Raw genomic sequence first — 57,671 nt, 5'->3', positions numbered from 1 at the left:
CTTCGTAGATGTCCTCATTGTGCATTTTTTCAAGTTCAAATAACGCGCCCCAATCAGCCCATAATTTACCTTGTTCTATTAATTGCCAACGCAGCTCAACTTCATATGATTCTAAACCAAAGTCACCATTGTCATCTCGCTCTCCTACAAAATAGCCCTCTACAGCCATCGTATCGTTGATTGCTCCACCACCACCAATTCGTTGTGCTAAGAGGTTGCCATTGTCGGTTTGATGAGAAACTAAACGCCATTCAAACTCGCGCTCTAGCGGCAATACATAGGGATGGTAAACCTTATCAACGACAATACCATCGGCATTCGCTTGGGTTGGAATTAACAGCATACAAAAAGCGGTTAAAAATAGTGCTGAATACAGGTTGAGTGCTTTCATACTCGTTCCTTAGATATTGAAGCTGGAATAACGTAGCAAAATATTAAAAATAACGCTGTACTTGCGATGTAGGTAAGCACCGTAGTGAGATCAGGAGTAGCCTCGTAACCAATTAGAGCGCGAAGCACTCGACCAAGCTCTGAGTGCTCACTAATCCAATGCCTTAAATCCCAAATAGGATTAGTATTTGTAATTAAGTCTATTTGACTTGCTAAATCAAGAGCAACCAGCAGCTTAGATGCACTATTTAAGGCAATTAAAATGAGTATTGGGTAATTACCAAAACGGTGCTTAACGCCACTCATAAAAAAGTACAACAACACACAAAAGCTTAAACAAATACCAGAGCCTAAGAATGTGCCTATAAATAAGCTTTCAGCTGCATCACTATTTTTCCAAAAGCTATTGAGATAAATAACATAGTGGCTTAAGTACATGACTATCGTAGTAATAATTGCAAAATTAAAAGCCGTAACACTTTGCTGTATAACAAACACGAGTACCGCAATGAATATTGCAATACACATAGCGATTTGAATGTACTCCAGCCCTTTGTGATCAAACCACTGACTAGCCCACAACGCGCTGTACATATATAAAAACGACATTGCAACACCAACCATCAAACAGATACATATATGGTGGGCGCTTTGCTTTGCAAAAACTTGTAATAGTACTAATAAAATTGCAATTGGAAGCAATTGATTAAGGCTAACTACTAAACTAGTTATTAGCATGTTGCGCCTCTTTGTTGTTTACGATTACAACACCTGTTGCAGAATTTGGCGAAAATTCGCCAAAAAACGCATACCGCCCCTTTTTTAGAGGGCCTATATAAATAACGCTTTTTCGATGCGGATAAAGAACTTTCTCTCTATTCAAATCAAAACTATCAAATTCTTCAGGGGTGTCGTCTTGGTTTTCTATAATTAATTTAACTTTTTGGTTTTCTGGGATCGTTATTTTTGAAGGGTAAAATAAGTGATCTTTTAGTACAATCAGGTACTCTTTTGCATCAATTTCAAACGATATAAGCACTAAAAGGCATAAGCATTGCTTAATTATGCGCTTACCCATGTTGATCCCCCTTGAAGGTGACACGCGCGGTTAGTCCGCCCAAAGGGCTATCTGTTAATGTTATTTGGGCTGAATATATAGCAATAATGTGTTGCACTATAGCCATGCCTAATCCAGCTCCTTGCTCTCCTGATGGATGCTGATCCCCTCCAACACGATAAAACCTATTAAATACACGCTGTTTTTGCTCATCAGTCATGCCGGAACCTGAATCGTCAATTTGCCAATAATACCCATCATTATTGACAAGCTTTATTGTAATTTTACCATTTGTAGGGGTGTATTTTATTGCGTTACTTAATAAGTTAGAAATAAGCGTAGTAAGCGTAAACTCATCGCCATTAATTTTAAAGTCATCACCCTCTAAGCTTATTGTTAGATTTTTTTCATCTATTTTGTCGTATTGATCAGATACCGCATGCTGGGTAATTACCAGTAAACATTGTTCAGTAAATTGCTTTTGCCATTGCTCTGGATGGGTACGGCCCAAGATAAGCATTTGCTCCACTATATTACCCAGTCGATTGACCCCCTGTGACATAGCCTCTAACTCTTGCTCATAATACTGATCGTTTTCCAATTTTTTTAAATTATGCACATTTATTTTTAAACTACTGAGTGGGGTTCGCAGTTCATGGGCTGCGTCTGAGGCAAAAAAGTGCTCTCTTAGGTAGGCAGTCTCTACTCGTTGAAATAGATCATTTAACCTATTTATTACGGGCTTAATCTCTTGGTCGGTAACGTGCCAGCTTATAGGGCTAAAATCATTTGCTTTACGCTCAGCAAGCTGTTTCGATAATTGTGTTAAGGGCGCCAGTGCATGCTTAATAAAAAAGCTAATAAACACGGCAAGTATTGGCACAGCCCAAAGCATGGGTAGCATCGCAGACAAAATAACGGCTTCTGCCAACTCAAAACGTTTTGATATTGGCTCAGCCACTATCACTTTTCGGTTATTTTGTGTTAAAACAAACACTCGCATTCTCTGCCCTGCAATATTGGCAGTTTGAAAGCCCTCTTCAAAATCCATGGGCTCTATTTTTAAACTAGCAGATCCACTTAATAACGTATCTTGGTACCAAATTTGGTAAAGAAGCTGGGTATTAGCGCTATTTAACTTTATAGCTTGTGCTGTTTTGACTAAGGGCTGTTCACCCAGTACTAGCGCCACTATTTTTAACTCGTTATCGAGCAGAGTTTCACCTTCACGCATACTTTTTTGGTACCCTTTTACAAGCGCAAAAAAGCAGATAAGCACCATCATCGACAGTAGTATTAAGGTAAGGCGTTTACGAATAGACACTAACGTTTTCCTACCACATACCCGATACCACGAAGAGTTTTAATAAAATCTTTTGGAAACTTTTTTCGTAAGTGGTGTATGTGAACTTCTATGGTATTAGAGCCGACCTCTTCGCCCCATTGGTAAAGTTTATTTTCGAGCTGCTGCTTTGACTGCACACGCCCTTGATTTTCCATTAATGCTTTTAATAGCATGTATTCCTTGCGAGGCAAGGTTAATGGCTCCCCACTTACACTGGCGCTGTGGGCTGATGTGTCAAGGACAACATCGCCACAGTTTAATAGGCTTGAATGGGTATGGTTTATTCGCCTACTCGCGGCCCGTAAACGTGCAAATAGTTCTGCTGGCTCAAAAGGCTTAGCTAAGTAATCATCAGCTCCCATATCGAGCCCAAGTACTTTGTCATCTATACTGCTACGTGCCGTTAAAATAACGACAGGTATTATTTTTTTTTGTTGTTTTATTTGTTTTAAAATCTGAGTACCGTCGCCATCGGGCAATCCCAAATCGAGTATGACGAGTTCTATTTCACCCCCAGATATGCATTGAAGCGCATGTTTTACTGTACCACTGTGTTCAACACTGTAGCCTTCTTGGCGCAATGAACGGATAAGTCCCTGCGCCACAAGTTGATCATCTTCTACTAACAGTAAATGCATGCTTATTATTTATCTCTTAAGTTTTTTATCTACTTTTACTTGTAATTGGCTAATGGCTTGTTGACGATATTCATCAGCTTTACGTCGGTGCTCTCGTATACCCGCTTTTTGCGCGACCTCTAACCGTGCTTTAGCTTCTTTGTATTCACGTTCACCATACAAAAATTCGCTGTACAAGTAGTTAGTATCAATACCTTGCGGATTAGATGCAAGTGCCTGTTTAAAAAGCTTTTTAGCCTTATCATCATCGCCAAAACCTATAGGCCAACCAGGTACTTTGCTATAAAGCGTGGCTAAGCTCGCATACGCAGAGCCTCCAAGTGCTGTGCCGTCAATTTCAAGTGAATGCTCTAGCGATTCTTTTGCTTGTTTTGCATATCCCAGAGCCCCGATCCCTCCTTTTGCTCCAGCAAAACTGGCTAGTACAATGCCATGCCAAATATGTGATTGTGCAGAATTTGGGTAGTTTTGCACAAATAATGTTGTTTGCTCAGTTAGATCTGTGAATGCTTTTATTTGCGCATCGTCTTCAAGTTCATAATTGGCAATTGCCCATTGTTGTTGAATGGCGAGTAGATCTTGTGATTCATCTGCTTTGGCTGATATTGATAATATACTTAACACAATTAAATATAACGCTAGGGTCATTTTATACATAACTTTATCCTCGTGTATTCGTTTATTTTTAACTTAAAAATCGTTTTATTATTGATAGTTGTTTACCAATTGCGCCATCCACAATGCTTGGAAAGGCACCGTTAATACGCACAAATAATTTTTCTGGAAAACCAATAAAGCGTCTTTTTTTACTTGAATTAATTAACGTTAATAACTCTTTTGCTACGCGTTCAGGTGTATCCATTTTATTACCAAGCGCTTTGTTCATTGCACGGGTTTGATCATTGTTAATACTTGTATCTGTAGCTCTTGGTGCTAAATAAGTCACATTAACTCCAGAGCTATTAAGCTCACGAGAAAGGGCTTCGGTGAAACCCCGTAAACCAAATTTACTTGCACAATAAAGTGTGTGATAGGGGTATCCAATACTGCCTAACGACGATCCTACATTTACTATTATGCCTTTTGAGTTTTCTAGCTGTTGCAAAAACAATTGGCATAATTTTATGGGGACCAATAAATTGGTGCTCAATACCGAGTCTATTTGATCACAACTGGTTTGCTTCAAACCTTGCACAACATTAATGCCTGCGTTATTAACCAACAGCTTAGTACCACCGAGTTGGTTTGCTTTTATAGCTAAATTAACGCGGGTAGCTTCATCGGTTAAATCACCAATAAAAACCTCACTATTTGGGAGCGTTTTGTTTAAGGCTTCAAGGGCTTGTTTATTACGCCCCACCAACAATAATGACCAACCTTGATCATGTAACATTTTTGCAAAAGCTTGCCCTATTCCACCCGAGGCACCGGTTAATACACATAGAGCCCCACTCATACAGATGCACTTTGCGTAGTAGTCTTAAAAAAGGGGTCACTATCTAAATCGCGAAATATATTCCCGTATAAACGATAAAAACACTTTGCACCATGGATGATTGCTTGTTGATCGGCCTCATTGGTAATTTTGTTCATCAGGTCTTCAAAAAACTTCACATGCTCAATATCTAAGGCACCATGAGAGGTTAAATAACTAAACGCTTTTTTTGATAAACCCACGGCGCTTGCAATATTTGATGCAGCCCCGTCGGCCAGTGCTATAGAAGTACCTTCGAGCACATGGACCATACCAAAAAAGCTCAATGGGTTTTTACGAGCAATACTGTCGTAGGCATACGACACCATTATTTCTGTTGCAAACTGTGGCTTGGAATGACGCACGCGCTCTTTATCAAAACCACAAGCGGCAATATCGTTAAGCACCCATTCTTGATGGCCAATTTCTTCTTCAATGTATTCTGCTACCGCTTCGCGTAACCATTCTTGCTCATCAGATAAACGCGCGCCAACTGACATCATTAAAGGAACCGTGTGTTTTACATGATGATAAGCCTGCACCAGAAAAGAGGCATATTCTTCAAGCGTTGCTTGTCCGTTAAATACACGCTGTATAATTGGCGCAGCTAATAAGTACTCACGCTCGTTTTGTGTTTGTGCTTTTAATGTATTAAAAAAATTACTCATTAATTACTTCTCCAGGTCGGTAAAATTGTTCGAAAACATGGTGGTAATGGCGACTAATTGCTTGTCGTTTTGGACGATTATTAGTTGTTAACAACCCTTGTTGAGCAGTTAATGGCTTAGCTATGCAGTGCCATTTTTTTATGCGAGCGTAATCAGGTAATTGTTGGTTTACGTTATTTATAAGTAGAGTTAAGCTTTGTTTGTTTAGTGTTGAATTGACGTAAATAATGGCGGTTAAAAAGGGTTTACCTTCGCCGAAAACAACCGCTTGTAAAATGCCACTTTGGCTTAGCAATAATGATTCAGGCCATTCAGCATTCACATTACGCCCCATACTGGTAATAATTAGATTTTTTATCCGTCCTTTAATAAATAATGTATTATTTTGTTGCTCAACCAAGTCTCCGGTGGCGTACCACTGGTTTTGATCGTGTGGCGGGTGATTTAAATACCCTAAAAACAGGTCTCCCTTAATATATAATTGATTGTCTGTAATCTTGGTTTGAATATGAGGAAGAACACGACCTGCACTATGGTAATTATCGTTTTTGACTGTGTTTAAGCTAACTACCGACGCTGCTTCAGATAGTCCATAACCTTGATAAACAGGTAAATTTAAATTTCTAGCTTTAACAATTATGGTTTTATCTACAATCGCCCCACCCACTGCTATAAACTTGAGTGACTTAGGCGGCTGCCAGCCTTGTTCTGCAAAAGTAACAAGGCATGTTAAAAGCTCTGGCACCAATATAAGTGTATTAGGATTTACTTTATCAATAGCGTTAATAAGTGCATTAGGTTGCGCTAACGAAGACCCTACAAAACCGAGTTCGTTCAGTGGTATTAAATGAACTTGACCGCCACTTTTCAAAGGCGCATATACACCTGCTATGTTTTCTAGAAGCACCGCCAGTGGTAATAAACATAAATGCACAGGCTGATTAATATTAATATTAATATTATCGCACAATGATTGCGCCACTTGCATTTGACTGTGAGCAGACAAACACACCCCTTTTGGCTCACCTGTCGAGCCTGATGTAAATGTTACTTTTTGGGTCGTATCGAAGTAGTTAACTGCTTTACTCACTGTTTGTGAGTATATATACAAACAATAGCAATCAAATAACATAACACTGAGCGCTGGGTGCTTGTTAGGACCAGGCAGAGTATCTGTAATAAAAATAGCAGCGCCACATTGATTGAGTACATACTGCGTTTGTTGCTCGCTAAAAAATGGAGCGATAGGTATAGCGACTTTATCGATTATTCGCGTTGCAAAATCTAAGGCTAGCCATGCAGGGGTGTTATCAAGCTGAAAAGCAACCACATTTCCTTTAAAAGTCTTTAAAGTATTAGCCAACGTTGTGGTTTGTTGGTCAAACTCTTTTCCACTTATTTCATGGGTTTTATTATTACTGTGTGAAACAACAATAGCTGCATTTGATTGCGTATCATATAAACTCATATTTTCACCAATGCATTCGCTAATGTATCAATTTCATGCTGGTTTTGACGCAATAAGCTATATAGCTCTGTTGTTTTTACGATTTGTTGGTGAGCTTGCTCTAAACTCACAACACAGACTGTTGGTTGATTAGCGTAATAACTTCCCCAACTTAATGGGTTTTCTACTACAAAGCTGTTAGCAACAGCAATTTCAGTGCAGTTAACACCTAACAGTCGAAGCATAGCTCGTACTTTTTTAGTGGCGCAAAATACTAAAAATTTAGCTCCAGTATGGTAAAGCGCCTCGTTAACAACAATGAAATGCCCAAGCGTTGCCTTTCGATGTGTAGAGCATAAATTACCTAGCTCAAAAATTTTACTACGCGGAGTTTGTTCTAATAAAAAGTGCTCGATGGGCTCTGCCGTGTACTGCTCAATAAATAAGGAAGAGGTAGCTTGCCTTAAACCTAACGTACATTGCCCCTCACTTGTTGTGTATTGGCAAAGTAGCGGCATAAATGATTTAAGCGTTGCATTGTAAGCCACTAAAAACCCCTCTTTTACTGCGGCCTCTAGTTCATTTCGATGCTCATCATTCACTCGAGCACTGATATAATGTGTCGGATTAGATGTGTAATTTAGTGGTAAGTTTGACTGTGCTAATTGCATAAACATCGCCCGTTTAAGGAGTATGTTTATAATTTAAAGAGCGAAACTTAAAGAAAACTTAAGGAATAAAAAAGCCCCTAAATAAATTTAAGGGCTTTTAAAGTAAACCTTATTCCAGCTAAAGGTTAATTAAGGTTTAACATGTGTAAATTAACTGGGCTCTGCCACTACACAGCGGTTACGGCCATGCTCTTTAGCATGGTATAGGGCTTTGTCTGCACATTTGTATACTTGGTCTATGTTATTGCTGTGGGTTGGCCAAGTTGCAATTCCGATTGAAACGGTAATGAACCCGATTGTTTCCATTTGAGTTGTTTCCACCGTGGTGCGTAATCGTTCTGCTATTTTTAGGGCGCTTTGGCTGTCTTCGTGAGGCAATACAAGTAAAAACTCCTCACCACCAATACGCGAGACAATATCCCCTTTTCGAGAGATATTTTTTATAATGTCAGCTAATATTTTAAGTGCTTCATCGCCTTTATCGTGCCCAAAAGTGTCGTTTACACGCTTAAAAAAATCGATGTCTATTTCTAAAATAGCGAACGGCGTGTTGTTAAGCATAAGCTGGCTGAGCAAACCATTTAAGCTTCTGCGATTATGTGTGTTTGTGAGCGGATCGGTTTGAGCATCGTGTTTTAACTGGCCGATTTGTGTATGCAATATATTTACGCCGTTAAGCATAGCAAGCTTTAGCTTTTGGCTTTCAAAGTACCACGATTTAATGCGTTTTAGTTTATCTATACTATTTGCTTCGTCGAGCCTATTAACGCTATTAGCCAACTGTTTTAATGGCCGGGAAATAAAATGCGAGAAAACACCAATGAGTATAAAAGTCACTAATGCCATGGGAAGTGTTCTTGCAAATACTTCCATAATTAATGTATCTAGAGAAGAAAGCGTTGCTTTTACTGGGCGCTGAGCAACTATCCCCCAATTCGCAGCTGTTACAGGTGCAAACCCTGCAAGCATTTCTACATTTTTACTATTTAATACTGTAACTTGGCCCGACTGCCCTGTTATAACCGCATTGATCACCTTGTTATTGGTAACGCTTGTTCCTATGCGTTTTTTGTCTGGGTGGTATAATATTTGTTTACTCCCGTCGACCACATATATGTGCGAGCCTCCTTCATAAAAATGTTGCTCTAGAAGATCATTTAATATGTTTCTTTCTTTTAGATAGAGCGAACCGCCAACATACCCTAAGTAATTACCGTTTTTATCAAACAAGGGATGCGAAATAAAAATAATTAAATTTTTAGCCGCCGACATATACGGCATACTAATTAATGGTTTTTTTTCTTTCAAAGCTTGTGATGAGCCTGGTGAGGAAATTGATTTCCCTATAATTTCAGGCAAATAAGGAGACGTAACATGTATGATTCCATTTTTATTTATAACAACTGAATTAAAGCTATTTGTTTGCAAATTTAAGCGCGTTACTTCTTCTTGTAATAGTGAAGCATCGTTAATGTTTTGCTCAATTTTATTTGCAGAATAGGCCAGCTGTTGTTTTGCTGACTCTAGGAAATTATCGGTTGCTGAGGCAAGTTTATTAGCATAGGCATAATTACTTTTTAATGTGTGATTTATCAATTGCTCTTTTTGTACTTGGTATGTGGAATAAAAACTACTAATAAGCGTTGCCAACGACGCAGAAAAAGCCAACAGCACAATAAGAAGACGAAGATTAAGCACAGGAAATAATTTATTCAGCAAAAGTAAACTGCCCACAGTACACTGCCATTACAGCAAGTACTTTGTTAAAGAGTATCTACGATTATACCTCGTCACTCATTAATTATCTAATATTTGAGCACATAGTGTATTTTTAATAACCAGCCAAATAACCATCTATTACACTGTGACGTTATATTTCCCCGTAGTAACTAGGCTGCGCTTATTTTGCAGTTATATAAAAAAATAGATAAGCTGCTTTCACTTGTTCATTTTATTTAGCTTTGGAGTGTATTTTGCTAAATAAGTATGTTTTATCGTCAATTATTTTTATATCTGGGTGCTTAATGCCATCACTTACTACGGTTGCAAAACCGGCTCTTTCTCTTGAGCAAAAACTAGGACAAAAGTTAATACTCGACTTTCGTTATTTTTGTGAACAAGGCACACGTGAACATTGCAGAACACCAATGACAGAGTTACCAAAACCATTGGCACAAGCAATCAGCGACTATAACATTGGTGGCGTTATATTGTTTTCAGAAAACACCCAGTCAATTGAACAAACTATTGCACTTAATAACCAACTTCAAATCGCTGCCAGTAAATCAGCAAGCAAACTGCCGCTATTTATATCAATAGATCAAGAAGGCGGTCGAGTTGCAAGGCTGCCGCGTGATGTTGCAACCTCGTTTACGGGTAATATGTCTATTGGCGCAACCTATAAACAGCAAGGCGTTGACTTTGCGACTAAATCGGCAACCGTTATTGCCAAGGAGCTAAGCGCACTGGGTATCAACGTCAATTATGCACCCACCATTGATGTAAATATGAACCCAGACAATCCGGTAATAAATGTACGCTCGTTTGGTGAGAACCCACAACGTGTGGGTGAGCTCGGCGCAGCACAAGTTGCTGGCTTTGAAAGTAATGGCATAATTACATCGCTCAAACATTTCCCGGGGCATGGCGATACTCACGTTGATAGCCATACAGGGCTTCCTAATGTTGGCCACTCAAAAAGTATTATTTACGAACAAGATTTAGCCCCTTTTAAACATATTATTGCCGAGCAAAACCCCGGTATGATCATGACAGCGCATATACAATATCCGGCGCTTGATAGTTCAACGTTTGTCTCTGTAGAAGGCAAAACAATGGTTAAACCCGCCACTATGTCGCGCACTATCATTACCGATATTTTAAGAGGTGAGCTTAACTATAAAGGTGTGGTGGTTACCGACGCACTCGATATGGCAGGGATCAGTCAGTTTTTTTCACCCACTCAAGCGGTTATAAATACGTTTTTAGCTGGCGTTGATATTGCGCTTATGCCAATAGAAATAAGAACTCCCGATGATATAACAAAGCTTGATGAGCTTATTAAGTCGTTAGTTAACGCTGTTAAATCAAATCAATTAGATGAGCAAGAAATATCACAATCCGCTGCGCGTATTGTTTCACTTAAAAATGCATTTGAGTTATCCACTGAGTTTGATCCTATTAATGCAGTCGTTCATGCAAAAAGTATAATTGGTAACGAACAGCATAGACAAGTAGAAGCAGAGCTTGCTCTAGCAGCAATAACACAAGTAAAAAACACACAAAATACATTGCCGCTAAATTTAAATGATGGCCAACACATACATATTATTATGCCCGACACGCGCAAATGTATGGCTATGCAACAAGCAATTGAATCGGTAAGTTCATCATCTATTACTTTTAGCTGTAGCAGCTTACAAGGGTTTGACTCTGCGAAAGCAACCCTGAGCATTAAAACCGCTGATGTTGTTATAGCGGGTAACGCCACGCCGAATCAAAGTGCGGTTGAAATTGGCGGTATGGATGACTTAGCCGATAACCCAAGCTTTGCTTTAAATAACGCAGAGCAACCTAAAGCGCTTGAGTCACTGCTTGCCATGGCTAATAAATTTAATAAGCGTACTGTATTTATAAGTTTGAGAGCCCCTTACGATATCGCCAAATTTTGCGACTATGCTCACAGTGTATTGGCCTCTTATGCTTACAATATTGATGTAGACAAGCATGAGCGTGTTTCAGGCCCTGCGTTTACCGCACTCGCTAAAGTAATAGTGGGGCAAGCCACTGCCAATGGCACCTTGCCTGTTACCATTAAACCGCAAAAAGGCCATTAACATGAAACTCAATTGTGATTTAGGCGAAAGCTTTGGTTCATGGAAAATGGGCCTTGATGATCAAGTTATGCCGCATATTAATATGGCCAATATTGCTTGTGGTTTTCATGGCGGTGACCCTGATATAATTGCAACAACATTAAAGTTAGCTAAACAAAACAACGTAATGGTAGGGGCACACCCAAGTTATCCTGATCTTCAAGGGTTTGGCCGACGCTCTATGGCGATATCAACAAGCGAACTAACTAATTGTATTCATTATCAGATAGCGGCTCTTGAAGGCATGGCAAAAATACAGGGGCTAACTTTAAGCTATGTAAAACCACATGGTGCGCTTTATAACGATATGATGGCTAATAACGACCTATTAGCAACCGTTATATCTGCTGTCGCGAGCTACCCAAGCACATTAAAACTGATGATTTTAGCCACCAAAAACGCTGAAAAACACGTTCAGTTAGCTAAACAGTGTAATGTTGAATTAATACTCGAAGCGTTTGCAGACAGGCAGTACACCGATGAAGGCTATTTAGTTTCTCGTAAGCTCGATGGCAGCGTGCTAAATAAGCACGCCTTATTGGCGCAGGTAAAACAGCTATTGCAAAATGGCAGTGTAACCACACGCTCAGGTAAGCAGCTTATGCTTAATGCGCACAGCCTATGTGTTCATGGCGACAATAATGATGCAATTGAACTCATCAAAGAAATAAAAGCACTTTGTGACTAAAGTTTACTAATTAGTGAAAGCTGTAAACCCCCTTTACAGCTTTTATAACTCTACTAAATTAATGCAATTATAGAGTTATTTATGAGCTTCATCGCATTGTGCTGTTAATTTAATAATCCCTCACTTATAACTGTACATACGTTAACAACAGGGATTAATAATGAAACAGTTTTTAGCACTTAGTCTTATATTAAGCGCAAGCCATTTAGCCAGCGCAAAAGACGATACACACACATTGCAACTTCAAGATATATTCGACTTAGAATACGCCAACCAAATAGATATTACCGACAACGGCAAAACCGTTTATTTTGTGCGAAACCGCATGGATATAAAAACAGACCGAAAAGTCGGAAACATTTGGTCTGTTGATTATAAAACCAAACAAATGCAGCCACTAACGTCTGGCGTGCATATGGACTACTCCCCTGTTTTATCGCCCGATGGTGAGCGCTTAGCGTTTATTTCTACCCGCGATGGTAGCAGCCAAATTTATATGAAGTGGCTTAAAACCGGTGCTATTGCCAAAATAAGTAATTTAACCAGTAGCCCTCGCGCTATTAACTGGACTCCCGATTCAAGCCAACTTGTGTTCAGTATGTTTGTACCAAGCAAAACCGTAACACCTGTCAATTTACCAGGAAAACCTAAAGGGGCTACGTGGGCAGAGCCTGCTAAATTTATTGACGATGTATACTATAGAGCTGATGGCGGCGGCTACTCACAAAAAGGCTTTAATCAGTTATTTATACTTGATGCTAACGGCGGAAATGCTAAGCAACTTACCCGTGATGAATTTGATAGCGCTGGCGATGTCAGCTTTAGTAAAGATGGTAGCTCACTGTATTATTCAGCTAATAGGCATGAAAATAACCAGCTTAAACCCACAAATACTGAAGTATATAAGCTAAACCTTACTACATTAACCATTGAAGCCATCACTGATAGAAATGGCCCAGATCAACAGCCAAAAGTCTCGCCTGATGGTCGTTACCTTGCTTATACTGGCTACGATGACAAGCGCACTAATTACGAGAACACTCAACTTTATATTCGTGATTTAAAAACCGGTGATACCCAAAGCCTAACTAGCGATTTCGATCGCAGCGTTGGCCAAATAAAATGGAACGCAAATTCAAAAGGCCTCTATTTTAGCTATGCCGATGAAGGCCAAACCGCACTCGCCTACCAACCTCGTAGTGGTAAACGTAAGGTGATCACCGAAAAAATTGGCAGTGTGGCATTCGGCCGACCATACTCAGGCGGGGATTTTGATGTAAGCAATAACGGCGATATTGCTTTTACACTTGCCGACACTCAACGCCCTGCAGATATAGCAACTATTAAACGCGGTAAAACTGAGCGTTTAACCACGCTTAATAGCGATGCGCTGGGTGATAAACAACTGGCTAAAGTAGAAGAGATTTGGCTTAAATCAAGCCATGACCAATTACCTATACAGGGCTGGATTGCCTACCCGCCAGGATTTGATAAATCTAAAAAATACCCTCTCGTACTCGAAATTCATGGCGGGCCAGTGGCTAATTACGGCCCTCACTTTAGTGCCGAAGTTCAGCTTTTTGCAGCAAAAGGTAATGTGGTGTTATACATGAACCCGCGCGGAAGTGACTCATATGGGAAAGAGTTTGCACAAACTATTCATCATAATTACCCAAGTAATGACTTTGATGACTTAATGACTGGGGTTGATGCACTTATTGCAAAAGGATTTATTGATGAATCTAAACTATTTGTTACCGGAGGCTCTGGCGGAGGTGTACTAACTGCTTGGATTGTTGGTCACACTGACCGATTTGCTGCTGCCGTTGTTGCAAAACCCGTTATAAATTGGATCAGCTTTGTACTAACTGCTGACTTTTATCCTTTTTTTGCTGATTACTGGTTTCCAGGCAAACCTTGGGACCACATTGAGCATTATATGAAACGCTCGCCAATTAGTTATGTAGGTAATGTGACTACCCCTACAATGCTACTAACAGGTGAAGCTGACTACCGAACACCCATTTCTGAAACAGAGCAATACTACCAAGCGCTAAAACTACAAGGTGTAGACACCGCTATGGTTCGTATACCTGCTGCATCACATGGCATTACAGCGCGCCCGTCTAACTTAATGACTAAAGTGGCTTATATTCAATGGTGGTTTGATAAGCACAGTAAATAACTTTTCATTTGAGTTGATTATTAAAAGCCACTTTTTTAAAGTGGCTTTTGTATATATGCAAAGTGTAAACCCCCTTTACATTTTAATGACACATCTCATATCGGACTTAACCCATTTCTCAGTTAGTAAAATTTCGGTTTATAGCTTTTTTTATAACTTGAGTTAGTAAAAAACCGGTTTGAGTCACTGTTTATAGCCTTTCAGTTAGTAAAAATTTGTTTTGTGGAAGGTAAGCGTTGGTAAAAAATCGGTTTATAAATTAAGTTTAAGCGCTAAAAACAGCAAAAATTAACGCATTTCAATACTTTCATTGCTCTTTTAAGCCCCTTTACAGCAAAATAATACTTACAAAACACTTTAATTAAGCGGTTAGTTAAACTCTGATCTACAAATACGGTTAGCTAGTTAAATCGTGATCTGTGTATCTGTTGTTAGTAAAACTATGATCTACAATACCTAAGTAACCTGATGTAAGCCTTATTCCTCATAAAAAATCGCTTTAAATATGGCTAAAGACCTTGTTATTAAGAAAGACTTTATTGCGCATAAAAAAAGGGCCTTACGGCCCTTGAGTAACACTATCTAGAAATTTTAGAACTGGTTCATGGTGTTATCTTCACCACCGGCTTTTAATGCGTTATCACCAGAGAAGTACTCTTTATGTGTATCACCAATGTTTGAACCTGCTAGGTCTTGGTGTTTAACAGAAGCCTGTTCACGACGAATTTCTTGACGTTGAACATCACGCACATAAGCAAGCATGCCTAGGTCACCAAAGTAGCCCTCTGACAAAATATCTGTGCTAAGTGCTGCTGTGTGGTAAGTAGGCAGCGTAATTAAGTGGTGGAAAATACCTGCTTCACGTGCACCATCACGTTGGAAGTTCTGTACAAGTACGTCAGCAGCAGCGGCAAGCTCTGTTGCATCCATTTCTGGCGCCATCAATGCTTTGTTGTCGCCTAAGCTTGGGTATGCGCTAAGGTCGCGGCCTTCTTCGGCCCACTCTTGATAAACTTGCTCACGGAACTTAAGCGTCCAGTTAAATGAAGGTGAGTTGTTGTAAACTAGTTTAGCGTTTGGTACTTGCTCTTTAACGCGGTTTACAAGTTCAGCAATTTGTTTTACGTGCGGCTTTTCAGTTTCAATCCACAATAAATCTGCGCCCGATTGAAGGCTAGTAACACAATCAAGTACTACGCGGTCTTTCTCCGTTCCTTCACGGAACTGGTACAGACCATTTTCAAGGCGAGTTGGCTTACAAAGATCACCGTTAATTTTCATCGCCGTATCACCCTCGTTCAAGTCTTCTACGCCATTAATAGGTGTCGTCTCTAAGAAGGCATTATACTGGCTTGCTAAATCACCTGGAGTTTGTGATACCGGTACTTTTTGAGTCAAGCTAGCACCTAATGAGTCAGTACGAGCAACAATAATACCGTTATCGATACCTAGCTCTAAAAATGCATAGCGAACCGCATTAATTTTTGCTAAAAAGTCTTCGTGAGGTACGGTTACTTTACCCGCTTGGTGACCACATTGTTTAGCATCAGATACTTGGTTTTCGATTTGAATAGCACATGCACCGGCTTCAATCATTTTTTTAGCAAGTAAGTAGGTTGCTTCTTCGTTACCAAAACCGGCATCAATATCGGCAATAATTGGAACCACGTGCGTTTCAAAGTTGTCGATTTTATCAAGCACAGCTTGAACGTCGCCGCCATTCGCTTTTGCCTCGTCTAGGTCATTAAATAAGTGGTCAAGCTCACGGGCATCGGCCTGCTTTAAAAATGTGTAAATTTCTTCAATAAGCGCTGGTACAGATGTTTTTTCGTGCATACTTTGGTCTGGTAACGGACCAAACGCAGAGCGAAGTGCAGCAACCATCCAACCACTTAAGTAAACATAACTACGTTTAGTTGTTTTTTGGTGGCGTTTAATAGCCATCATCATTTGCTGGGCAGTAAATCCATGCCAACACCCTAAAGACTGTGTGTACTGGCTTGTATCTTTATCGTAAGCGGCCATATCTTCACGCATTACGTCTGCTGTGTATTGAGCAATTTCAATCCCAGTACGAAAACGATTTTGTAAACGCATGCGAGTTGCATACTCTGGGTTAATTGCCTGCCATGCATTACCTTGAGATTGGCATAAAGTAGAAAGTGTATCGGTTTCGCGTTGATATGTTGTCATAATAAAGTCCTTCGAACGGGTATATAAATAATTTATGTTGTGAGAGTGGCGACGTTGCTAGTGCTCCGTAGCGCTTAATTCAACATTAGGCTTATTTTTCAGATTTAGTAAATTTATAGTTTTTATTACGACTATATTTTTTGTGAATATCAAAAACACACTCAACATGACTTTTTTACGTTATTGTTGCTCAAACGCACAAATACTATGGCGACCGTTTAAGGAAGGCAATTATGACCCACACTCTCACACATTCAGGACTCAGCGTAGATTTAGAGCTTGCTGACTTTGTTAAAACTCAATTACTACCTGGTACACACTTATCAGAACACCAATTTTGGCAAAGTTTTGCAAAAATTGTTCAAACACTTACGCCAATAAACAAAGCATTACTGGCCAAACGAGAACAACTGCAGCAACAAATTGATCAATACCACAATGAAAATAAAACGTGGAATAGCGAGCAATACCAACGCTTTTTAAGTGACATTGGCTATCTAGTACCAGAGCCTGCTAATTTTAAAATTGAAACACAACAGGTTGAACCCGAAATAGCTGTTACAGCAGGCCCACAGTTAGTTGTTCCAGTAAGTAACGCACGCTTTGCACTCAATGCGGCTAACGCACGCTGGGGCTCTTTATACGACGCCTTGTATGGGACTGACGTATTAAGTGAAGATGACGGAGCCGAAAAAGGCACTACCTATAACCCTGTTCGTGGCTTTAAAGTAATGGCATACGCACGCCAGTTTTTAGACAAAGCACTCCCGCTTGAAAACGGCTCGCACATAGAAAGCACTAACTATTCTGTTGTAAACGGCGCACTAGTTATTACGCTACGAGACAGCTCTCAAACCACGTTAGCTGACCCATCTCAGTTAATTGGCTACCAGGGAGAAGCACAAAACCCAAGCGTTGTATTACTTAAAAACAACGGCTTACATATAGAATTACAGATAGATCATCATCATATTATTGGCCAAGCTGATAAAGCGGGTTTAAAAGATGTGGTACTTGAAGCGGCTCTAACCACTATTATGGATTGTGAAGACTCTGTAGCCGCTGTCGATGCACAAGACAAAGTACAGGTTTATAAAAACTGGCTTGGTTTAATGCAAGGTAACTTGGTTGAATCGTTTAAAAAAGGCGATAAAGTCGTGGAACGTACGCTGCAGAGCGACAGAACATATACCTCTACTGATGGCGCTGCTATAACACTTAAGGGCCGTAGCATGATGTTTGTCAGAAACGTTGGCCATTTAATGACAAACCCTGCTATTACTGACGTTTACGGAGAGCCGGTTTTTGAAGGCATAATGGATGCAATGTTTACTGCCACAGCCGCCCTACACGACTTAAATAAAACGTCTGGCGTAAAAAACAGCAGTGCACAGAGCATTAATATTGTAAAACCTAAGATGCATGGCCCAGAAGAAGTTGCGTTTACAAGTACACTGTTTACTCATGTAGAAGAGGCATTAAACTTACCAAAAAACACCTTAAAAATGGGTATTATGGATGAAGAACGTCGTACATCTGTAAACTTAAAAGCATGTATAAATGAAGCAAAACAACGTGTTGTATTTATTAATACTGGCTTTTTAGACCGTACAGGCGACGAAATTCACACATCAATGCAAGCGGGTGTTGCGCTCCCTAAAGCCGAAATAAAACAACAGCCGTGGATCTGTGCTTACGAAGATCGCAACGTCGATATTGGCCTTGCCTGTGGATTAAGCCAAAAAGCTCAAATAGGCAAAGGTATGTGGCCTATGCCTGATAAAATGGCGCTAATGATGGAGCAAAAGTTAGCACACCCTAAATCGGGTGCTAATACAGCATGGGTGCCCTCGCCTACTGCTGCAACTCTGCATGCTATGCATTACCATGATATAAATGTTTTTAGCGAGCAAGACGCAATCGCTCAGCGTGCCATAGCGAGCCTTGACGACCTGCTTACTCCACCACTGATGCAAGACCCATCGTCACTTTCAAAAGAAGATATACAAAGTGAGCTGGAAAACAATGCGCAAGGTATTTTAGGTTACGTCGTAAGATGGATAGACCAAGGTGTAGGCTGCTCTAAAGTGCCAGATATTAACCATGTCGGACTAATGGAAGACAGAGCAACACTTAGAATTTCAAGCCAACATATGGCTAACTGGTTATTGCATGGTATATGTACACAAGAACAAATTACATCCACAATGGCAAAAATGGCTAAGGTAGTAGACGGCCAAAACGAACACGATAAAGCCTATACCCCAATGGCCAGCAGCCCTGAAACACTAAACAATAGTATTGCGTTTCAAGCTGCCCTCGCCTTAGTACTTGAAGGAACAACACAACCTAGTGGCTATACTGAACCGTTATTACATAGCTACCGTATACAGTATAAGTTACAGCAAAGTTAATACACTCCAAATGTTTAACGCTGTATCTTAATTGTTTATTTCGTGTCAAAACCAGCCTCAGGGCTGGTTTTTTATTATTTAAATTAAATAACAAGCACACCGGTATTCATATCAATGTGTATAAATACAATAAAAAGTGCACATTTTAAAATAGAAACACATAAATCAATAACCTCTATGAATACCTAACATTTCTGTAAATACAAAAAAGCGTGTTTTGTATACACAAAACACGCTTTTTAATTTTATTTGCTATAAATAAACGAAGTTAGGTTATTTTTTTATAATTGCATTGTGATAAACATTTTGTACATCATCACAGTCTTCAAGCATGTTTATAAATTTATCGAAGTTAGCAATAACCTCTTCGTCCTCAATATCAATGTTAACTTGAGGGATAAAAGTAATTTCGTCTACCTCAAAGTTAATACCTTCAAATGCGTCTTCAAGCGCTGTTTTAGCCTTAAAGTATTCTGTAGGCGGTGCAAAAACCGAAATTTTTCCATCTTCAGCCTCTACATCAGCAACGTCAACGTCTGCCATCATTAGCGCTTCTAATACAACTTCATCGTCATCGCCTGCAAAACCCAATACCGCGTAATGATCAAACATGTGCGCTACACAACCAGGCGTACCTATTTTTGAGTCAGTTTTAGTAAACGGCAAACGCACATCTTTAATTGTTCTGTTTGGGTTATCGGTTAAGCAATCAACAATTACCATACAGTTGCCAGGGCCATAACCTTCGTATCGAGCAACAGCATAGTCCTCTCCTGCTCCACCGGCTGCTTTTTCTATTGCTTTGTCGATAACATGTGCAGGAACTTGATCTTTTTTAGCTTTTTCGATTAGACGACGCAAAGTTTGGTTTACTTCAGGATCGGGTTCACCATTTTTAGCCGCAACGTAAATTTCTTTACCGTACTTTGAATTTACTTTTGTTTTTGCATTGGCTGTTTTGATCATAGAACTTTGACGAACTACAAATGCTCTGCCCATTATGTGCCTCTAATAAATACATTACTTTTTAATATTTTAACAATTCAAAGCAAGTTGGGCTAGTAAACCTTACGTGCATTTTATAGGTAATGTATACAACTGAAATTAATCAGCGGCTAATTTAACATAACTCTACTTTTTTAGCGTAGCTTTCAACTAAAGCAACTAAGTCGTAAAAATCATGCAAAACGTAATCGGCTTGATCTGCATAAGACGGCGTTTCATCTGGAGCGTATAAACATGCACGCATTTTAGCATTGTGTGCTGCCTGAATGTCGTACAAATAATCGCCCACATACAGCAGGTTATCAGCACTTATGCTCCAAAGCGTAGCAATGGCATTTAATGCACTCGGATCAGGTTTAGCGGGTGCATCACTTCGTGTAAGCACTGTACTGATAGGAAGGGGGTTATTTTTTAATTTAAGTGCAGCGGCTTTGTCAAAATTGCGCGTCACGATTGCCATCGGAATATTTCGTTCATGTAAAAGTGCAATGGCTTCACTTACGCCAGGTAGTAACGTGGCATGTTGGGCGTCTAGTAATTCATGCTGATGAACAATGTTCATTGCCTCTTCGCGCATGTAAGGAGAAGGAAGTTCCGCTATAAAGTCGAGTAAATCTTCGTTATCGGGACAGCCAATTTGGGCTTTAATAAGTGAAAAGTCGAGCTCTGACGATACTAATGTACCATCTAGATCAAAAATAACACCATGGATAGCCTCTACCTGAGTCGTCATACCAATCCTTGTTTGTGAAAATAATTAGTTAAGCTTTTTTCAAACATAAAATTCTCTGAACTTACACCCTTAAATGGGAACAGTTAATACTAATTATATTTAAATTAATAGTGCGAGGTGTACATTAACTTCAAAGCAACTACCAATGAAAAGAAGCTTAGCAGCTAGTTGTATGTTGCGCAAAACAAGGTAAATATAAACAACCTGGATTTTTACGTATCTCAATATTTTACCGATCAATTATGAACACAGCTTAAACAGCGCATTAAAATGCGCACTTAAACAAAGTGCGCATTGTGTATTAATGATGAGTTAGTTAGTCTCAAAGCGAGCTTCAAGCCAGGTATCGTCTTGAGCAAAGTTGAGGGTTTTAACCCTACCTTTGCCTTCAACATTGACCATATTTACTTGCGATGGCCACAAATCGCGCAGCGCACCGTTACTCATTTTTATCCCTTCAATTCCCTCTGGGATGGGCGCCTCTTGGTAAACCCAAAAAAACTTACCGTCAACCTGCGCGCCAACAAAGCTAAGCGGCACAACGTCACCATTTAATGTTTGCAAAGCCACATGTGACTCAACATATTTAGCAAAGCGTTGTTGATCAGTTTTATTGCTAATTATATCAATTTTACCTTTAAATAAGCTGCTAACCGCATGCTCTGTATCGTGCAAGTAAAATCGATGCATAAGCTCAACGTTGTGGGTTCTTTTGTTAAAAAGTACGGTTGTAACAGATGATTTTAATTGATGCGCCAAACTTGGCGCAGCAACTAAAAGGCAAACAACAATAAGCAGAAAACGCATTATTGCTGTTCCTCACCGTCATCTTTTTCGTCTTTTTTCTCATCGCTCTTAAGCTCTGTTTTAATATCTTGCATGATATCGCGACTCACTTTAGCTTTGCTCTTACTCTTTTTAAACACTTCAATACGTGAAGGGATAATACGACGCGGGTAGTTATTATTTTCTATATCGACATCTGCTGTTTCCCATCGCGGATCAACGCTTACTGATACAAGCGGTTTATCTTTATCTGTAACAATAAGCTTTTGCACGTTTTTATGATTACGACGCCAAATTTCAGCAGGTATATAGCGCTCTTCTTTGCTACCATCTTCGTACGTGAGCTCAAGTAAAATAGGCATTACCAAACCACCTAGGTTTGAAAATTCCATTACATAATAGTTTTGATCATCACTTAATGCGCGGTCTAGCGTTTTACGCTCCCACGGCTCAAGCCCTTTTAAAAACTTGTTGTAAGCATTACGCTCTTTATTCGTTACCGTAAAACGGTCATTTTCGTCGTAAAAATCGGTAATATCAGGGTTTTGCTCAACCCATGTTTTTTTACCTTCAGCGCGGTTACGCTCAACAAATAACGATGTTGGCTTATCGGCTTCAATATCACGTAGGCGGCTGTAGTCAATATCTGGATTTTTAGTATCTAAACGAAGTTGATACACTTTATCCAGCGAAATATCTACATGGTCTGTGGTGTAAAACCAACCACGCCAAAACCAATCTAAATCAACACCTGAAGCTTCTTCCATAGTACGGAAAAAATCAGCAGGAGTAGGGCGCTTATACTTCCAGCGTTGGGCATACTCTTTAAACGCAAAGTCGAATAAATCACGACCTAAAATCACTTCACGTAGAATGTTAAGCGCGGCAGCAGGTTTAGTATACGCATTAGGACCTAAGCGAAGTACGCTATCTGATTGCGTCATAATCGGTACCTGAACTTCAGATTTCATGTACGACACAATATCACGAGGCTCAACACCCCACGGAATTGTAGGGTCCCACTCGCGCCCAGCAACGCCATCTAAAAAGCTATTTAGGCCTTCATCCATCCACGTCCATTGACGTTCATCAGAGTTAACAATCATTGGGAAGTAAATATGACCCACTTCATGAATAACAACGCCAATTAAAAAGCGTTTCTCTGATTGAGAATAAGTGCGTGTGCCGTCATCTTGTAACTTAGTACGCGGACCGTTGAAAGTGATCATTGGGTATTCCATACCACCTACCGGACCATTTACCGATTGTGCAGTTGGGTATGGGTAATCAAACGAATACTTTGAATACACTTCCATTGTGTGTACTACTGATTCTGTAGAGTACTTTTTCCATAAGTCGCCACCCTCTTTAGGAAAAAACGACATTGCCATTACAAGTGGCTGAACATCGCCACCTTGCTGATACCCTTTTGCATCCCACATAAATTTACGTGAAGACGCCCACGCAAAGTCTCGAACATTTTCGGCTTTGAAGCGCCACGTTTTCGTTTTATCTGTGCCTTCTTTTTCGTTTTCGAGTGCTTCTTCTTCGGTCACTATAAACACTGGGCGCTTAGCCGTTTCCGATTGCTTTAAGCGTTTACGCTGTGTGCTTGTAAGTACCTTACTTGGGTTATCTAACTTACCTGTCGCCGAAACAATGTGATCAGCGGGTACTGTAATTTCTACATCGTAGTCGCCAAACTCAAGGGTAAATTCACCCGACCCTAAAAAGGCTTTGTTTGTCCAAGCTTCGTAATCTGTGTACGCTGCTAAACGCGGAAACCACTGTGCAAGTAAAAATATATCGTTGCCGTCTTTTTCAAAGTGCTCATAACCTGAACGCGCGCCTACAGCATCTTCTTCAACAATATTGAACGCAAAGTCCATGCTGAACTCAACTTCTTTACCTGGCTTTAGCGGCTCATTTAAGTCGATACGCATTAATGTATCTACAATTGTTACACGTAGTGCTTTGCCGTCTTCGTCTTTAACATTGCTAATTGCAAAGCCAAGCTCGTTATCGCTCATAAACTGCTGACGACGCAACTGCCCTAAGCTAAGTTTTGCTGGCTTTTGCGCTGGTAAGCTTTCGAGTGTGCTTTTAAATGTTTTTGTAGTTTCAGCAATTGAATCGCTTTTAAAAATATTTTGATCTAACTGTAACCATAAATATTTTAATGTATGAGGCGAGTTATTTTTATACTCAATACTTTGGCTTGCACTCAAACGACGTTTTTTTTCATCTAATTTCACGTCAATATCGTAATTTACTTTTTGTTGCCAGTAATTTTCACCCGGCTCACCCGCTGCGCTACGATACACATTTGGTGTAGGTAATGCCTCGTCTAATTGACGAAACTTATCAACGAACGACCCTTTTGTTTGTTCAACTGAAGACGCAAAAGCACCGCCCGACATTACCACTGGCAATAAAAGCGCACTTAGCGTAAGACTTATTTTTTTCATTGTTAGTCCTAAATTAATTTTGTGAGTATACTGTGTCAAATATAGTCGTTTTCTTCAATTAAATAGCGACCAAACACCCTATTTTTAGGGTGGTATTCACTGATAATTAAAACAATAAATAAGAATAATATGTTACCTATTTCAGTTCATAAAAAAGTGTAAAGGGGGTTTACAATTTACAAGCCGAATAGGGTATTAAAAAGCAAAGGAATTAACCGCACTAATAGCTTCAGGTCAAGTTCATCAAATTAGGGCGTGTTGATCTTTGATGGTTGAATTTGCAGCAGCATGTTTGGCTTTTAGGCAAGGCAGAGTCTATGTAGTGTGGTTATTCCCCATAAATAGGCGATAACGCAGCATAAATGCCAAATAGGCGCTGCCCTTCGGGTTCTGCCTAGGGGCGATAAACTCTTTGTTACTCGGTTTTTACTTAGCCCACTAGGTTACAAACCTCGCGCCGCGATTTAATCACCCCTAGATTGAACAAATTTCACTCCGCAAAGGTCAACACGCCCTAAATTACAGTAAAATTAAGTGACGTTTTTTAGGTCCTCCATATGAAATTTTACATTGTGAAAAAGGCCCAACAGTTAGAAGCGATCCCTGCCAATAAAGAGCTACTACAGCGCTACAAAAACAATCATTATTCGTATGTTAATGTTGTGTCTGCCTGCAATAAAGAAGATGCACTAAAACGCCTTAACACTGAACAAAAACACAGTAAAAAACGGCTAATAATTGGCGCAAATATTGCGGTGATTTCACTAATTTTAATTATTTGTACGATAAATTAAAAATACGGTAGTTTTTGGTTGATCTTTGTAGCCATTTGTATTTAAAATCGCCCACCTTTTTATTTGAGGCAAATAAATTACTAATATTTATCCTCAAATACAGTATCGATTACTAGTAAGAAATGCGGTGGGCTTATGGATTTTTATATCCTAAAAAAACAACAAGAACTAATTGCAATCCCAGCCAACGAAAACAGCTGTAAGCAGTATCTTGATTCAGGTTATTTTTACATTGACAAAGTAGCCGCTTGTAATGAAACGAATGCGCTTAAAAGGCTACAAACAAAGCAAACAAAAACGTTAAAAAAACCTCTGCTACTTGCATTAATTGCATTGCCGATGATTTTTGGCATTTGGTACAGCTTAAGCTAACAGTTTAGTACTACAGAGGCTTGCATCTTTAACTGCCTTGGGTATATTGGCGCTCTTACTGGTTTTTAAGAGCGCGACATGAAAGTCCTCCACACTTCAGATTGGCACCTTGGCCAACAATTTTACGAACACGACCGCCGTGAAGAGCATCAAGCATTTTTTACCTGGTTACTTGCTACACTTGTTGAGCAGCAAATAGATTTATTATTAGTTGCAGGCGACATTTATCATACGGCAACACCAAGCGCTAGCGCCGAAAACCAACTTTATCAGTTTATAAAAGACGCCAAAAAACAGTGCCCACATTTACATGTTGTTATTATTGCGGGCAACCATGACTCTGCTAACCGTATATTGGCGGCTCAACCTTTACTTGCTCAGTTTGATACTCACGTAGTAGGTCGTTTTGATGTATCAGCGCCTAGCGATATTATTTTAGGAATAAATACTAATAATAAACGCGCTGTAATCGCCGCTATGCCTTTTTTACGCTCAAGCGATATAAGTTCACTAAGCCAAACAGAAAACGGCCCTAGCTACGCACAAGGCGTTGCAAAAGCATACGAACTTGCCTTAAATCATGCTTATAAAATTAACAAGCAAAACGCACCACTCATAGTTATGGGCCACTTACACGCTAAAGGAGGCGACATATCAAGTGATTCAGAGCGTAACTTAGTGATAGGTGGTGAAGAGTCTATTTCGGCCAATGTATTTGGCAGTAAAGCGAATTATGTCGCTTTGGGCCATTTACACAAAGCGCAACAAGTTGCTAAAAATGACGCTATTCGCTACAGCGGCACGCCTATTCCTATGTCGTTTTCAGAGCGTAATTATACTCACCAAGTTAATATTATTGAATTTATAAGCGATGAAAAAAAGAACATTAGTACAACTGTAAACCCCCTTTACATTCCGCGCTCAGCCGACGTTATTATTTTACCAAAAGGGGAGTGTGTACCATTAGATAAACTGTGCAAACAAATTAAAACCCTCGATACATCGCAAAATACCGTAGTACCTTATTTACGCGTAAAGCTTAAATCAAGTGATACCGACACCACATTCAGAGAACAAATAGAACAGGCACTGGAAGGCAAAAATGTAAAATTTTGCGGTATCGAACGCGTACGCGAACAATCAGATAACAACGGCAGCGACGCTGTATTTGAAGATTTAGGTGAGGTTGAAATGCTCAACCCACAAAATTTATTAGAGCAAGCTTTTGCAAACGATAAAGACATGGCAGGGCAAAGTGTACCCGATGAACTAAAAGCCCTTTTAAACGAAGTAATAAGTGAACTAGCGGAGCAAGAGCAACTATGAAAATAACCGCAGTACGCATACATAACTTAGCGTCGATAGTTGACGCCGAAATCGACTTTACACAAGCCCCACTTAAAGATGCAGGTTTATTTGCTATAACCGGCGACACCGGCGCGGGTAAAAGTACCTTTTTAGATGCCATTTGTTTATCACTTTACACAAAAACAGCACGACTAAAGGGCGATAAAGGTAACCTGATTGATTTTAATGGCGACAGCATAAAATTAAACGATGCCCGTAACTTATTGCGCCGAGGAAAATGGGAAGGCTTCGCAGAAGTTGACTTTGTAGGGCAAGACAAAGAGCTTTACCGCGCCCGTTATTCAATCCAGCGCACCCATAAAAAAGCCACAGGTAAATTAAAAGTAGCCGAGCATACGTTAGTTACCTTGCCAGATGAAACCCTCATAGCTGACAAAAGCCAAACACTAAAACAAATAGAAAGCAAAATAGGGCTAAGCTTTGAGCAATTCTCCCGTGCGGTATTACTAGCGCAGCACGAATTTGCTGCATTTTTAAAAGCCACAGGCGATGAACGCGCGCAATTATTAGAGTGCCTGACGGGCACCGATAAATTTAGCCTGATTGGTAAGCGTATATTTGAGCGCAACAAAGAACTAAAAGATGAGTTTGATTTATTACAAGCAAGCCTCGCAAGCTATACCTTATTGAGTGAAGATGAATTAGCACTAAAGCACACCACGCTTAATGAGCTAAAACAGCAAATAGAACACACTAAAAAAGTGCTAACAAGCGCAGAGCAAAATTTAAATTGGTACAAGCAAGCCAATACCCTTGAGCAAGCTCTTGAAGAAGCCACAAAAAATCAGCAGCATGCAAACAACGAACTTGCAGCAATTGCACAGCAAAGTGAGCAAGCAAAACAAGCACAAAGCGCGCTTGAAATAAAAGATAACCGTAAGCGGCATGCGTATTTAACGGCGCAAAATAACGCCCTTAATACACAAATACGTGACTTAAAAATTATTAACCATGCAGCGCTTATTGAAGAGCAAACCGCAACACTTAATACAAAGCAAAGCGAGTTAAAAATAGCGCAAGAGCAAAAGCAATCTGCTGAGCCAATTATTGCAAAAGCCCGCGTTCTCGACAGCCAGCTTGCTATACACGCACAAAATATTACTAGCCTTACTCAGCAACGCAACAAAGAACAACAGCAATTAAGTGATTTACACGCGCAACATAAACAAAGCCAAACCGCGCTTGATGAAGCAACTAAGCTAAACACGCAGCATCAGCAATGGCTTGCTGAGCATACGCAGCTTATGCCATTAGCCAATGATTGGAATTATTATCAACATAGCTTTAATCAGTATCTAAGCGCTAATGAGCAACTTAATGCAGCTGCAACTCAAAACCAGCAGTTACAAGCAGAGCAAAGCAAACAGGCCGAGCTTTTAACATCGCAAAATAAAAAAGTAGAGCAGCAAGAGCAGCAACTAAGCCATGATCAAAAAAACCTAAACGAGCTGAATGAGCAACAGCGCCAATTTAATATTGAGCAATGCGACAGCGAGCTTAAAAATATTGATTACTTAAAAGAACAGCGAATACGCTACACACAATTTACCCAAGAGCTTAAGCAAAGCACACAAACGCAAAATAACATTGCAGCTAAACTTAGCCAAAGTGAGCAACAGCAGCAGTTGCTTTTACAAAACTTAGCAACGTGCAAGCAAGCACTTAAACATAACGAATACGCGCTAAACCAAGCTCGCCTTCGTGCCAGCGAAAACGTAGAGCATTTGCGCGCGCAGCTTAACCCTAACGAGCCCTGCGTAGTGTGCGGTGCAACTGAGCACCCCTATGCTACTAACCAAAACCCGCAATTAAACAGCTTAATAGCCGATTTTGAAGCCAGCTATACTAATGCCAAAAAGCAGCACGATAGTGCCCAAACGCAGTTACACACGCATCAAACCCAGCATGCCGTACTCGTTAACGAACACGCTCAGCACGGCCAAACCATTCAAGCGCTCAATGCTAAACGAAATGAAATAAAAACCACCATGGAGGCTGCGCGTACTCACTTAAATGCCCTTACAGCAGAACAGCTAGAAGAAACCTATAAACAGCTTAATGAGCAAAAAGCGCAGTATTTTGAATCGCAAAAACAGCAAAATGCCCTGCAAGAAAAAGTAAACCAACAACAAAACTCACTAAAAGCAGAGCAACAAACACAGCAGCAATTGCATCATTTAAATAGTGAATTAACCAATAAACTAAGCCAAATAAATACAAAGCACGCTGAGCTATCGTCGCAAATTAGTGAGCTAACTACAGCGCTTAATGCACAATTTAAACACAGCAACTTTTGGCAGCAGCTACAAGCTGGCTCACTTAACTTAAGCGATTTAAACCAGCAGGTTGAGCAGTATCAACAAACACATGCGCAACTCGAGCAAAGTCAAAAACAAATAGACACTGCTAATCAGCAATTGCAGCAACTTACGCCGCTAATTACTAAAAGCGAAAGTGCACTAAAAACACTAAAAGATGATTTAGCCAGTGCTCAGCAGTTACAAAATACAACACAAAGTGAGCGCCTTGCCTTATTTAATAACGAGCAAATAAGCGCAAACGACTATCAAGCAAAAATAAATGCCCAGCTTGAGCAATGCCAAACACAGTTAAACGCGAATCAGCAAGCTTATGATAGTGCAGTTAAAAAACGAGACGAGCATGCAATTGAGCTTAAAAACGCAGAGCTTCGCTTAGCCGAGCAAAGCACAGAGCTTACAACCCTTGAGGAACGTTATAACAAGTGGTTTAGCGACTTTAAAGCCCAGTACAGTGAGGCAACGCATGAGCAGATCACAATTTTACTAGCTTTAAGTAGTGAGCAAATTAAAGCCCATTTAACCCAGTTTGAGCAGCTAAAAGCTGCACTTACTGATGCAAATGCAGCGCTTAAACAGCAACAAAGTGCGCATACAGATCACCAAAATACTAACAAGCCATCACAAAACCACGCTGAACTTAGCGAGCAATTAGCGGCATTAAATACAAAGCAAACTGAGCAGCAAAATAGTTTACTTACCATTAATACCGCCATAGAGCAGCATAATCAAAATACCAAAGCGCTTGAGGGTAAACAAACTGAGCTAGCTGCCCTTAAAAAGCAGGTAGAGCAGTGGCACTTGCTTAATAAAGTATTAGGCGATGCAACCGGTAAAACCATGCGTAATTTAGCGCAAACACAAACGCTAAAAATATTACTGCATTATGCAAATAGCCATTTAAAAACCCTTAACAAACGCTACGAGCTCACAGCCATTGCGCAATCGCTTGATATTGCCATTATTGACCGCGACATGGCCGACGAACAACGCTCGGTTAATACACTCTCTGGTGGTGAATCATTTTTAGTCTCACTGGCACTGGCGTTAGGGCTTGCGTCGCTTTCGTCGAATAAAGTGCAAATCAACTCTTTGTTTATTGACGAAGGGTTTGGTACGTTAGATAGCGAAACACTCAGCGTTGCTATGGACGCGCTCGATTCATTACAAGCACAAGGGCGCAAAGTTGGGGTTATATCGCATGTGAGTGAAATGAGCGAACGTGTAGCCACGCAAGTACATGTAAGTAAACAAAGTGGTGGATACTCCACTGTTGAAGTTTTATAAGCTGATTAAAGGAGTTAAAAATGCCAACATTTACAGGCGAGCAAGCAACCCATTACAACAGCCGCATAACGCGTTTAGTACCTGGTTATGAGCTATTGCACCAACTTACCACTGCACAACTTAAAGCATCACTTAACGATAACGCACATATTTTAGTTGTGGGCGCAGGCACAGGCAAAGAAATACTCGCCCTTGCCGCGCTTAACCCTACTTGGCAATTTACCGCGCAAGATACCTCAAGTGATATGCTTGCAATTGCTAAACAAGCGTTTGAAGAGCACGGCATAGCAAAGCGCGTTAACGTTATTGAAGGCGAACTTGATAAACTTTCTACCAAGGCAGATGCCGCACTATGCCTACTCGTAATGCACTTTTTAGAAGACGACGGCAGTAAAAAACAGCTACTTAAAAACATTAAAGCTAATTTAAATAAAGGCGCGCATTTATATATTAGCGATTTAATGAAACCCGAAACCGAGTTTGAGCGCGAAGCACAAATTACTGTGTGTGCCGATTTAGGCCTAAGTGATGCAGGGCAAGCCTACACAGCTCAAAACTTAGAAAGTGAATTTTATCCACTTGATAGAATGCGCTTTAGCGAGTTACTTAACGAGTGTAAATACGGTATTCCTAAGCTGTATTTTAAAGCGCTTGGTTTTAGCGGATACGTTGTTTAATCGCCTTAATTTAAACATCGGCTTTTCCTGAGTCGATGTTTTCCTCTGAACACATTCTTACAACTTCTAACAGCTACAAACAAAGCTCTCACAGTTTTATTACGAATTAGCGATTATGATTGTACTCATTATCAACACAGAGAATAATCATGAAAAAAAGTTTAATTGCCCTTTTATTACTGTCTGGCTGTGCTTCTCAAGGCGTTGACCGTGACGACCAAGGTCATATCATTAAGCATTACTATGCAACAGTCGAATCGATTGAAAAGGTAAAGCTGTCATCTGAAGTAGGGACCGGAATCATGGTTGGTGCCGGCGTTGGTTTAGCCGAAGATTTAGATGGTAACACCGAAGACATGATCAGCGGCGCCATTGCGGGAGCATTGGTTGGCGGACTCTTTACGGCTTTGTTTGAAGGCGGAAACACAGCATATCAATACACACTTAACGATGCAGAGAACGGCGATTTTATAGTTATTCAAAAGAAAAAACTGCCTAATACCACTCGCTGTGTAAGAGTTAAAACTGGAAATAAAGTACAACTAGAAGCGGCTAATAACAGCTTTTGCATAAACAATAAAAGTACCGAAAGCTAAGCTAGCGAAAAAAGTTGTATTATTTATTACTTACAAAATGTTGCAATTAAACCAACCCATTAAAATTACTTTTTGGTGTGCTTTGTTATAAGCTCTTTAGCAGTATATTTATCCATCAAGGAAGCACTATGAAGTTTGAACAGTTATTAAATAATTTTGATATGGGCGTTTGTGTTGAGCAACTTCAAAAAGAATCGCTATTAGATCTCGCTTTACTTTTTGTTACCGTTGATGGCTCTATCGCTGACGAAGAGCTAAATGTAGTGAGTGCTTGGGCACAAAAAATTGAATGGAACTCAGCAATAGAAATAGACAATTATATTATAGAAATGACTAAAAAATGTGTTTCAGCTGTGCAGGCAAACGAAATAGAGTCATTTATTCAACACCGTATGTCGCACATAATTGACCAACCAATGAGGGTGTTTGTTTTAGAGCTACTTAAGCAAGTAATTGAAGCTGATGGCATAACCCATGAAAACGAAATTAAAGCATTAAATATAGTTGAATCGATTGTGTAATTACAAAAAGTAAAAACTCGGTTAGGGCAGTAAACAACCCATAACCGAGTGATTTTATAGTTAAGTTTAATTTAACCAATCTCCTTAAGTGCTCGCAATGCTGCCTGTGCCTTATCGGTTTGTACAAAAATATGGTCGTGATAAAACGCAGCCACTACATTAGCGCTAATATTATGCTCGGTTAATTTAGCCGATACCGCAGCAGTTAGCCCTACAGCCTCTAAGCTTGAATGCACATTAAGGGTAATTAAATTATATTTACCCTCATAAGTAATACCGGCTTTGTCGGCAGTATCTGCATTTAAAATAAGGGTTAACCCCTCTTCTTCAACATAGCTGGCAAGTGGATTTAAGTGAACGTAGTCGGCAAGGCTACCTGCTAAACAGCAAAATATGTATTCACCTTGCTTAAGCTCAGGGTTCATTGTTTTAAGCAAGGTGTTCAGTTCTAAAATTCCCGCCATGTGGATTCCTTACATTTTCAATTAGCTGTTTTAAGCTTAGCTACAAGCTCGCTTAATCGAGCTATTTTAATATTACTTAACTGCCTGTAATCAAAATATGGACACACAATAATGTGGTTGGTTGTATCAATTGCAAACTCATCGTCGAGCCAATTAAATTGCGCATTAAGCTTACCTTGTTGAAGTAAGTTTTTAGCGTGTGTACGCCCAGCAATTATATGTAGCTGGTTTTTGTTAGTGCCGTTAATAATAGGCGCACTAAATAAAAGGGCTGTTTTACTGTTATTTTGCAGTAAAAATTTATCGCGATACGCTTGCCAGCTATCGGCTTGTTTAGCAAAGCTGTAATGCTCGCTCGGGAGAGCAAACAACACTTTAGCGTATACGTTAAACACCTTGCGCCAACCATTTCCACAGTGCTGGTTTATGGTATTTATTTGCTCGTTGATTACAGGCTCAACACTTTGCAGGGTTTCAAAGTAGGGCATAGGCGGTGCTTTTGCGACATACACAGCTACATTAAAATCATGCTCGCCTAAGCCAACAGCTTGCTCTGTCACTTACTTGGCCTTGTTTTGAGCTAAAATGCGGTCAAGGTTATTAGCAAAGTTTTGGCGGTCAGTTTGGCTAAGTGGTGGTGGCCCGCCACTCATTTCAACGCCGCTTGAACGCATAGTATCCATAAAGTCGCGCACGTTTAGTAACGAGCGAATGTTTTCTGGCGTGTAAAGCTCGCCACGCGGGTTAAGTGCTTGGCCACCGTTGTCTATAACTTCGCTGGCAAGGGGTATGTCGCCCGTGATAACTAAATCACCTTTTTCTACACGTTTTACTATTTCGTCATCGGCCACATCAAACCCGCTCGAAACCTGCACGCGGCTAATAAATTTTGAAGGCGGAATGCGCATTGCATGGTTAGCCACTAAAATGGTTGGTGTTTGTGTGCGCTCTGCGGCTCTAAAAAGAATTTCTTTTATAACCACGGGGCACGCGTCGGCATCTACCCATATTTTCATGCTTTAATCTTTTAATTGCTCTAGTATTTAGCTGATCCTATAGCAATTTATTTTAATCGGCTAGCAAACTTTATTGGCTTATAGCCGTACAAACAGCATCATATTTAAAAAGGAGCTTTCATGAAGGCCATTACAACTATTTTACTTATTACAGGGTTATTTTTACTCACTGCCTGCACAAGTGCACCTGAAGGTATTACCCCTGTTAAAAACTTTGACCTTGAGCAATACAAAGGTAAGTGGTACGAAATTGCCCGCCTTAATCACTCATTTGAAGAAGGTATGGAGCAAGTAACCGCGACTTACACAGTAAACGACGACGGCACAGTAAAGGTGCTTAACAAAGGGTATATTACTAAAGAGCAAAAGTGGGATGAAGCGGAAGGTTTAGCTAAATTTGTAGAAAGCAGTGACACGGGCCATTTTAAAGTGTCGTTTTTTGGCCCATTTTATGGTGCTTACGTAATTTTTGAGCTCGACCAAGCCGATTACCAATACGCGTTTATAACGAGCTATAACCGCGACTTTTTATGGTTTTTATCGCGTACGCCTAAAGTTAGCGACGAGCTTAAACAACATTTTATAGCTAAAGCTAAAAAACTTGGTTTTGCTACAGAGCAAATAATATGGGTAGAACAAAAAGGTGTGTAAAGCCCCTTTACAGCTGTAATAAAAGTATAATGTCATTGTAAATTAACTTAAATATTAATTGGCTATACTGCTTGTACTTGCCGTGAGACAGCGAGTGTTGGACATACTGAATATCCCCCCTATTTTTGGCAAGCCTAATGGCTTGCCATTTTTTTGCCTAAAATTTATAGTTACAGATCACGGTTTTACTAACTAAAGCTAATTTAACGCTAAAAATAGCCCACTCACTGTAATTAATACCGCATTTAAAACACTAAATACTTTTACAAGCCTAGTTAGTAAATTATAAAAAATCGTTACAATTAAAACACTTAAACTCATAAAACCACAAAACAACAGTCCGCCATAGCCACTTTGTGTTTCTACACAAATCGCTAAACTTAGTAAAATACTGATCCAAGCAATAGTTAGAAGCTGTTTGCGTTGTAATTCGGTAAGGCGTTTTTTAAAAACATCTTTAAAGTGGTTAAATTTAGCCAACGCAAAGCAATTAAAACTAAACAAACATAGGCTAAAACTAAGTAGATCAATCATAATTTTGACCTTACAGGCTTCGCCACTGGCTTAGGTTTAGTTTTCCTTTGGGCATTTTCCGCAGTACGTAATTTTTCGGTTTGTACTAAAAACAATATACTAAAGAGCAAAAATAGCGCATCAAATATAAATAACGCCCACTGTTTATGCATTAAATAACTAACAATATTGCCATTAGTTGTGAGCGCATTAACTACAGGTACGCTTAAACATGCAAGCGCATTAATAGCGGCCATTACTCGCCATTGCAGCTTATCGCGTTTAATTAAGGCAATAACACCCACCACTAACCAAGCTAAAAAGAACGCTGTTACTTCTTTATCGTCGCGCCCAGAAAGGGTAGGGCTAAGTAACCTATTGGCAATAAAAAATGCGCAGGTTGCAAGCGGTAAGCCCATAATAGTCGCAAGGTTTAAGCCTTCCACTAATTGTAAGCCAAACGATGCTTTACCTTTATTGCGCTCGCGTATACGTTTAGCCCACATTATGCAGCCAGTAGCTATCATCACACAGCCTGCAATACCGCCTAATACATACAACCAGCGTAATAACGGTGTGGCAAAACGCCCTGTGTGCATAGAGTTAAGTGACTCGTAAAGCGCCTTACTGTTAGTGAGTTCATCATCGCTTTGTGCAACTAACTCACCTGTAGCGCCACTAAATAAAAGCCTTGGCGTTTGATCGCGCAGCGCCTTACCTGAGTCTACCAAAACAGTAACCGTTGAGGCCGCCATATTAGGCTCGCTAACTCTTACACTGCGTATATCTGCATCTGGCCACTTAGTATAAACCTGATCCAAAATGGTATTAATAGGCAACATTGCCGCGCTACCTTGCGCTTTATTAGTCACGTTATTACTAGGCGATACATCGTTAAAAAAGCCACGCATGCCATTGTCGTAGGTAGTTAGCGCAGGGTAGGGGAACAACATAAATATAAGCGTAATAATGCCTGTGTAGGTAATCATTAAATGAAATGGCAAAGCAAGCACCGAGCTTAAGTTGTGCGCATCTAACCAGCTACGCAATCCTTTATTACGCCTAAAACTAAACATATCTTTAAAAATACGTTTATGAATTACCACGCCCGATATAATCGCAAGCAACATAAAAAAGCTGGCAAAACACACCACCCAACGCCCTGTTATGGCATCTAAATAATAAAGCTGGTAATGCAGCCGATAAAAAAAGTTACCGCCTTTGGTTTCTACAAAAGGTGGTAGTTCTTGCATCGTATTAGGGTTTATTTGGGTATTTACAAATTTGCTACGGCGCTGCCCTGGCTCTTTTGGTTTGGCATAGCCATACACTAAATAGGGAATACGCTGCTCTGGTAGCGTTACTCGCCAACTGTTAGAGCCTGCACCATAGTGGCTTAAATAATCAAAGCCTTTAACAATTTGCATACGCTGCGCGGCCACTCTGTCGGTTTGAGCTTGCACATTATGAATTGCGGGCTGGTTCCACAGGTTTATTTCGTCTCTAAAAAAGCTAACCGTACCTGCAAAAAATACTACGTAAATAATCCAGCAAGTAAGTAAGCCTACCCAGGTGTGTAGCCAGGTCATCGACCTAAAAAAACTATCTTTCATACCCAATCCTTTAGTGATGCAAGTATGGCTAAAAACACTCCACTACTTAGTAAAATACTGATCCATACTGTTGTTAACGATTTAACCCCAAACGCATATATAAACACAACCGCGTAAATTAAAATGCTAAGCGAAACGCAAAGTAATACGGCGTCTTGTTTAGCCATAGGCAACACAACGCTAAGTAATGCAATTAGGGTAGAGGTAAACACATACCCGCCAACAATAGCGATAAAAAAACGTAAAAATACTAATAGCTGATAACGGCTTAGCCGTTTATTTAAAAGACTAAATGAGCTCAGCTTGGTTAGTAATGCGTTGAAAGACGCTGCACGCATAGCATTGTTTCTCTTTAAGCATGAAGAATAAATTTAGAGCGCTATTATACATTTGAAAGATGTAAAAGATAGTAATTATCATTTAGATTATTGGGTTGTAATTTCAAACTCAACCTAGCGTGCAATTAAATGGATTCACTAGTAAATAACGTATATTACTTAGTAAAATACTGATCTATGTTTTGAAGTAACCGTTGCACAACGATTTACTAAAGACTAAGGTTTAAAATCAAACAATAAAAAAAGATCAAATTATAATGAGCAACCACGAAAAACTAAATTATGTCGAATTTCCAGCGTGCGATTTAACAGCCACTAAAAGCTTTTTTACTAACGTGTTTAATTGGCAATTTACCGACTACGGCCCAGAGTACACGGCATTTAGCGGCCAAGGGCTTGATGGCGGATTTTTTAATGCGCCGCTTAAATCGCTTACTCAAAATGGAGCTGCTCTACTCGTTTTTTACAGTAACGATATTCACGCAACCTATAAAAAAGTCGTGCAGTTTGGCGGTGAAATAGTAAAACCTATTTTTGAGTTTCCGGGTGGTTGCCGGTTTCATTTTACAGAGCCCAGTGGTAACGAATTTGCAGTTTGGTCTGAAAAATACTAAGTATTACAAGGGCTACAGCGCTGTTTTAAACAGAGATCACGATTTTACCAACTAATGGCCGTTTTAATTAAAATAAACCGATTTTTTACCAACTCATTGGGTCAAAATGGCCATTTAGAACAAAATTCAAGCATTTAAGGCCAAATTTATATGGTTCCCATCAATTTAATTGAGCAAGTTAGTAAATGCGTGATCTGCGAACCTCATTTACCGTTAGGTGCTCGCCCCGTTATACAATTTAATGCCAATGCGCGTATTTTAATTGCCGGCCAAGCACCGGGCATAAAAGTGCACCAAAGCGGTAAACCCTTTAACGATGCCAGCGGAAACCGCCTGCGCGAATGGCTTGGGCTAACACCTGATGAGTTTTATAACGCGAGTAATGTAGCTATTTTACCTATGGGCTTTTGCTACCCGGGTAAAGGTAAGTCGGGCGATTTACCTCCTCGTAAAGAATGCGCGCCCGCATGGAGAGCGCAATTACTGGGCGCTCTGCCAAATTTAGAACTAACAATAGTGCTTGGTAAATACGCGCAGGCGTATCATTTACCTCACACAAAAAATAGGCCTTTAACCGAGTTAGTAAAATCGTGGCGTGAGTATTGGCCACAATATTTAGTGTTACCGCACCCAAGCCCACGCAATAATATTTGGCTTAAAAAGAACCCATGGTTTGAGCAAACGGTATTACCAGAACTTGCTGAGCGCGTTAATGCAATATTAAACAAAGAGCCACAATGAACAGTTACAAAACACATGATTATATGCTTGTAAAGGGGCTTTACAGTACCAAAGAGCTAAATATAATTGCTAATCCACAGGTATTTTTTTACCCGTTCTAACTCCTCATTAAACCCGCACTAACCCCGTTTAACACTAAACTTTTTTAGCTCAACTATAAATATTGTTAATAGTGCTGAATAAATAAACATCACTGTTATTTATTTTAAGACTCTTCAGTATGAAATAGACGCAAAAATATCCAATAAAAATAACCTCTATAATGGAGTTGCAGCTATGACAACTGAACACACAGTCACACACACGTTTAAATCATGCTTTTTTAAAGCAAAATGCACTTACTTTATTTACTCTAAGCGCACTCAGTGTGGGCATGGCACAAGCTGCCGAGAATAAGGTAAATAAAAGCGAGCTTGAAACCATCACCGTGACCTCGCAAAAGCGGGTACAATCACTGCAAGATATTCCTACTTCTATCCAAGCGCTTTCGGGAGACTACCTCGAGCAAAACAGCGTTGACGATTTACTCAACCTAAGTGAAAGCCTACCCAACGTACACATTACCGAAACCTCAAGTAGTAAGCGTATTTTTGTACGCGGTATTGACTCGGGCACTAATTCAGGGTTTGAGCAATCGGTTGCTATGGTTAAAGATGGCGTTTATTTAGGGCGCGAGCATCAGGCTAAATTTCCATTTTTAGATATGCAGCGCCTTGAACTTATTAAAGGCCCGCAGTCGGTTATGTTTGGTAAAAATGCCACGGCAGGCGCATTTAGTATGGTTTCAAATTCGCCTACCGATGTACTTGAGGGCAATGTGTCGGTAGAGTTTGGATCAGACAACGAAAAGCGTTTTACCGGCGTTATAAATATTCCCATAAATGATGATTTAGCCATTCGTATTGCCGCGTTTGATCATTCTGTTGATGGCTTTTTATATAACCAAGCGCGCCAAAACAATGAGCAATTTAACGAGTCATCAGGCGCACGTTTATCAATAGATTGGCAAATAAACGATGATATAAACGCATTATTTAAATGGGAACACGGTGAGTTTGAATCGCATGGCTCGCGCTATCAATATATTATTGATACACCCAACCGCGATTTACAAATAGCGAATGACCCTACTAACCCAGTCAATGTAGGCTATCGCTCACTTTTATTAAGAGATAACTCAGGCCTTGATTACACAAGTTCAGTATCGGGAGATGGCCACCCCGGTGGGCTAAATGAGCAAAGTAAAACCACGCTTGAATACGTAGCGGGCATTTTTTATATGCGCAGCGAGCTTGAGCACCCAAACAATATATTATTTGGCGCTTCGTTACTTATTCCTGATTTAGTGGGTACATCACTGGGCGTAAATGCCCTGTTTGATCAAGACCAAAAAAGCTACTCAGCATTTACAGCTCTTACGTGGAATGTAAAGGCGCAATGGCACGCTTAACCTTGATGAGCTCACCACGTATGTTAGTACTCACGTACCTGAACGAGCTGCAATTACTAAAGCTATTTATATAATTGACGAAATACCGCTAACTGCCGTAGGTAAAATTTATAAACCTGAACTGGTTTGCCTCGAAATAAAACAAACCATAACAGAGGTAATTAACGCGCATTTAAACAACAAAGCCGTGCAAATAAATGTATTTGCTGATAAAAAGTTAGGCATAAAAGCCATAATTTCAGTTAAAGAAGATGAGTTAAACGCGCTGCAACAACACATAAAAACGCTGCTAACCCCGTACTCATTTAACTACGAAGTGCTGGCATTAAAAACAACAGAGGCCGGCTAATTTGAATGCATCATTTTTAACAGAAATAATACTCCCCCTCGCGCTTGCCCTTATTATGTTTGGCATGGGGCTTGGGCTTACACTTAGCGACTTTACGCGGCTTTTTAAAAAGCCCGTAGCAATTGCTATGGGCTTGGTGGGCCAAATTATTGCCATGCCGCTACTGGCTTTAGGCTTATGTTATTTACTTAATTTACCCACGCCAATTGCAATAGGGTTAATGATTTTAGCCGCGTGCCCAGGTGGTACTATGTCAAACGTAGTGAGCCAGCTGGCAAAAGCTAATTTAGCGCTTTCGGTAAGTTTAACCGCGGCCTCAACCGCTATTAGTATTATTACCACACCGTTTATTATTGGCTTTGCCATGCACCAATTTGCTCCGCAAACTGATGCCAGTTTTTCTATATTAACCACATCACTTGGGTTATTTGTAATTACCTTAGTACCGGTAGCAATAGGCATAAGCCTTCGCCATTTTAAAAGCGAATTTGCGATTAAAAGCGAGCCGTTTTTTAGGCGTTTTTCGTTATTTTTTATGCTCGCCATGATAGCCGCACTTGTAATAAAAGAGCGCGCATTACTGGTAAGCTCGTTTAACGATGTATTTTGGGCGTGTATAGCGCTTAATATTGGCTCAATGATTATTGGTTTGCTCATAGCAAAACTTTCAAACCTTAACCTTACCGATTCGCTTACACTGGGTATTGAAGTAGGCATTCAAAACGCATCGCTGGCTATTTTAATTGCTATAAGCTTTTTAAATAAGCCCGAATACGCAGTAACAGGCGGCGTATATGGCCTAGCCATGTTTATAGGCCCACTGTTATTAATTGCTGCGCTAAAAATTAAAAACAAACGCGCACTAATTACGTTATAACCCCTTAAATAATGCTTACAAAGCGCCAAACTTAGCCTGCTAAGTTTGGCGCTTTTTTGTATAAATTAACGCTTAAATATATTTTCTACTTGGCTACGTAGCCACATTAGGGCGTCGTCTTTATCGGTATTTTGGTGCCAATATAAATGCTGATAAATAGCAGGCATAGTGGTCGGTACGGGGCGCGCTATTAGCGTGTCGTCTAGCAATTGGCTTGCAACCATTGAGGGCAGGGTGAGTAAAAATGGCGAGTTTTTTATTACCTCTTTTGCGGCAAAATACGTTTGGCAGCGCATGGCTACCTCGCGGTTAAAGCTTAGCTGCAATAAGGCTATGTCTTCAATTACGGTGCCGGTGGCTCTGTTTGAAACCGCTACATGCTTAGCGCTTAAGTAATTTTCTATATTTAACTTATTTTTTAGCGGGTGATTTTTTTTTAGTAATACACAAAAGTGATCGCTTGAAAGCACAGCATGGCTAATAGGCGCTTTTATTGGCCGCGCTACATCTATGGCCATATCAATTTGATGATTAGCCAATTGCTTGTGCATGTCGTCACGGTTTAGCTTAACGCTTGCAAGGCTTGCGTTAGGGGCGTGTTTTGCAATTATTAACTGCAACTTTGGCAGCACTATGGGCTCAATGGCATCGTGCAGGGCAATTTTAAAGGTTTGCGCTGTGGTGGCTAGGTCAAAATCGCCACAGGCTTGCAGCACCTGGCGTAACTTTTCGAGCAAATCTATTAGCGCTGGTGCCATGCGCTGACACGCTGGGGTGGGCAGCATTAATTGCCCTTGGCGCTCAAATAACGGATCGTTTAATACACTGCGCAGGCGTTTTATAGCATGGCTTACCGCTGAAGGCGTTATGTAAAGCACCTTTGCGGTTTCACTCATGTTTTTTTCACGGTAGAGACACTCAAAAATTTTAAGTAAATTTAAGTCTAACTGCTGAATATTTTTAGCTTCAATCACTATTACCCGCCCACACTATGAATACAATTCACATTTAATTGGTAATATATTTCATTTAATTCATTAGGGCGAATGTTTTATGCTGGGTTAACTAAAAAATAAACAGGCAACCCTAATGAACTTTGAGCCAAGCCAAAAAAGCCAAGACTACCTAACGCGTGTTACCGCCTTTATGGATGAACACGTATTGCCTATTGAGCAGGCGGTAGTTGCGCATAATCACGCAAAAAATAATTCAAACGATTGGACCACTTGGCAACTAAGTGAGCACATTGAGCCATTAAAAGCGAAAGCAAAAGCCGCTGGCCTGTGGAACTTATTTTTACCCGATGCAGCGCTAGCACAAGGCTTAACCTGCCTAGAGTACGCCCCTATTGCAGAGCAAATGGGTAAATGTTTATTTGCATCAGAAATATTTAACTGTAACGCCCCCGACACCGGCAATATGGAAGTGCTGTATCACTTTGCAAATGATGAGCAAAAACAGCAATGGCTAACACCTTTATTAAATGGCGAAATACGCTCTGTATTTGCCATGACCGAGCCCGATGTAGCCTCATCAGATGCCACAAACATGCAAGCAACTATAGATGTTGATGGCGACGAACTCATTTTAAATGGCAAAAAATGGTGGACCACAGGCCTTGGCCACCCCAATGCGCAGGTAGCTATTTTTATGGGGCTTTCTAACCCCGAAAACGATAAACACAGCCAGCACTCCATGGTACTTGTGCCGCTAAATACACCCGGCGTAAATATTAAACGCATGCTAAGTGCCTGCGGCGATTTTGATGCCCCCTACGGCCATGGCGAAATGGAATTTAATAACGTGCGTGTACCAAAACAAAACCTTATTTTAGGGTTAGGCAAAGGCTTTGCTATTGCACAAGGGCGTTTAGGGCCTGGGCGAATTCATCACTGTATGCGCGCAATTGGCGCTGCAGAGCGCTGTTTAGAGCTAATGATTAAACGCGGGCTTTCGCGCAGCGCCTTTGGTAAACCGTTACTTAAATTAGGCGGCAATTTAGAACGCGTAGCGCAAGCGCGTATAGCAATAGATCAAGCCCGTTTATTAACACTGCACGCCGCATGGAAAATAGACATCCAAGGCGTTAAACACGCCATGACCGAAATATCGAGCATAAAAGTAGTGGTGCCCAATATGCTACAAATGGTGTCTGATATGGCCATACAGGTATTTGGTGGCGCGGGGGTGTCGAGCGACTTCCCTATTGCCTCGTTTAATGCAATGGGGCGAATTTTACGCCTTGCCGATGGCCCAGACGAAGTACACATGGGCATGGTTTCGCGCCTCGAACTTAACAAATACCGCTAAGGTAACACCATGAAAACAAAATTAATAATAACAGGTGGAGCCACAGGGCTTGGCAAAGCATTAGCACTTAGTTACGCGAGTAATTTGGGCGCAAACTTACAAATTTGTATTGCCGATATAAACGCCGAACGCGCAGCCGTAACTATTAACGAGCTACAAGCATTAAAAGCCGATGCCTTTTTTTACGCCTGCGATGTAACAAAACAAGCCGATGTAAAGGGGCTTTACGATTTAATTCAAACCAAGTGGCAAGGCGTGGATATTGTTATAAATAATGCAGGCGTTGCAACCGGCGGCTCGCTTGAGGGCGAATCGCTTGAGCAATGGCAGTGGATTATGGATATTAATTTGCTCTCTATGGTGCGAGTGTGCCAAACGTTTTATCCGCTATTTAAGCAACAAGGCAGTGGCTACTTTATTAATGTAGCGTCGCAAGCGGGGCTTACACCTATTCCGTTTATGAGCAGTTATAACGCCGTAAAAGCCGCCGTAATTGGCTTTAGCGAAACCCTAAAACTCGAGCTTGCTTACGATAATATAGATGTAAGCGTAGTGTGCCCCAGCTTTTTTAAAACCAACCTTGATGAATCTATGCGCACCAGCGAACCGGCTATGAAAACTATGTTAAACCGCGCCTTTGAGCGCTCTCCCATTAATGTCGAACAAGTTGCAGATATTATTTATAAGCAGTCACTTAAACGCCCATTTTTAATTTTGACCCATAAATTAGGTAAACAGGCCTTTTTAATGAAAAAACTACTCCCCATTGAGTGGTACATTAAAAACATGCTGAAAAAAACACGCTCTATGCAACGTTTAAAATCAAAATAATAAAGGCTAACAATGAACACACAATTATTAGATCAAGCCAAAAGCGTGCGCCAAGGCGAAGAGCTCGACACCCAAAAAGTAGATGCCTGGCTTAAACAACACATTACACAGTTAACTGGCGAGCCAAACGTTACACAATACGCAGGGGGCGCGTCAAACTGGACCTACTGCCTAGACTACCCAAAGCAATCACTTATTTTGCGCCGTGCCCCAAAAGGTACAAAAGCCAAAGGCGCACACGATATGGGGCGCGAATTTAAATTACAGCAGGCGCTAAAACCGGTTTACAGTTACGTACCTACTATGCAAGCGTTTTGCGATGATGAAAGCATACTTGGCACCGACTTTTACGTTATGGAAAAACTCACGGGTATTATTCCGCGTAAAAATTTACCGCGCGGATTAACACCCACGCCCGAGCGCACCAAACAGCTGTGCGAAAACGTACTCGACTGCCTGGTAGAGCTACACAAAGTAGATTACAAACAGGCCAATTTAAGCCATTTAGGTAAAGGCGAAGGGTACACGCAGCGCCAAATTAGCGGCTGGAGCGAACGCTTTACTAAAGCTAAAACGTGGAACGTACCAAGCGGTAAAAAAGTAATTAAATGGCTTGAAAACAACATGCCAAGCCACGAGCGCATTTGTATAACGCATAACGACTTTAGGTTTGATAACGTTGTGCTTGATGCAACCGACTACACCAAAGTACTGGGTATTTTAGACTGGGAGCTTGCCACCCTTGGCGACCCTCTTATGGATTTAGGCAATACACTCGCTTACTGGGTAGAACCAGGGGATGACTTTTTAGCCCAAGCCACGCGCCGCCAACCTACCCATTTAGAGGGCATGCTAACGCGCAAAGAAGTAGTGGCCTACTACTGTAAAAAAATGGATATAACCGTAGACGATTTTACCTTTTACGAAGTGTACGGGCTATTTAGGCTTGCAGGCATAGTGCAGCAAATTTATTACCGCTATCACCACGGGCAAACTAAAAACCCCGCCTTTAAAAACTTTTGGGTGTTTGTACATTACCTTTTGTGGCGCTGCAATAAAGCCATTAAAAATCAAGGAAAAGCCTAATGTGTATTTTATATTTAGTACGCCATGGGCAGGCTAGTTTTTCGGCTGATAACTACGATATGCTCTCACAAAAAGGGCAGCAGCAAGCCACATTATTGGGTGAGTATTTAGCACAAAAGCAGCTAACACCCGATGTGGTATTTGCAGGGAGTATGCTACGCCATAATCAAACCGCAGAGCTTAGTTTAGCAAGTGTTAATAATGCGCCAGTGGTAATAAACGATGCGCGTTTAAACGAGTACGATCACGAGCACATTTTAGCGGTTTATAACCCAGAGCTTGCCACCGCAAGCCAAGTGCGTGCTGCACTTAGCAAACAAGCCGACCCAATGGAATATTTTAAAACGGTATTTATTAGCGCTATTGAGCAGTGGGTACTCAACCCCGATAGCACGCTATACAACGAAAGCTTTAATGCATTTACTGCGCGAGTACTGGGTGCCATTGAGCAAATAGCCAATGAAAACCATGGCAAAAAAGTACTTATTTATACCTCGGGCGGGCCTATTAGCATTATTACCAGCCATTTAATGGGGCTAAAACTCGAGCACTTTATTGATATAAATTGGAGCCTAGTAAACGCAGGCGTAACCAAAGTAGTGGCGCGCGGCAAAGGGGCAAACCGTAAATTAAGCATTAGCAGTTTAAACGAGCATCACTTTTTAGAGTGCCACCCACAACAAAAATTAATTACATACACCTAAGGATTTAATTATGCGCAAAAATATACTCATAACAGGTGCAAGTTCAGGTTTAGGCAAAGGCATGGCAAAAGAGTTTGCAAAACAAGGCTGTAACCTTGCTTTATGTGCTCGGCGCTTTGAGCTACTAGAGCAACTAAAAAGTGAGCTTGAACAGGTAAACCCTAATATAACCATTAGCATAAAAGTGCTTGATGTAAACGATCACGAGCAAGTGTTTAGCGTATTTAACGCCTTTAAAGAAGAGCTTAACGGCCTTGATAGAGTAATTATAAATGCAGGTATGGGCAAAGGAGCCTCTGTTGGTACGGGTTACTTTAATGCCAACAAACAAACCGCACAAACCAATTTTGTAGCCGCCCTTGCCCAGGCTGAGGCCGCAATGGAAATTTTTAGAGCGCAAAACCATGGCCACTTAGTGACTATTTCGTCTATTAGTGCGGTGCGAGGTTTTAGGCGCGCCATGACCGTTTACGCTGCTACAAAAGCGGCCATTACCTCATTAAGCGAAGGCATACGCATAGATGTAATGCACACACCTATAAAAGTAAGCTGTGTACACCCAGGTTTTATAAGAAGCGAAATAAACGAAAAAGTAAAAACAGTGCCCTTTATAGTCGATACCGAAACCGGCTGTAAAGCGCTTGTAAAAGCCATAAATAAAGAAAAAGCCAACAGCTTTGTGCCAACCTGGCCGTGGGCGTTTTTACATTGGGTTTTACGCATAGTGCCTTTAAGTACACTTCGTAAAATGTCATAGCGCTAGTTGATAGAATAATGTAATAGTTTAATGGCCTAAAAAATAATGTTTAGGTCATTCCAGTATTGCAATTACTAAATTAAAAAGTTAACAAAATAGTTTGCATCCTTCATCCTAAACTCAACAAACAACTTATAACCGCTTAATTTTCATACCAAATATAAATTAAAGCCCCAAAAACCAATACTTTTTAATCATTTATTGTTTCTAAAAGCACAATATGTTAATTATTTATTTCAAACAGGTACATACTATGTTTAAATTGCCGCAATGGAATAAAATACTTACAAATAAGACCGCACACGGAGGTAAATAAAATAATAAACATTTAAAATGGTAAAATTATGAATAAAAAAATCCTTGCAGCTTCAGCCTTATTAGCTATTTCATCTACTTCTTTATTAGCATCTAACCAAACATTTCAAGCAAGTGTAAATGGTTGGAGCGAGCCAACGTTTGCAGAAAATAGCGCATTACACTTTGGTAAAATTCGTTTAGCAACAGGCTCTACGTGTACAATGGATAATGCTGGCGCAATTACGGGTGACTGTGATGCATCAGATGCAAACATTCAACTAGGTGCATTAACTGTTTCAGGATTAGCACCAAATTCTGCGATGAACATCACTGTTTCAGGTAGCTCAAGCAGCAATCTAACATTTGCTCCAGTAACAACTGCAACCGATAGTACAACAACTGTAACAACTGCTGACGGCGTAGCATCAGCATTTACAACAGATGCCAGTGCAACAGATATTGGTATTAACGTATACGGCGCTATGAACGTAGATACAGCACTTACAGCTGGTGCAAGCTACACAGTAGATTACACTGTAGATGTATCTTTTCAGTAATAAGCACTATGTAGTTAGTAAATAATAACTAACTACACGCATAATGTGGGGGTATTACCCCACATGTTATATGTTTTATGAATTAGTTGACTCCCATGACTTTTAAATTTTTTTGTTGGGCCGTTCTGTGCTTAACATTACTACTTCCCCAAATTTGTAGTGCCAACCTTGCTTTGTCTGAATACCGTTTATACTTTGATGGACGTACAAAAAACAATTCTTTAATGATCAGAAATACGTCTGACAAAAATCTCGACTTTAAACTAGAGATCACCCACAAAGACATGACTGAAGAAGGCGCATTAATAGATGTTTCGCCCAAACAAGTTGAAGGTCGCTCAGCTAAAGACATGTTGAGGTTCTCGCCCAGACGCGGAAAAATTGCTCCTAAAGGCATGCAAGCAATAAGAATGACGGTGCGAAAAAAAGCACAACTCCCTGCGGGAGAGTACCGAGCTGTTTTAAGAATTATCGCTTCTGAATCTCAAAACCCTAATTCAACAGGTATCAGCATACGCCCTAAAGTTGCTTACAGCGTGCCTGTTATTGTTCGCCACGGGCAATTAGAAGCCGATTCGAAGTTAATAAACCCGCAGCTAATAACTCAAAATGGGCATCCAACCCTTACATTTTGGCAAACATTAACCGGTAATCGTTCTGTGTATGGTAATTTTGAACTCGTTAATAGCGACAACTTACCTGTTGGTGAATTAACAAACGTCGCTGTTTACACCCCTTTGTCGCGTCGTAAAGTGTATATAACACTTCAAGAACCTATATCAGGGCCGCTCACTTTAAAATATAAAGAAAACGCTTTATATGGCGGAAATATTGAGTTGGCTATCCCTGTAAATATTCAATAAAACGTGTTTAAACCACGCGCATATTGTTGTAGCGCTTTAATTAGCTTACTGATTATTTTATTTTTTATAGTACCTACAACAACACATGCAACACAATTATTGCCTCTTTATCAATGGCCTATTGATGATGAGGCATTTGTGATCGTCAATGTAAGAGTTAATGGCCGTTCTGTTGTATCTGACTTAGAGGCCTACTACACGCAAACAAATAAACTTTTGCTGCCTGTTAGTGCATTAAAATCAACGATGGGAATTAGTTTTAAAATTACCCAAAGCGAATTAATAGCCACCCTTGACGATTCAAAGCACACTTTAAATATCCCAATTAACGAAGCAAATACCTCGCAATTAAACGACACATTGTGGGCGCGTGATGATTACGATCATTATGTTGAGCTGTCGGTTATTAATACACTTTTAAAAACCGAGGCTGTTTTTGATTACTCACTCATGCAGGTGTCTTTTGTAAGTTCATTAGTCAGCGAACAAAGCAATAAAGCGGCACCTTACTCAAGCAAAAAACAAGTTTTAAAACCCGCGTACGAACACGTTATTGACGATGAGTATCAAACACTCACTTACCCTGTATCTGAATACGCGCTTTCTGCTAGCTATCGCAACAAACAAAACCGCTACAAGGGCTTAATAAGGCTTAATAGTTACTTTGATTTATTTCATCATAAAGCGGAGATCCGATTTAATAAAAACGAGAACACTGCCAATACCTTTTTTAAAGTGAGTAAAGACTTTAACCTAACTTCGCAAGATCACTCTCTTGAGCGTATACACTATCAAATAGGTGACATTCAATCGCAATCAGATCCACTTATTGCAGGTGCAAGCCAAGGTATGGGGTTTTATATTTCTAATGCCAATCCACACTCTACACAAAACTTTTCAGCTATTACCATTGAAGAACCGGCCTTACCAGGCTGGCAAGCCGAGCTGTACCGAAACGGTCAATTTATAGCAACCACACAAGCAAACGATAATAACTTGGTGACCTTTACCGATATTGAAACGTTTTACGGAAACAACATTTTTGAAATTAAACTTTTCGGTCCGCAAGGGGAGCAAATAACACGGACCCAAAAATATACCATAGGCTTAGACGCCCTATCGCCAGGAAAAATCAGTTATCAGGTTGAGTTAATAAATTCAGATAAAAGCGTATTTGGTCAAGCGGCATCTAACAACTCCCCCTTTAGCAACTCCTTTAAAAGTATTGTTTCCTATGGGGTTAACGATAACGTCACGTTTGACGCGCAACTAACCCACTTAAATGGTGATAAAAATAGCAATGGTTATATCTTTTCTGGGCTTAATATACTGTCTGAACATGGCAGCTATCGCTTATTAGCAACTAATCAACTTGAGGCGGGGCATGCTCTTTTTGCAGGCTTTAGGGGTCTACTTTCAAACGATTTATACAACGACATAAACGTAAATATTGAGTACAGCCTATTAAATAATTTTTCGAGCGCGTTATATTTACCACAAAGTACTATTCTTAAAAATAAGCTACTTCTGAGCTTAAATGGTAAAACGAGTATGTTTGACTCGTTAAATTGGACTATGAGGTGGCAAAACGAAAAGCGCCAAAACAGTGCTGCTAAAAATACGTACTCGTTTGGTATTAATAATAATTTTGTAGGCGGCACTTGGGCAAGCCGACTTTTTTATAACGATGAGAATAACGAACTAACCAATCAGCTTTACGCATCAATCGATATTGACTCCTGGAAGTTAACAAACACACTAGACTGGATGCCCTCAAATGGGAACGGCATTGTTAGCTTAAGCAGTAATTTACGTTGGCCTCAAACTCAAGACACTTTTAACCAAACACAAATTTCATATAACCCAAGCTTGGCAGCAAGTACCAAACTGAGTCATCAATATACTTATCGACACGACGCGTTTAACGTGCAACTTTCGGGGCAATATGACAGTCATGGCGATTGGCTTTTATCGTTTGGTTTAAATGGTATATTTAGCTTTGATCACCTAAAAACAGATTTTGTATTTGATACTCCCAGGGCGCTGAGTGCCGGGCAAATAGAAGCCTCTTCGTTTATTGATTGGAACGAAAATCAACTATTTGATGACGGCGATGAGCCGCTCCAAGATGTAAAGTTTACGGGTAACTACCAATGGCGAGATAAATATACAAATAGCGATGGAAAAATTTTGTTACCCAGTAGCCATGGCGGACAAATTTTAGATGTGGATTTACGCTCTTTACCTAATCCATATTTACAGCCAACACGCAGAAAAATTAAAACAAACGCCCACAGAGGAGGGCAAACTAAAATTAGCATACCTATGGTGATATTTAATGAGGTGGAGGGGACCGTTTATATTTCAGTTAATGGAATGAGCAAACCTGCTGCAGGTATTACTGTGAGCTTACACGACATAGATTCAGATAAAACATACAGCACAGTAACAGAATACGATGGTTACTATTATTTTGCCAATATAACGCAGGGCAAATACACTCTTTCAGTTCAAAACACAAACACTGACACCCCTCAACTGAGTGTTAAAAACTTACCAGAGCATATCATTACCTCTAAAACCGGTGACACCATAATATTACAAGACATTGTACTGCACACTCAAAGCTCTTCGATGCTTGCCAGCACACCTAAAGCGCCAGTAATAAACGCAAATAACACTGCGTATTTTGTTCAATTAGGCGTGTTTAAGCAGTTTGAATCAGCCCTTATTGTTGCTAATAAAGTAGATTGGGATAACTACCCATTGAGGTTATACAAACATCAAAATCGAGATAACTACTATTTAGTAGCTGGCCCCTATTCAAATGCTAAAAAGGCGCAAACAACCATTAATGCGGTTTATTCAACCCCAGCTCTTTATGGAAGTTTTATGGTTGATGCGAGGCGCTATGCCTCTTTAGATTGGCAGCTAATGGGCTTATGGGAAACTGAAAAAGCGAACAAAGCAACGCTATACTTTTGCCAATATGCAGCTTACACCTCTAAAAAGTCGCTAAAAACTCATGTGCTAAACGCAAACCCATCCTTGTTTGTGCTTGATAAAAATATAAAAGGTAAAAAACACTTGTTAATGCTTTCTGGCCCACATAAACCGCAACAACAAGATGCATGCGATACAAACATCAGTAAGCAAATAAAAGAACTGGCCACACCAATAAAAAAATCGTGGGAAAGTATTGTTACTTTAAGGTAGTGAAGTAATGCTCGCTAATATTTCCATTACTATCGGCATAAGATTCGCATTTTATTTCACAGCGCGCGCCCGCTGACTCTGCAATCCAATTTGATTTTTGTTCACGCTTTAAATAACAAGCAGAATAAAAAGCATCTTCTTTTTGAGCTGAAATAACGGTGCAACGCGCATAGTTACCCAGCTTTAATTCTTTTATAGGGAAGTGCTGCTCTTGAGCTATAACGCCTGCGCTAAATGTTTTGCTTGATTTAGCAAGCGCAAATACCGAAAAGTAGGCACTGCAAAATAACAATATACTTACAACTACATACCACGTTTTCATAAAGTCATACCCAAATAAAACATACCTAAATTGTAGAACTAAATAAGCTTTATGCACTTATTTTAGGCATTAAAAAAGGTGGCAAATGCCACCTTAAAGTGTTTATTAACTTAACGAGAAGTCTGGTTAACTTATAAAAGTGCAAACAATTTTTTAAGCTGTGGCATGTATTCACTTACTAATGCCAAGTTACTCTCGCTAACAAGAGGTTCGTTTGTGTCAGCAGCGCTTGACGCATTACCTAACGACCCCATTAACGATGTAGCGCCTTTATCTTTAGCGCTTTTCATGCTTTGAAAGCCACCCATTAGTGAATTTGCTGTTGCTTTATTTTCATCAGACAAACCAGATTTAAGATTTTCTATGTACGCCATAGACACTTCTGAACCAACAGTAATTAACTGCTCAGGCGTAAACCCGTAGCGAGTAGTGACACTCGCAAAACTTTTATACAATGATTGCTCTTTAATCATGTTAAGGGCTGTATTTGCAAGCGCACCTTGTTCTGCTGTAGTTTGATCTGCGGTTGCGCCTAGCATGCTACCTAAGTCAACGTTTTTTAACGCATCTTGCGAGCTCGCCCAGCTTGTAACAGCAGGTAGAGCTTTCATGTAGCTTTGTAAGTCACCCTCGGTGATATCTTTAGCAAAACCAGAAAAGCTCATCGCTAACAAGCTCAGTGATACAAGTAATTTTTTCATGCAGGTACTTCCTATTATCGAAAATCGATTATTATATTAGGCCCGTATAAGGGCTGCGCAATTAAAAACTAAATAATTGCATATGCCAATCTAAACTTGTCTCTTGGCGTCATTGTTTACTCAACTTAACATTACTGCCCATTAGTCTTATTCACCCTAAGTCAATGTACAAATGGTACAATGCATTTTTAACAACGGAAACTGAACGCAATGTTAACAATTTCAAATACAGTCACTATTGATGAGTGGGAATTAGAGCTCACCGCTATTCGTTCTCAGGGTGCCGGTGGCCAAAACGTTAACAAAGTAGCCAGCGCCATTCATTTACGTTTTGATATTAATCGCTCTAAATTACCTGACTTTTACAAAGAACGTTTACTTGCTTTAAACGATTCGAGGATCACCAAAGAGGGGGTTCTCATCATTAAAGCACAAAGCCACCGTACTCAAGAGCTCAACCGCGAAGACGCGTTAAAACGTTTAAAAGATCTCATATTAAGCGCAACAAAGGTTAACAAAGCCCGCCGCGCAACCAAGCCAAGCCGTAACTCGCAGCGTAAACGCATGGATAAAAAAACCAAACACGGCCAAACTAAAGCACTGCGCGGTAATATTAAGTTTTAACAACAAACTTAAATGGCTGCGCCTAACAACACAATGGTTAGGCACATTGCATATTAAAAGTTAAGTAGGTTAGCAGGGGAGTATTGATCGGTCAGTATTTTGGTATTTTTAGGCCAATCTTGACTGTTTTTTGTGTACTGCATGTAATTGCTTATGGCGTTTATATCTACATCATATTTTTTAAGCTTTGACTCAAGCGCTTTAGCACGTTCGTTAAGTTGCGCCTGTGTTGGCATAGTTTTAATGCCCGCTAAAATAATACGGTTGCTTCGATTAGCGCGGCTTACATTAATAAAATCGCCAAATACGCTGTGGTACGTCGCCGACTCATGCTCGTATAACTTGCTGCTCGAAAACGTATTAGCAGCAATCACGCCCCCATCAGCCAGTACGCTTTGTACTTCTTCAAAAAACTCTTTGGTAAGCAAATGCTCAGGAATGTAATCGCCATTGAATGCATCAAGAATGATCCAATCGTACTTTTGCTTTTTAATAGCCGCGCGTTTTATAAATATACGGCCGTCTTGCACGCTTGATGTCACGTTATCGGTTTCTATAAAATTAAAGTAATCGCGGGCTACTTTTAATACTGCCGAATCTATTTCAACATTATGAATTTTAGCGCCAGGGTAAAGCTCATGAATCACATTAGACAATGTGCCCCCACCAAGCCCAATAATTAACACATTTTTAGGATTTTCGGTTACTAACAAGCTCGCAAAAGTAAGCTTAGTGTAGTTAAATACGAGCTTGTCGGGGTCGTTTTTGTACATGCAACTTTGACTTGTTTGACTGCTTTTAGTGTTAAATTTTAGGCAGCGTAAGTCGCGAGTTTCATCAACAATTATATTTCGATACAAAGAGCGTTCTTCATGAATGACCTCGCTCATTGCTGCACCTGAAAAGACGCTCGCAGCGAACAAAAAATATTTAAGCATGAGCCAACTCCTTATTACCAGCAAAGCTATTAACACCAATAGCGAGTACGCCAAGTGAGCCAAGCGTTAAAGCAAAGGCGCTAATAATGGTGTTTACATCAAACGCCAGTACAAAGTAAAACGAAGTAATAATAGTACCAAGGGCACTCCCCAGCGTGCTTACAAAATATAAAATACCCGCAACCTGGCCGCTTTTTTCGCTGTCGGTAACCAATAACCTTACTGAATAAGGCGAAATCATGCCTAAAATAATGGTTGGAATAAAAAATAAAGCCGTAGAGGCGAGTAAAGAGCCATAACGGCTGTCTTCAATATGAGTAAAAATAAATTCCATTATAGGCTCAGCAAACAATGTAATAGGCACAACCATAATACTCGCCACTAAAAATATTAATCCGTATTTTGTTAGCGACGCATTTTTTGTACTCAGCTTACCACCAAGCAAATAGCCAAACGACAAGCTAAGCATAAATACAGTAATAATACTGCCCCAAATATGTACACTACTGCCAAAGTATGGCGCTAAAATACGCCCTCCTAAAAGTTCAATCCCCATAATGCAAAAGCCACTGCAAAAGGCTAAAAAGTAAATCAAAGCGTTTGTTTTTAAAGTCATGTTTTTATCGTTATGTAACTATAAGTAGATCACCATACTAACGTGATGCCACCAGAGTCGCCAGTGTAATAATTAGCCGTTTCCAGGAATAAAAAAGAGTATTGCTTATTAATTTGTTATGCTATTATTTTTGTTACAATATAACATAATTTATTTTGTTGTGTTGTCGGTTAATTGTAGTTGTATATTTTCGCTTAATTACGTGACCTACTTTGATGCTAAAAAAATGTGTTGATAGCTAGCTAAAAAATTTACTATTTAATTGTTCTAGGCAATTGCTCCTGCATTGCTGTACCTTCTGCATCCTGCAGTCGTAAATGAAAATTTTTAACGCAAGTAGCGCCACCTTTAGCCCGCAAAGTGATTAAGTATTATTGCGAATTACTATTTTTAACCACCTTACTTATTTTGTAATGTAGTTTTCATCCTAAAGCGCTTTAGTGTAGTGGCTAAAGCGCTTTATTTATTAGGCCTCATTTTATAAAGAGTGCATAAGTTTATTAAGCCAACCATCGGCCTTTGATGGCTTATATATCATTACAATGCTTTCACTGTAGTGACTGTTAACCCCCTTTACAGTTAATTTTGTAAGCCCTAAATCGTCAATCACAAAGTTAGGTAAATATGCTAACGCCAAGCCACTTTGAACCACCTCTATTAATGCACTGTAGTCGCTACATCTAAATACAATATTGCGCGGGGCCATGTGATCTTGCCAACCGTCGGAGCCTATACCTTGCTCTAAGCCGCATAACGGCGAAAACAAAGGGCATGCAAAAGCCGCGTGCAGTAATTGATTTTTATTAAGCGCTGTTACACCTTTTTGTACTAGCTGATGCGAAGCATGCGCAGCCACACTAAATCCAGTATTAAATACATTAACCGCCACTAAATTAGCGTGTGAGCTATTATTTAGTGCCTCGCGAGTTACTAGCGCAATATGCGCCGAGCCAGACGCAACTTGGCTTATGGCTTCACCTTCAAACACATTATTAATACGCACCGAGCAAGGCAGGTTACTAAGAGGAATAAGCAGCTTTTTAAGGCCACTTTTAAGTAAAATGGCAGGGCCTGCAATAACCGCATTAAATTTATGATTATCGCTTTTAAAACGGCTAGTAAGCTGCTGGTAATTATGAACTAAATCGCTACTGTGCTTAACAAACTCTTTGCCTTTATCATTAAGTACTAAGGTTTTACCTACGCGGTTAAACAGCTCCGTGGCTAAGTTTGCCTCAACCTTTTTTAGCGTTTTAGACAGCGCACCTGGGGTAATATTAAAGTGCTTAGCGGTTGTATGCAGATTTTGCGAACTCGCCATATGAATTACTTTTTCAATGTCATCTATGTGCATGCGCCAAACCATGTTGATCAAAAGGAAACAACTAACAACTTATTATCGATTATTTATACATAAAAACCAGCTTATAGTAACGCTATATTTATTTTTGAGCATTAACATGAAACACATACTGCTACTTTTTATTTTATTGTCGAGCGCAGCGCTTGCAAACACACCTCAACACAATGCACACAACACACATAAAGCACACAGCTACGTTGGGTTTCATGGTATGGCACTTATATTGGCTGGCGATAAAGTACTTGCCAGCCACATGCCGTTATACACCCCTCCACACAACTACCAAATAGTGTATGAAGTAACTACCAATGACACCCATCTTAAAATAATCAAAAAAGCACTGAACGAGTCACTAAAAAAACAAACTCAGATCACCATTTTACCAACCAAATTTGATTTGAATTTGTTAATAAATAAGCTAACCCCCACATTAAATACCACTGTGTTTAATGGCCATTTTGAGCGCGGAGGTACGGCTTTGTTTTCGACAAAGTTGACCTTTAAAAATCCGTTATATTTAAAAAAGATCGCTATAACACAACCTGAAAAAGAAGAGTTTGATTTAATAAAGGTTTCAGCAGAGCAGGGGGTGGTAATTCATAAAATACAAAGTAAACCAAGCTATGACTCACTCAGTTTATTAGCACTAACTAACGGGAAATATAATGGCAAGTTAAAATGTAATGCACCGGTAACAACAGCGCTTGCCAGTAAGCTGAAGGCCTGTTTTAAAAGCGCCCCAAGCTATTTAGAAACTCGCGATTTTGCAGTTAATTGATTTATAAATAACCCTATATACAATGACAGCCACTGCTAAATATTGCCATACACAACACACCATTTGGCAGGAGCAAGCGTTATCGGGCACTGCTCGCATCAGCGCTAATAACACAAATACACGACGCATCAACCACAGTAAGCCAAGCTGCATTACTTGGCTTACTGGCGCACAAGTCGCTATGCCAAAAACTGATATTAAAGACTAGGTAAATGGCCCACTCACATCCACCTAGCTTGATACACACTTTGTAAATATAGACGTGAGCAGTATTTAAAAAATATTGTAGCGTGACGTGTAGTGGTTGATACTTGAAGTTAGCGTTTCGACTGATAGTCATAACGGCATGACAGGCTGTTATGAGCGATAACCGGACATTGAGATTTGCTTAATATCGTCGTTAATTGATTGGTTAAACTACTCTCTGCGCATATATTCATTAAAATGAGCGCTGCGCGCATATTGTTCTGTTTAACTTTTCTTTAAAATTTTAGAAAACTTATTAATAGCAATGCCTTAGTTTATTTGTTAAAACTATATAATGTAGAAAAATGAGCGTAGCGTTGGCAAAAATATACGCGATAAGCGCACCATTAAATTATTATATACCTAGGGATAGCCCGAGTTAAATGGATGTATTGAGCAAGCTTCAAGAAAAAAACAAAATCCACTCTAAGCATCAGCGTAATGCTAGCTGGAGCAATGTTTGGGTGTTTTGTCTATTGAGTCCTTTGCTATTTAGCTATGGCTATGAATTTTATTTTTCAGTGATAGAAAACATTAAAGTTGAGACTCTTCACCCATTTATAGCCTTATTTGGTTCGCTAGGTTTTGGTTTGCCTTTAGCGGCTATGGGTGACTTAATGCTTTTTAAGCGTGTTAGTAAATTATTCCTACTAACTATCGCAGAAGCTTGGTTTATCTGGCTTTGGGTTGTTACTCCATTATCGTGGCTAGCTTTTTTACCATTGATTCCTGCATTTGTTATATTGCAAGTGCAACTGCCTAAAATAAAAGCAGGTAAGTAAAAGGTATATAACAAGTGACTATGGTGTCAATTCCTAATTTCAAACCATTTTAGGATCCCACATGACACCATCCCTCACCATAGA

At 40.0% G+C, this 57,671-nt stretch carries 57 protein-coding genes (1 of these 57 running past the window's edge); 29 read left to right on the top strand and 28 right to left on the bottom strand.

Annotation, left to right across the window (positions count from 1 at the left end):
* The 11 genes from KZZ04_RS09830 to KZZ04_RS09780 all read right to left on the bottom strand — a co-directional run.
* Window positions 1-391 carry the 5' portion of a hypothetical protein gene (locus KZZ04_RS09830; RefSeq protein WP_219422608.1) on the bottom strand. The gene continues 326 nt to the left of window position 1, outside the view, so only the first 391 of its 717 coding nucleotides appear in the window; the start codon lies at window positions 389-391; its stop codon lies off the left edge, out of view.
* A complete protein-coding gene (locus KZZ04_RS09825) occupies window positions 388-1,128 on the bottom strand; it encodes an iron transporter (RefSeq protein WP_219422607.1) in 741 nt (246 codons plus the stop codon). The genes KZZ04_RS09830 and KZZ04_RS09825 overlap by 4 nt, the downstream gene beginning before the upstream one ends.
* A complete protein-coding gene (locus KZZ04_RS09820; RefSeq protein ID WP_219422606.1) occupies window positions 1,115-1,468 on the bottom strand; it encodes a cupredoxin domain-containing protein in 354 nt (117 codons plus the stop codon). Before KZZ04_RS09820 ends, KZZ04_RS09825 begins: the two co-directional genes overlap by 14 nt.
* Window positions 1,461-2,771, bottom strand: coding sequence for an ATP-binding protein (locus KZZ04_RS09815; protein ID WP_219422605.1), 1,311 nt, complete (start codon window positions 2,769-2,771; stop codon window positions 1,461-1,463). The genes KZZ04_RS09820 and KZZ04_RS09815 overlap by 8 nt, the downstream gene beginning before the upstream one ends.
* Window positions 2,771-3,430 (bottom strand): response regulator, encoded by a 660-nt coding sequence (locus tag KZZ04_RS09810; protein ID WP_138528402.1) that lies wholly within the window; start codon window positions 3,428-3,430, stop codon window positions 2,771-2,773. Before KZZ04_RS09810 ends, KZZ04_RS09815 begins: the two co-directional genes overlap by 1 nt.
* 9 nt (window positions 3,431-3,439) lie before the next feature.
* Window positions 3,440-4,087 carry a tetratricopeptide repeat protein gene (locus tag KZZ04_RS09805; RefSeq protein WP_219422604.1) on the bottom strand — a complete coding sequence of 216 codons (648 nt, stop codon included), beginning with the start codon at window positions 4,085-4,087 and terminating at the stop codon, window positions 3,440-3,442.
* Between the two features lie 28 nt (window positions 4,088-4,115).
* Window positions 4,116-4,886 carry an SDR family oxidoreductase gene (locus tag KZZ04_RS09800; protein ID WP_219422603.1) on the bottom strand — a complete coding sequence of 257 codons (771 nt, stop codon included), beginning with the start codon at window positions 4,884-4,886 and terminating at the stop codon, window positions 4,116-4,118.
* Window positions 4,883-5,572 carry a TenA family transcriptional regulator gene (locus KZZ04_RS09795; RefSeq protein WP_219422602.1) on the bottom strand — a complete coding sequence of 230 codons (690 nt, stop codon included), beginning with the start codon at window positions 5,570-5,572 and terminating at the stop codon, window positions 4,883-4,885. Before KZZ04_RS09795 ends, KZZ04_RS09800 begins: the two co-directional genes overlap by 4 nt.
* Window positions 5,565-7,040: an AMP-binding protein gene (locus tag KZZ04_RS09790; RefSeq protein WP_219422601.1), complete on the bottom strand. Its 1,476-nt coding sequence runs from the start codon at window positions 7,038-7,040 to the stop codon at window positions 5,565-5,567. The genes KZZ04_RS09795 and KZZ04_RS09790 overlap by 8 nt, the downstream gene beginning before the upstream one ends.
* A complete protein-coding gene (locus KZZ04_RS09785; protein WP_219422600.1) occupies window positions 7,037-7,690 on the bottom strand; it encodes a thermostable hemolysin in 654 nt (217 codons plus the stop codon). Before KZZ04_RS09785 ends, KZZ04_RS09790 begins: the two co-directional genes overlap by 4 nt.
* Window positions 7,691-7,840: 150 nt before the next feature.
* Window positions 7,841-9,409, bottom strand: a complete 1,569-nt coding sequence (locus KZZ04_RS09780) for a sensor domain-containing diguanylate cyclase (protein WP_249310683.1) — start codon at window positions 9,407-9,409, stop codon at window positions 7,841-7,843.
* A 305-nt stretch (window positions 9,410-9,714) separates the two neighbouring features.
* Here KZZ04_RS09780 and KZZ04_RS09775 point away from each other — a divergent pair, with 305 nt between their 5' ends.
* The 3 genes from KZZ04_RS09775 to KZZ04_RS09765 all read left to right on the top strand — a co-directional run bounded on the left by KZZ04_RS09775 (window position 9,715) and on the right by KZZ04_RS09765 (window position 14,438).
* Window positions 9,715-11,526, top strand: coding sequence for a glycoside hydrolase family 3 protein (locus tag KZZ04_RS09775; protein WP_219422599.1), 1,812 nt, complete (start codon window positions 9,715-9,717; stop codon window positions 11,524-11,526).
* Window position 11,527: 1 nt separating this feature from the next.
* Window positions 11,528-12,253 (top strand): 5-oxoprolinase subunit PxpA, encoded by a 726-nt coding sequence (locus KZZ04_RS09770; RefSeq protein WP_219422598.1) that lies wholly within the window; start codon window positions 11,528-11,530, stop codon window positions 12,251-12,253.
* Window positions 12,254-12,413: 160 nt separating this feature from the next.
* The gene (locus tag KZZ04_RS09765) at window positions 12,414-14,438 is read left to right on the top strand and encodes a S9 family peptidase (RefSeq protein ID WP_058405419.1); all 2,025 of its coding nucleotides are present in this window, start codon (window positions 12,414-12,416) and stop codon (window positions 14,436-14,438) included.
* Between the two features lie 591 nt (window positions 14,439-15,029).
* Here the strand turns inward: KZZ04_RS09765 and KZZ04_RS09760 are convergent.
* Window positions 15,030-16,631, bottom strand: coding sequence for an isocitrate lyase (locus tag KZZ04_RS09760; protein WP_219422597.1), 1,602 nt, complete (start codon window positions 16,629-16,631; stop codon window positions 15,030-15,032).
* A gap of 233 nt (window positions 16,632-16,864) precedes the next feature.
* On the opposite strand from KZZ04_RS09760, the gene KZZ04_RS09755 reads away from it, so the two are divergent.
* The gene (locus KZZ04_RS09755; protein WP_219422596.1) at window positions 16,865-19,045 is read left to right on the top strand and encodes a malate synthase G; all 2,181 of its coding nucleotides are present in this window, start codon (window positions 16,865-16,867) and stop codon (window positions 19,043-19,045) included.
* A 273-nt stretch (window positions 19,046-19,318) separates the two neighbouring features.
* On the opposite strand, the gene KZZ04_RS09750 is transcribed toward KZZ04_RS09755, so the two are convergent.
* From KZZ04_RS09750 to KZZ04_RS09735, 4 genes are all read right to left on the bottom strand, one after another.
* Window positions 19,319-20,044, bottom strand: coding sequence for a YebC/PmpR family DNA-binding transcriptional regulator (locus KZZ04_RS09750; protein WP_058405417.1), 726 nt, complete (start codon window positions 20,042-20,044; stop codon window positions 19,319-19,321).
* A 121-nt stretch (window positions 20,045-20,165) separates the two neighbouring features.
* On the bottom strand, window positions 20,166-20,783 hold the full coding sequence (locus tag KZZ04_RS09745; protein ID WP_219422595.1) for an HAD family hydrolase: 618 nt from the start codon (window positions 20,781-20,783) through the stop codon (window positions 20,166-20,168).
* A 312-nt stretch (window positions 20,784-21,095) separates the two neighbouring features.
* Window positions 21,096-21,590, bottom strand: coding sequence for a DUF6702 family protein (locus KZZ04_RS09740; RefSeq protein WP_219422594.1), 495 nt, complete (start codon window positions 21,588-21,590; stop codon window positions 21,096-21,098).
* Window positions 21,590-24,037, bottom strand: a complete 2,448-nt coding sequence (locus KZZ04_RS09735; RefSeq protein ID WP_219422593.1) for a M1 family metallopeptidase — start codon at window positions 24,035-24,037, stop codon at window positions 21,590-21,592. Before KZZ04_RS09735 ends, KZZ04_RS09740 begins: the two co-directional genes overlap by 1 nt.
* Before the next feature lie 557 nt (window positions 24,038-24,594).
* On the opposite strand from KZZ04_RS09735, the gene KZZ04_RS09730 reads away from it, so the two are divergent.
* The 7 genes from KZZ04_RS09730 (at window position 24,595) to KZZ04_RS09700 (ending at window position 31,970) form a co-directional block, all read left to right on the top strand.
* Window positions 24,595-24,831: a hypothetical protein gene (locus KZZ04_RS09730; RefSeq protein WP_219422592.1), complete on the top strand. Its 237-nt coding sequence runs from the start codon at window positions 24,595-24,597 to the stop codon at window positions 24,829-24,831.
* A gap of 135 nt (window positions 24,832-24,966) precedes the next feature.
* Window positions 24,967-25,203 carry a hypothetical protein gene (locus tag KZZ04_RS09725; protein ID WP_058405412.1) on the top strand — a complete coding sequence of 79 codons (237 nt, stop codon included), beginning with the start codon at window positions 24,967-24,969 and terminating at the stop codon, window positions 25,201-25,203.
* 78 nt (window positions 25,204-25,281) lie between these two features.
* A complete protein-coding gene (locus KZZ04_RS09720; protein WP_219422591.1) occupies window positions 25,282-26,529 on the top strand; it encodes an exonuclease SbcCD subunit D C-terminal domain-containing protein in 1,248 nt (415 codons plus the stop codon).
* Window positions 26,526-30,176, top strand: coding sequence for an AAA family ATPase (locus KZZ04_RS09715; RefSeq protein ID WP_219422590.1), 3,651 nt, complete (start codon window positions 26,526-26,528; stop codon window positions 30,174-30,176). The genes KZZ04_RS09720 and KZZ04_RS09715 overlap by 4 nt, the downstream gene beginning before the upstream one ends.
* Window positions 30,177-30,196: 20 nt before the next feature.
* Complete coding sequence (locus KZZ04_RS09710; protein ID WP_219422589.1) at window positions 30,197-30,853, top strand: class I SAM-dependent methyltransferase; 657 nt, start codon at window positions 30,197-30,199, stop codon at window positions 30,851-30,853.
* 149 nt (window positions 30,854-31,002) lie between these two features.
* Window positions 31,003-31,449, top strand: a complete 447-nt coding sequence (locus tag KZZ04_RS09705; RefSeq protein WP_219422588.1) for a hypothetical protein — start codon at window positions 31,003-31,005, stop codon at window positions 31,447-31,449.
* 128 nt (window positions 31,450-31,577) lie between these two features.
* Window positions 31,578-31,970 (top strand): hypothetical protein, encoded by a 393-nt coding sequence (locus tag KZZ04_RS09700; RefSeq protein WP_058553291.1) that lies wholly within the window; start codon window positions 31,578-31,580, stop codon window positions 31,968-31,970.
* Window positions 31,971-32,041: 71 nt separating this feature from the next.
* Here the strand turns inward: KZZ04_RS09700 and KZZ04_RS09695 are convergent, their stop codons facing one another.
* From KZZ04_RS09695 to KZZ04_RS09685, 3 genes are read right to left on the bottom strand one after another with little or no spacing between them, the layout of a single operon-like run.
* The gene (locus tag KZZ04_RS09695) at window positions 32,042-32,434 is read right to left on the bottom strand and encodes an ACT domain-containing protein (RefSeq protein WP_219422587.1); all 393 of its coding nucleotides are present in this window, start codon (window positions 32,432-32,434) and stop codon (window positions 32,042-32,044) included.
* Window positions 32,435-32,451: 17 nt separating this feature from the next.
* Entirely contained in the window at window positions 32,452-32,994 is a 543-nt protein-coding gene (locus tag KZZ04_RS09690; protein WP_219422586.1) for a hypothetical protein, read from the bottom strand.
* On the bottom strand, window positions 32,995-33,450 hold the full coding sequence (locus KZZ04_RS09685) for a YaiI/YqxD family protein (RefSeq protein ID WP_058405404.1): 456 nt from the start codon (window positions 33,448-33,450) through the stop codon (window positions 32,995-32,997). It abuts the gene before it with no gap.
* A gap of 120 nt (window positions 33,451-33,570) precedes the next feature.
* Here KZZ04_RS09685 and KZZ04_RS09680 point away from each other — a divergent pair, with 120 nt between their 5' ends.
* A complete protein-coding gene (locus KZZ04_RS09680; RefSeq protein ID WP_219422585.1) occupies window positions 33,571-34,101 on the top strand; it encodes a lipocalin family protein in 531 nt (176 codons plus the stop codon).
* Between the two features lie 198 nt (window positions 34,102-34,299).
* Here KZZ04_RS09680 and KZZ04_RS09675 read toward each other — a convergent pair whose 3' ends face one another.
* The 3 genes from KZZ04_RS09675 to KZZ04_RS09665 are packed head-to-tail and all read right to left on the bottom strand — an operon-like array spanning window position 34,300 to window position 36,565.
* Window positions 34,300-34,635: a DUF3325 domain-containing protein gene (locus KZZ04_RS09675; protein ID WP_219422584.1), complete on the bottom strand. Its 336-nt coding sequence runs from the start codon at window positions 34,633-34,635 to the stop codon at window positions 34,300-34,302.
* Entirely contained in the window at window positions 34,632-36,227 is a 1,596-nt protein-coding gene (locus tag KZZ04_RS09670) for a PepSY domain-containing protein (RefSeq protein ID WP_219422583.1), read from the bottom strand. The genes KZZ04_RS09675 and KZZ04_RS09670 overlap by 4 nt, the downstream gene beginning before the upstream one ends.
* A complete protein-coding gene (locus KZZ04_RS09665; RefSeq protein ID WP_219422582.1) occupies window positions 36,224-36,565 on the bottom strand; it encodes a hypothetical protein in 342 nt (113 codons plus the stop codon). The genes KZZ04_RS09670 and KZZ04_RS09665 overlap by 4 nt, the downstream gene beginning before the upstream one ends.
* 257 nt (window positions 36,566-36,822) lie before the next feature.
* On the opposite strand from KZZ04_RS09665, the gene KZZ04_RS09660 reads away from it, so the two are divergent.
* From KZZ04_RS09660 to KZZ04_RS09640, 5 genes are all read left to right on the top strand, one after another.
* Complete coding sequence (locus tag KZZ04_RS09660) at window positions 36,823-37,179, top strand: VOC family protein (protein WP_219422581.1); 357 nt, start codon at window positions 36,823-36,825, stop codon at window positions 37,177-37,179.
* Between the two features lie 150 nt (window positions 37,180-37,329).
* A complete protein-coding gene (locus tag KZZ04_RS09655; RefSeq protein ID WP_219422580.1) occupies window positions 37,330-37,920 on the top strand; it encodes a uracil-DNA glycosylase family protein in 591 nt (196 codons plus the stop codon).
* 373 nt (window positions 37,921-38,293) lie between these two features.
* Window positions 38,294-39,370, top strand: coding sequence for a TonB-dependent receptor (locus tag KZZ04_RS09650; RefSeq protein WP_257903598.1), 1,077 nt, complete (start codon window positions 38,294-38,296; stop codon window positions 39,368-39,370).
* Between the two features lie 187 nt (window positions 39,371-39,557).
* On the top strand, window positions 39,558-39,719 hold the full coding sequence (locus KZZ04_RS21205; protein ID WP_235591494.1) for a hypothetical protein: 162 nt from the start codon (window positions 39,558-39,560) through the stop codon (window positions 39,717-39,719).
* Between the two features lies 1 nt (window position 39,720).
* Complete coding sequence (locus tag KZZ04_RS09640) at window positions 39,721-40,596, top strand: bile acid:sodium symporter family protein (protein WP_058405398.1); 876 nt, start codon at window positions 39,721-39,723, stop codon at window positions 40,594-40,596.
* Between the two features lie 65 nt (window positions 40,597-40,661).
* Here the strand turns inward: KZZ04_RS09640 and KZZ04_RS09635 are convergent, their stop codons facing one another.
* A complete protein-coding gene (locus tag KZZ04_RS09635; RefSeq protein ID WP_219422579.1) occupies window positions 40,662-41,570 on the bottom strand; it encodes a LysR family transcriptional regulator in 909 nt (302 codons plus the stop codon).
* Between the two features lie 115 nt (window positions 41,571-41,685).
* Here KZZ04_RS09635 and KZZ04_RS09630 point away from each other — a divergent pair, with 115 nt between their 5' ends.
* From KZZ04_RS09630 to KZZ04_RS09595, 8 genes are all read left to right on the top strand, one after another.
* On the top strand, window positions 41,686-42,906 hold the full coding sequence (locus KZZ04_RS09630; RefSeq protein ID WP_219422578.1) for an acyl-CoA dehydrogenase family protein: 1,221 nt from the start codon (window positions 41,686-41,688) through the stop codon (window positions 42,904-42,906).
* Between the two features lie 9 nt (window positions 42,907-42,915).
* The gene (locus KZZ04_RS09625; RefSeq protein ID WP_219422577.1) at window positions 42,916-43,737 is read left to right on the top strand and encodes an SDR family oxidoreductase; all 822 of its coding nucleotides are present in this window, start codon (window positions 42,916-42,918) and stop codon (window positions 43,735-43,737) included.
* Window positions 43,738-43,749: 12 nt separating this feature from the next.
* The gene (locus KZZ04_RS09620; protein WP_219422576.1) at window positions 43,750-44,823 is read left to right on the top strand and encodes a phosphotransferase family protein; all 1,074 of its coding nucleotides are present in this window, start codon (window positions 43,750-43,752) and stop codon (window positions 44,821-44,823) included.
* Complete coding sequence (locus KZZ04_RS09615; protein WP_219422575.1) at window positions 44,823-45,527, top strand: histidine phosphatase family protein; 705 nt, start codon at window positions 44,823-44,825, stop codon at window positions 45,525-45,527. Before KZZ04_RS09620 ends, KZZ04_RS09615 begins: the two co-directional genes overlap by 1 nt.
* 10 nt (window positions 45,528-45,537) lie before the next feature.
* Window positions 45,538-46,284, top strand: a complete 747-nt coding sequence (locus KZZ04_RS09610; protein ID WP_201020877.1) for an SDR family oxidoreductase — start codon at window positions 45,538-45,540, stop codon at window positions 46,282-46,284.
* A gap of 344 nt (window positions 46,285-46,628) precedes the next feature.
* On the top strand, window positions 46,629-47,138 hold the full coding sequence (locus tag KZZ04_RS09605; protein ID WP_058405391.1) for a hypothetical protein: 510 nt from the start codon (window positions 46,629-46,631) through the stop codon (window positions 47,136-47,138).
* Between the two features lie 95 nt (window positions 47,139-47,233).
* The gene (locus tag KZZ04_RS09600; protein ID WP_219422574.1) at window positions 47,234-48,001 is read left to right on the top strand and encodes a molecular chaperone; all 768 of its coding nucleotides are present in this window, start codon (window positions 47,234-47,236) and stop codon (window positions 47,999-48,001) included.
* A gap of 3 nt (window positions 48,002-48,004) precedes the next feature.
* The gene (locus KZZ04_RS09595) at window positions 48,005-51,217 is read left to right on the top strand and encodes an SPOR domain-containing protein (RefSeq protein ID WP_219422573.1); all 3,213 of its coding nucleotides are present in this window, start codon (window positions 48,005-48,007) and stop codon (window positions 51,215-51,217) included.
* On the opposite strand, the gene KZZ04_RS09590 is transcribed toward KZZ04_RS09595, so the two are convergent.
* A complete protein-coding gene (locus KZZ04_RS09590) occupies window positions 51,204-51,539 on the bottom strand; it encodes a hypothetical protein (protein WP_058405440.1) in 336 nt (111 codons plus the stop codon). The two genes, KZZ04_RS09595 and KZZ04_RS09590, sit on opposite strands and share 14 nt — an antisense overlap.
* 131 nt (window positions 51,540-51,670) lie before the next feature.
* Window positions 51,671-52,240, bottom strand: coding sequence for a hypothetical protein (locus KZZ04_RS09585; protein ID WP_058405389.1), 570 nt, complete (start codon window positions 52,238-52,240; stop codon window positions 51,671-51,673).
* A gap of 210 nt (window positions 52,241-52,450) precedes the next feature.
* Between KZZ04_RS09585 and arfB the strand changes: the two genes are divergently transcribed.
* On the top strand, window positions 52,451-52,864 hold the full coding sequence (gene arfB / locus KZZ04_RS09580) for an alternative ribosome rescue aminoacyl-tRNA hydrolase ArfB (RefSeq protein ID WP_006793276.1): 414 nt from the start codon (window positions 52,451-52,453) through the stop codon (window positions 52,862-52,864).
* A 53-nt stretch (window positions 52,865-52,917) separates the two neighbouring features.
* Here arfB and KZZ04_RS09575 read toward each other — a convergent pair whose 3' ends face one another.
* The 3 genes from KZZ04_RS09575 to KZZ04_RS09565 form a co-directional block, all read right to left on the bottom strand.
* Window positions 52,918-53,802 (bottom strand): spermidine synthase, encoded by an 885-nt coding sequence (locus KZZ04_RS09575; RefSeq protein ID WP_219422572.1) that lies wholly within the window; start codon window positions 53,800-53,802, stop codon window positions 52,918-52,920.
* A complete protein-coding gene (locus KZZ04_RS09570) occupies window positions 53,795-54,418 on the bottom strand; it encodes a fused MFS/spermidine synthase (protein WP_058405387.1) in 624 nt (207 codons plus the stop codon). The genes KZZ04_RS09575 and KZZ04_RS09570 overlap by 8 nt, the downstream gene beginning before the upstream one ends.
* A gap of 478 nt (window positions 54,419-54,896) precedes the next feature.
* On the bottom strand, window positions 54,897-55,772 hold the full coding sequence (locus tag KZZ04_RS09565) for a LysR family transcriptional regulator (RefSeq protein ID WP_219422571.1): 876 nt from the start codon (window positions 55,770-55,772) through the stop codon (window positions 54,897-54,899).
* A gap of 106 nt (window positions 55,773-55,878) precedes the next feature.
* Here KZZ04_RS09565 and KZZ04_RS09560 point away from each other — a divergent pair, with 106 nt between their 5' ends.
* The 3 genes from KZZ04_RS09560 (at window position 55,879) to KZZ04_RS09550 (ending at window position 57,587) form a co-directional block, all read left to right on the top strand.
* A complete protein-coding gene (locus tag KZZ04_RS09560) occupies window positions 55,879-56,559 on the top strand; it encodes a hypothetical protein (RefSeq protein ID WP_219422570.1) in 681 nt (226 codons plus the stop codon).
* 22 nt (window positions 56,560-56,581) lie between these two features.
* A complete protein-coding gene (locus tag KZZ04_RS09555) occupies window positions 56,582-56,767 on the top strand; it encodes a hypothetical protein (protein ID WP_219422569.1) in 186 nt (61 codons plus the stop codon).
* Between the two features lie 421 nt (window positions 56,768-57,188).
* Window positions 57,189-57,587: a hypothetical protein gene (locus KZZ04_RS09550; protein WP_219422568.1), complete on the top strand. Its 399-nt coding sequence runs from the start codon at window positions 57,189-57,191 to the stop codon at window positions 57,585-57,587.
* Window positions 57,588-57,671: the final 84 nt, after the last annotated feature.

The sequence above is a fragment of the Pseudoalteromonas sp. CR1 genome, assembly GCF_019392235.1.
GTDB lineage: Bacteria > Pseudomonadota > Gammaproteobacteria > Enterobacterales > Alteromonadaceae > Pseudoalteromonas.
This window is presented reverse-complemented; position numbering and strand designations above follow the sequence as displayed.

Coding starts and splice junctions, on each gene's coding strand:
- KZZ04_RS09825 (WP_219422607.1), bottom strand. CDS start 1,128: ATGCTAATAACTAGTTTAGTAGTTAGCCTTAATCAATTGCTTCCAATT.
- KZZ04_RS09820 (WP_219422606.1), bottom strand. CDS start 1,468: ATGGGTAAGCGCATAATTAAGCAATGCTTATGCCTTTTAGTGCTTATA.
- KZZ04_RS09810 (WP_138528402.1), bottom strand. CDS start 3,430: ATGCATTTACTGTTAGTAGAAGATGATCAACTTGTGGCGCAGGGACTT.
- KZZ04_RS09805 (WP_219422604.1), bottom strand. CDS start 4,087: ATGTATAAAATGACCCTAGCGTTATATTTAATTGTGTTAAGTATATTA.
- KZZ04_RS09800 (WP_219422603.1), bottom strand. CDS start 4,886: ATGAGTGGGGCTCTATGTGTATTAACCGGTGCCTCGGGTGGAATAGGG.
- KZZ04_RS09795 (WP_219422602.1), bottom strand. CDS start 5,572: ATGAGTAATTTTTTTAATACATTAAAAGCACAAACACAAAACGAGCGT.
- KZZ04_RS09790 (WP_219422601.1), bottom strand. CDS start 7,040: ATGAGTTTATATGATACGCAATCAAATGCAGCTATTGTTGTTTCACAC.
- KZZ04_RS09785 (WP_219422600.1), bottom strand. CDS start 7,690: ATGCAATTAGCACAGTCAAACTTACCACTAAATTACACATCTAATCCG.
- KZZ04_RS09775 (WP_219422599.1), top strand. CDS start 9,715: ATGCCATCACTTACTACGGTTGCAAAACCGGCTCTTTCTCTTGAGCAA.
- KZZ04_RS09770 (WP_219422598.1), top strand. CDS start 11,528: ATGAAACTCAATTGTGATTTAGGCGAAAGCTTTGGTTCATGGAAAATG.
- KZZ04_RS09765 (WP_058405419.1), top strand. CDS start 12,414: ATGAAACAGTTTTTAGCACTTAGTCTTATATTAAGCGCAAGCCATTTA.
- KZZ04_RS09760 (WP_219422597.1), bottom strand. CDS start 16,631: ATGACAACATATCAACGCGAAACCGATACACTTTCTACTTTATGCCAA.
- KZZ04_RS09755 (WP_219422596.1), top strand. CDS start 16,865: ATGACCCACACTCTCACACATTCAGGACTCAGCGTAGATTTAGAGCTT.
- KZZ04_RS09750 (WP_058405417.1), bottom strand. CDS start 20,044: ATGGGCAGAGCATTTGTAGTTCGTCAAAGTTCTATGATCAAAACAGCC.
- KZZ04_RS09745 (WP_219422595.1), bottom strand. CDS start 20,783: ATGACGACTCAGGTAGAGGCTATCCATGGTGTTATTTTTGATCTAGAT.
- KZZ04_RS09740 (WP_219422594.1), bottom strand. CDS start 21,590: ATGCGTTTTCTGCTTATTGTTGTTTGCCTTTTAGTTGCTGCGCCAAGT.
- KZZ04_RS09735 (WP_219422593.1), bottom strand. CDS start 24,037: ATGAAAAAAATAAGTCTTACGCTAAGTGCGCTTTTATTGCCAGTGGTA.
- KZZ04_RS09730 (WP_219422592.1), top strand. CDS start 24,595: ATGAAATTTTACATTGTGAAAAAGGCCCAACAGTTAGAAGCGATCCCT.
- KZZ04_RS09725 (WP_058405412.1), top strand. CDS start 24,967: ATGGATTTTTATATCCTAAAAAAACAACAAGAACTAATTGCAATCCCA.
- KZZ04_RS09720 (WP_219422591.1), top strand. CDS start 25,282: ATGAAAGTCCTCCACACTTCAGATTGGCACCTTGGCCAACAATTTTAC.
- KZZ04_RS09715 (WP_219422590.1), top strand. CDS start 26,526: ATGAAAATAACCGCAGTACGCATACATAACTTAGCGTCGATAGTTGAC.
- KZZ04_RS09710 (WP_219422589.1), top strand. CDS start 30,197: ATGCCAACATTTACAGGCGAGCAAGCAACCCATTACAACAGCCGCATA.
- KZZ04_RS09705 (WP_219422588.1), top strand. CDS start 31,003: ATGAAAAAAAGTTTAATTGCCCTTTTATTACTGTCTGGCTGTGCTTCT.
- KZZ04_RS09700 (WP_058553291.1), top strand. CDS start 31,578: ATGAAGTTTGAACAGTTATTAAATAATTTTGATATGGGCGTTTGTGTT.
- KZZ04_RS09695 (WP_219422587.1), bottom strand. CDS start 32,434: ATGGCGGGAATTTTAGAACTGAACACCTTGCTTAAAACAATGAACCCT.
- KZZ04_RS09685 (WP_058405404.1), bottom strand. CDS start 33,450: ATGAAAATATGGGTAGATGCCGACGCGTGCCCCGTGGTTATAAAAGAA.
- KZZ04_RS09680 (WP_219422585.1), top strand. CDS start 33,571: ATGAAGGCCATTACAACTATTTTACTTATTACAGGGTTATTTTTACTC.
- KZZ04_RS09675 (WP_219422584.1), bottom strand. CDS start 34,635: ATGATTGATCTACTTAGTTTTAGCCTATGTTTGTTTAGTTTTAATTGC.
- KZZ04_RS09670 (WP_219422583.1), bottom strand. CDS start 36,227: ATGAAAGATAGTTTTTTTAGGTCGATGACCTGGCTACACACCTGGGTA.
- KZZ04_RS09665 (WP_219422582.1), bottom strand. CDS start 36,565: ATGCGTGCAGCGTCTTTCAACGCATTACTAACCAAGCTGAGCTCATTT.
- KZZ04_RS09660 (WP_219422581.1), top strand. CDS start 36,823: ATGAGCAACCACGAAAAACTAAATTATGTCGAATTTCCAGCGTGCGAT.
- KZZ04_RS09655 (WP_219422580.1), top strand. CDS start 37,330: ATGGTTCCCATCAATTTAATTGAGCAAGTTAGTAAATGCGTGATCTGC.
- KZZ04_RS09650 (WP_257903598.1), top strand. CDS start 38,294: ATGGCACAAGCTGCCGAGAATAAGGTAAATAAAAGCGAGCTTGAAACC.
- KZZ04_RS09630 (WP_219422578.1), top strand. CDS start 41,686: ATGAACTTTGAGCCAAGCCAAAAAAGCCAAGACTACCTAACGCGTGTT.
- KZZ04_RS09625 (WP_219422577.1), top strand. CDS start 42,916: ATGAAAACAAAATTAATAATAACAGGTGGAGCCACAGGGCTTGGCAAA.
- KZZ04_RS09620 (WP_219422576.1), top strand. CDS start 43,750: ATGAACACACAATTATTAGATCAAGCCAAAAGCGTGCGCCAAGGCGAA.
- KZZ04_RS09615 (WP_219422575.1), top strand. CDS start 44,823: ATGTGTATTTTATATTTAGTACGCCATGGGCAGGCTAGTTTTTCGGCT.
- KZZ04_RS09610 (WP_201020877.1), top strand. CDS start 45,538: ATGCGCAAAAATATACTCATAACAGGTGCAAGTTCAGGTTTAGGCAAA.
- KZZ04_RS09605 (WP_058405391.1), top strand. CDS start 46,629: ATGAATAAAAAAATCCTTGCAGCTTCAGCCTTATTAGCTATTTCATCT.
- KZZ04_RS09600 (WP_219422574.1), top strand. CDS start 47,234: ATGACTTTTAAATTTTTTTGTTGGGCCGTTCTGTGCTTAACATTACTA.
- KZZ04_RS09590 (WP_058405440.1), bottom strand. CDS start 51,539: ATGAAAACGTGGTATGTAGTTGTAAGTATATTGTTATTTTGCAGTGCC.
- KZZ04_RS09585 (WP_058405389.1), bottom strand. CDS start 52,240: ATGAAAAAATTACTTGTATCACTGAGCTTGTTAGCGATGAGCTTTTCT.
- arfB (WP_006793276.1), top strand. CDS start 52,451: ATGTTAACAATTTCAAATACAGTCACTATTGATGAGTGGGAATTAGAG.
- KZZ04_RS09575 (WP_219422572.1), bottom strand. CDS start 53,802: ATGCTTAAATATTTTTTGTTCGCTGCGAGCGTCTTTTCAGGTGCAGCA.
- KZZ04_RS09570 (WP_058405387.1), bottom strand. CDS start 54,418: ATGACTTTAAAAACAAACGCTTTGATTTACTTTTTAGCCTTTTGCAGT.
- KZZ04_RS09565 (WP_219422571.1), bottom strand. CDS start 55,772: ATGCACATAGATGACATTGAAAAAGTAATTCATATGGCGAGTTCGCAA.
- KZZ04_RS09560 (WP_219422570.1), top strand. CDS start 55,879: ATGAAACACATACTGCTACTTTTTATTTTATTGTCGAGCGCAGCGCTT.
- KZZ04_RS09555 (WP_219422569.1), top strand. CDS start 56,582: ATGACAGCCACTGCTAAATATTGCCATACACAACACACCATTTGGCAG.
- KZZ04_RS09550 (WP_219422568.1), top strand. CDS start 57,189: ATGGATGTATTGAGCAAGCTTCAAGAAAAAAACAAAATCCACTCTAAG.